The organism is Micromonospora sp. DT4 (assembly GCF_049841675.1).
Lineage (GTDB): Bacteria > Actinomycetota > Actinomycetes > Mycobacteriales > Micromonosporaceae > Micromonospora.
In genome coordinates this window covers 1-57,671 of sequence record NZ_JBNCKT010000006.1, presented here as the reverse complement: position 1 = coordinate 57,671, position 57,671 = coordinate 1, and the positions used below count along the sequence as shown (strand labels likewise).

Sequence of the window (57,671 nt, the reverse complement as noted above, 5' to 3'; positions counted from 1 at the left end):
TGCGCGCCACCGAGGACGGCGACCCGCTCGGCACCCTGATTCGCGTGTTCATCTGCGACCAGACCGAGCCGGAAGCCGCGGTAGCCGCCGCCCTGGCGCCGCTCAGCCTCCAGGAGGCGCTGGCGGGCGGGCTGCTCGAGCGGTACGGCGACGGCCTGCGCGCCAGCGTCGACCTGGAACCGTACGGCGACGACTGGTGGGTGCTCGCCGACGTGCCGGCCTCCGCCCGGCCGGGTCGACCCCTGCACGCGGAACACGTGCTCGGCATCGGCGGCGCCACCCACACTCTGATCGGGGCGACCGTGCGCCGGCCGGTCGACGCCGCGCTGGACCTGGGCACCGGCTCCGGCGTCCAGGCCCTGCACCTGGCCACCCACGCCGACACGGTGACCGCCACGGACCTCTCCGAGCGGGCCCTGCGCTTCGCCGCGACCAACGCCGCCCTCAACGGCCAGGACTGGGAGCTGCTGCGCGGCGACATGGTCGCGCCGGTGGCCGGCCGTCGGTTCGACCTGGTGGTGAGCAACCCGCCGTTCGTGGTGGGCCCGGGCACCACCACCCACGTCTACCGCGACTCGGGTCGCGTGGGTGACGCCATCGCCGCCGAACTGGCCGCCGCCGCCCCCGGCCTGCTCACCGAGGGCGGCACCATGCAGTACCTGGCGAACTGGGTACACGTCGCCGGCGAAGAGTGGGACGAGCGGGTGGCCGGCTGGTTCGCCGGCACCGGCCTGGACGCCTGGGTGATCCAGCGCGAGGTCGCCGACCCGATGGCGTACGTCGACCTGTGGCTCACCGACGTCGGTGAGGGCACCGACCCGCAGCGGGCGGCCATCTGGCTGGACTGGTTCGACCAGCACAAGATCGAGGCGGTCGGCTTCGGCATCGTGTCGCTGCGCCGCGGCGGCCACGCCGATCCGGTGGTCCGCGTGGAGGACCTACGCCAGCAGGTCCAGCCGCCGCTGGGCGAGTGGATCGGCGCCTGGTTCGACCGCCAGGACTATCTGCGGGTACGCGACACCGACACGTTGCTCGCCGAGCGCTACCGGGCCGCCGACGGTCTCCAGCTCCGCCAGGAGGCCACCATGGGTGACGAGGGCTGGGCGGTGGACCGGCAGGTGCTCGCGATGCCGCACGGCCTGCGCTGGACCAAGGAGATCGATCCGCTGGTGCTGGCGCTGGTCGGCGGCGCTGACGGCCGCCTGCCGCTGCGCGACCAGCTCGCCCTGCTCGCGGCGGCCCATGACGTCGAACTCGACGAGATGGCCGGGGCCGCCGGCCCGATCGTCGCGCACCTGGTGGAGCGCGGCTTCATCGAGCCGGTGACCGCGTGACGCCGCCGACCGGCGCGGTGATACCGCCGGTCCGCGCGGTGCTGACGCCCAGTCGCGCGGTGCTGACGCTGGCGCTGGCGGTGGTGCGCTGATGCGGGCGGTGGTGCAGACCGTCGGGCGGGCCCGCGTCACGGTGGACGACGAGGTGGTCGGCGCGATCAAGGACGGTCTGCTGGTGCTGCTCGGCGTGACGCACACCGACACGGCCGACACCGCCCGGACGATGGCCCGCAAGGTGCACGAGCTGCGGATCCTGGACGACGAACGGTCCGCCGCCGACGTCGGGGCGCCGATCCTGGTGGTCAGCCAGTTCACCCTCTACGGCGACGCCCGCAAGGGACGCCGTCCAAGTTGGACGGCAGCGGCACCCGCCGAAGTGGCCGAACCCCTGGTCACGGCAGTGGTGCACGCGCTACGCGAACGCGGCGCAAAGGTTGAGACCGGCCGCTTCCGCACCCACATGCTGGTGGAGAGCACCAACATAGGCCCAAGAACAATCCTCCTAGACCTCTGACCACCCCACCCCACCCCGCCCTGCTCACGCGTTGATCAAGAGGTTTGCGTCAGATTCCGCACGATTCTTGACGCGAACCTCTTGATCACCTGGGACCAGCCTGGTCACGCCGGGCCAGTTCGGCGGTGGGGCAACCGTGGGGGTGACACATTTCGGCGACGATCCCGCCGGATTGCTGTCGGGTGCCCGATCGCCTCACTCCCGTTTCACGTCCCGCCCGCCAAGCTGTGTCTCACACCGGCACCACTGGGCCGGAGACACGGCACAGACGTGGGATACGGGGGAGACAGAGATGACGGAACACCGCACGCGCCCGGCCACCAGCACCGAGACCAACGGGGCGGCCGACACCCTCACCGACCTGGACGCCACCGACGAGCGCGGCATCTCCACCGACCTGGTCCGGGCGTACCTCAACGGGATCGGCCGGACGAAGTTGCTGACCGCTGCGCAGGAGGTCGACCTGGCCCGGCGGGTCGAGGCCGGACTGTTCGCCGAGGAGAAGCTCGCCACCTGCACGCCGGTCTCCGACGACCTGCGAGCCGACCTGGCGCTGATCGTCGTCGAGGGTCGCGCCGCCAAGGACCACCTGCTGGAGGCGAACCTGCGGCTGGTGGTGAGCATCGCCAAGCGCTACACCGGGCGCGGGATGGCCTTCCTCGACCTGATCCAGGAGGGCAACCTCGGTCTCATCCGGGCGGTGGAGAAGTTCGACTACGCCAAGGGCTACAAGTTCTCCACGTACGCCACCTGGTGGATCCGGCAGGCCATCACTCGCGCCATGGCCGACCAGGCCCGCACCATCCGCATCCCGGTGCACATGGTCGAGCAGGTCAACCGGATGGTCCGGGCCCGCCGCGAGCTGGCCGTGACGCTGGGCCGCGAGCCCACCGTCGCCGAGGTCGCCCGGGCCCTGGAGATCCCCGAGTTCCAGGTCATCGAACTCATCTCGTACGACCGGGAGCCGGTCAGCCTGGACCAGGCCGTCGGCGACGACGGTGAGAGCGCACTCGGCGACTTCGTGGCCGCGGTGGACCTGCGGACCGACCCGGGTGAGGGGGCCGCCCAGGGCGAGCTGCGCAACGAGGTGAGTGTCGTGCTGGCCACGCTGTCGCAGCGGGAGCAGGCAGTCATCCGGCTCCGGTTCGGGCTGGACGACGGCCGGCAGCGCACCCTGGACGAGGTCGGCCGCGAGTTCGGTCTGTCCCGCGAGCGCATCCGGCAGATCGAGAAGGTGACGCTGCTCAAGCTGCGTGATCCGGAGCGGGCGCAACGCCTGGAGGCGTACGCCTGCTGACGTACGCGATTCCAGAAGGGAGGCCCTGGCGGTTCGCCGGGGCCTCCCTTCTGTCGCGGTGGTTGACTGGGGACATCCGACGACCCGGAAGGCACCCGTGAACTGGACGCTGGAAGTGGTGATCGTGCCGGTCTCCGATGTGGACCGGCGGGGGCCGGCAAGGGCCTGCGCAACCTCAGAGACGGCGGGGGCCGGTGTCCGGCCGGGTCGCCACGCCGCCGACCCGTACCTGGGCGTGTAGGACCGAGATGCCGTCCGGGCGGGCGAGCACCGGGTTCAGGGTCAACGAGCGCACCCGGGGCTGCTCGTCGGCGAGCTGGCCGACCCGCAACAGCAGGTCGGCCAGGGCCGCCCGGTCCACCGGAGCCGCGCCCCGGTGCCCCCGCAACAGGGGGGCCGCGCGGGGCTCGTCGACCAGTTCGGCGGCGTCGGTGTCGGTGAGCGGCACCGCCCGCCAGGCCCGGTCCCCGAGCAACTCGGTGGCGACCCCGCCGAGACCGAAGCCGACCACCGGCCCGAACGCCGGGTCCTCCACCAACTCCACCACACAGGCCACCCCGGGCGGGACCATCGGCTGCACCAGCACGTCCGCGCCGAAGCCGGCGGCCATCTCGGTGTACGCGCGGCGGACGCTCGCCTCGTCGCGGAGGTCGAGACGGACCGCGCCCAGGTCGAGCCGGTGCCGCAGCCCGGGATCGGCGGCCTTGAGCGCCACCGGGAGACCCACCAGCGCCGCCGCCTCGGCCGCCGCGTCGACCGTGTCCACGGGCACCGACGGCACGGTCTCGATGCCGTACGCGGCCAGCAGCGCTCCCGCGTCGACGGGGTCGGCGCGCAGCGCGGCCTGTGCGGCATCCCGGTCGATCCGCGGCAGGTCGGGTGTCCCGCCGGGCAGGCGGCCCAGCCACTGCGCGTACCGGTGCACCCGGGCGAGGGCGCGGACGGCCTCCTCCACCCCGCCGTACGCGGGCACCCCGGCGGGCAGCCGACCGACCAGGAACGTCGCCACTGTCGGTTTGCCCAGGGCGAGGGCCGCCGGCAGGGCGGCGGTGACATCGGCGTCCACGTCGGTGCGCTGGCCGGGCAGCGGCGGGGCGAAGACCACGACGAGGGCGTCCACCCGGTCGTCGCCGGCCGTCTCGGCGAGGGCGGCGGCGAACTCGGCGGCGCCGGCGCTCGGCCCGACGTCGCGGGGGTAGCCGTCGGCCACGGTCAGGCCCTGCCCGACGCAGGCCGTCGCCGCCAACCCGGTCAGCGCCGACGAGTTGCCGACCACGCCGACGCGACCGCCGGTGGGCAGTGGCTGGTTGGCCAGCAACACCCCCACGTCGAGCAGTTCCGCCACGGTGTCCACCCGGATCACCCCGGACTGGGCGAAGAGCGCGGCCACCGCCACCTCGTCCGGGCCGGCGGCGTCACCGACCCCGGCCGGGCGGGCCGGTGAGGCGAGCGCCACCACCGGTTTGGCACGGCCGATCCGCCGGGCCAGCCGGGCGAACTTGCGCGGGTTACCGAAGGTCTCCAGGTACAGCATGATCACGTCGGTGTCGGGGTCGTCCTGCCAGTACTGGAGCAGGTCGTTGCCGGAGACGTCGGCCCGGTTGCCGGCCGAGACGAAGCTGGACAGGCCGAGGCCACGTCGGTCCGCCTCGGCTAGCAGCGCCACTCCGAACGCGCCGGACTGGCTGAAGATGCCGACCCGACCGGCCGGTGGCAGCGCTGGCGCGAGGGTGGCGTTGAGGCGTACCGTCTGATCGGTGTTGGCCACGCCCAGGCAGTTCGGGCCGACCACGCGCATGCCGGCGGCGTGTGCCGCGCGGACCAGCGACCGCTGCGTGGCCGCGCCCTCGCCGCCGGCCTCGGCGAAGCCGGCCGAGATCACCACGAGGCCGTGTACCCCGGCGGCGGCCGCGTCGGCGACCACCGCGGTCGCCGCCTCCGGCGGGACCGCCACCACCGCCAGATCCACCTCCACCTGGGCGTCGACAGCAGAGGGGTACGCGGGCAGCCCCGCCACCGTCGACGCGCTCGGGTGCACCGGCACCACCGCGCCGGTGAAACCGCCGTCCCGCAGGTGCCCGAGCACCGCAGCGCCGACGCCCTGGCCGGTGGCGCTCGCGCCGTAGACGGCGATGCCCCGCGGGGCCAGCAACCGGGCGATCGAACGCGCTTCGGTGCGGTGCTCCCGACCGCGCTGCACCTCCAGGGTGGCCTCGGTCGGGGCGATCGGGAAGCTCAGGTGCACCACCCCGTCGGCGTACGCGCGCTGGACCTGGTAGCCGAAGTCGGCGAAGACCCGCAGCATCGTCCCGTTGGACGGCAGCACCTCGGCGACAAAGCTCATGATGCCGTTGCGCCGGGCGGCGTCGGCCAGGTGCTCCATCAGCACCGAACCGATACCCCGACCCTGGTAGGCGTCCTCCACCACGAAGGCCACCTCCGCCTCCGGCGCCTGCGGGCCGAGCCGCTCGTACCGGCCGACCGCGACGATCTGGTCGGCGGCCAGCACGACGAACGCCTCACGGTCGTGGTGGTCGACCGTGACGAAACGGATCAGGTCCCGTTCGGGGATACGGGGGTACGGCGAGAAGTACCGCAGGTAGCGGGTGCGCTCGGAGAAGCGGCTGTGCATCGCCACGATGCCCGGGGCGTCGGCCGGGTCGATCTGCCGCAACTGGACGGTGCTGCCATCGCTGAGCAGCACGTCGGCGGGCTGGTCCACTCTCGTCACCGCAGAACGGCCCCGCTCAGTCCCGCGGGTCGTACGGGTCGAGCCCGAGCAGCGGGAAGACCGTCTTGCGGGTCGCCGCGATCGCCCGGTCCACCGCGTTCGGCTCGCCCGTCGGCTGCCACGGCTCGTACGACGGGTCGCCGTCGTCGGTCATCCGCAGTGGGATCTCCCGGCTCGGTCGACGGGCCGCCGCCAACTCCCGCCAGGCGAGCGGGGTGAGCGTCGCCGGGTCGATCGGGTCGCCGGTCGCCACGGCCAGCAGGTGGGTCCACGCCCGGGGTACCGCCTCCACCAGCGCGTACCCGCCGCCACCGGTGGCCACCCAGCGACCCTCGCACAACTCGTCGGCGAGCGCCCGCAACGCCAGGTAGGTGGCGCGCTGCCCGTCCACCGTCAGGTTGAGGTCGGCCAGCGGATCCAGCCGGTGCCCGTCGGCGCCGCACTGGCTCATTAGCACCTGCGGGCGGAACGCGCGCAGCACCGACGGCACGATCGCGTGGAACGCCCGCTGCCAGCCGGCGTCGTCGACGCCCGGGGGCAGCGGCATGTTCACCGCGCTGCCCTGGGCACCCGGCCCGCCGGTCTCGTCGGGAAAGCCAGTGCCGGGAAAGAGCGCGAGTGGCGTCTCGTGCAGGCTGACCGTGAGCACCCGCGGGTCGTCCCAGAAGATGTCCTGCACCCCGTCCCCGTGGTGCACGTCCACGTCGACGTACGCGATCCGCTCGGCGCCCAGGTCGAGCAGCCGGGCGATGGCCACCGCCGGGTCGTTGTAGACGCAGAAGCCGGACGCCCGGGCGGGCATCGCGTGGTGCAGGCCACCCGCCACGTTCACGGCCCGGCGGGCGTTCCCGCTCCAGACCGCCTCGGCCGCGGCCACCGTCGCGCCGGCGATCAACGCGCTGGACTCGTGCATCCCCTCGAACACCGGGTTGTCGCTGGTGCCCAGCCCGTACCCGGCGAACAGCGGGTCGCGCGGCGCGGCCCGCACCGCCGCCAGGTAGGCCGGGTGGTGCACGCGGGTCAGCAGGGCGTCGTCGGCGGGCTCCGGCTTGACCACGCGCACACCCGGACGGGTCAGGATGCCCAGCTCCTGGGCGAGCGCGACGGTCAGCTCCACCCGCACCGGGTCGAGCGGATGGTCACCCATGTTGTAGGCGAGCAGCGAGGAGTCCCACACCACCACCGTGTCGTCGGACATGAGCCCATCGTCGCACGAGGACCGTCGCCGACCGTCGCACGCGCTGGTCAGCGCTCGGGTGTCGGCCCGGAGGCGACCGGCCGGGACTCGTCGGCGATCCAGTTGCTCCACGAACCGACGTACAGCGCCGCGTCTTCTCGGCCGGCCAGGTGCAGCGCGAGGACCGCCTGCGCGGCGGTCACGCCGGAGCCGCAGTACGCCCCGACCCGCCGAGCCCCGTGCACGCCGACGGCGGCGAACCGCTCCCGCAGCACCTCGGCGGCCGGGAAGCGCCCGTCGGTGCCCACGTACTCGCCGGCGGGCAGGTTCGCCGCGCCTGGCACGTGACCGGCGACCGGGTCGATCGGCTCGACCTCGCCCCGGTACCGGGGTGCGGCGCGCACATCGAGCAGCACGGCGTCGTCGGCGGAGGCCAGTGCGGCGGCCCGCCCGGCGTCGAGCACCGGAAGATCACCGGGGCGCACCTCGACGTCGCCGGGGCGCGGGGTGGGCGCCTCGGTGGAGACCGGTTGCCCGGCGGCCACCCACGCCGGGAAGCCGCCGTGCAGCAGGCGCACCGGACGGTGCCCGGCCCACCGCAACGTCCACCAGGCGCGCGCGGCGGCCAGGCCGTCACCGCCGTCGTACACCACCACGGGGTGACCGGCGCGGACGCCGGCGGCCCGCAGCGCCCCCCGCAGCGCGCCCGGGTCGGGCAGCGGGTGCCGGCCGCCGACGCCGGGCGGCCCGCACAGCGCGGTGTCGAGGTCGACGAAGACCGCGCCCGGCAGGTGACCGGCCAGGTAGTCGTCGTGGCCGGGCGGGCCGGTGAGCCGCCAGCGGACGTCGAGCAAGGTGGGCGGGTCGGCGTCGTCGAGCTCGGCGGCGAGCCGGTCGACCTCGACGAGCAGCTCCTCGGTACCGGACATGCCGACCATCCAACACCATCCGGGTCGCCACCACGCGATTCGGCAGCGATCGCTCGCCGCGCGGCAGGGTAGCATCGTGCATCGGAGGGCCGCTTACCTTATGAAGTCTCACGATCTGGTCGACACGACCGAGATGTACCTGCGCACCATCCTCGAGCTGGAGGAGGAGGGAGTGCCGCCGCTGCGCGCCCGGATCGCCGAGCGCCTCAAGCAGAGCGGCCCCACCGTCAGCCAGACCGTGGCCCGGATGGAGCGCGACGGCCTGCTCACCGTCGAGGGCGACCGGCACCTGACGCTCACCGCGCTGGGCCGTGGCACCGCCGTCTCCGTGATGCGCAAGCACCGCCTCGCCGAGCTACTGCTGGTCAACGTCATCGGGATGCCCTACGAGGAGGCCCACGAGGAGGCCTGCCGCTGGGAGCACGTGATGAGCGACGCCGTCGAGAAGCGGGTATACGACCTGCTCAACCGGCCGACCCGCTCGCCGTACGGCAACCCGATCCCGGGCCTGGAGGAGCTGGGCTCCCCCGGGCCGGAGACCAGCGAGGCCGGCGAGGGCGAGCGCAACCTGGCCTTCCCCGGGCTCTCCGGGCCGGTCGTGGTCCGCCGGATCTGCGAGAGCGTGCAGACCGACTCCGACGTGCTGCGCCAGTTGCACGCCGCCGGCGTCGACCCGGGCGCCACGGTGACCGTGGCCCAGGAGCGCGACGGGGTGTCGATCGACCGCTCCGGCGACCGGGTGCGGCTGCCCCGCGAGGTCGCCTCCCGGGTCTTCGTCGCCGCCAACTGACCGCCCGTGGGCGTCACAACGCCCGCGTGTCCACCTTCTTGGCCAACGCGATCAGGTCGCCGGCCACCTTGTCCGCGGCCGTCCGCTCGGCACCTCGGGCACCGGTCCAGGTCAGGGTGGCGAGGCGGCCGTCGCTGGCCAGCCAGCCGACCTCGGCGACCGGCCCGCGCCCGCCGCTCGCCGCGACGGTACGCCGATACGCCTGCTGGCCCAGCCCGGTGACCTTCGTCGCCTTGTCGGGCACCGCGTCCGCGCCGAAGCTGGCCTTGTCGATCGTGGTCTCCGACACGCTGAGCATCAGCTCTGGCAGCGCCGCGCGCTCGGCCCGGACCACGCAGGTGTGCGTATCGTCCCGCTCGCTGGCCGCCGCCACGTCGAAGCGCACCTTGACGACCTGCTCGATCACCGCGAAGTCCAGCAGCCGGCAGGCACCGCCCGACGAGGCCGCTGACACGTCCAGGGCGACCGGCCCCGGTGGTGGCACCGCCACCGGGGCCACCTCGGCGGCACAGCCGCTCACCAGCAGGCCCGCCAGCCCGGCGACCATGATCCGCCCGCGCACGTTCCACCCTCTCGCCGACCGACGGCGGAAGGGGGCCCGCCGGGTGTCCGTCGGACACCGTACGGGGTGTCCGGGGCGGGCGGAAGTCCTCATTCTGAAGGTGAATCGTCCACGTACGGGCAGTGTCGGCAACCCCGTCCGCAGCACGTGCCACGGCGGGCCAGGAAGCCGGCGCTGAGCACGAACAGACCCGTCACCGGGTCGCCGTAGCCGGCCTCTCCGGCGGCCAGCGCGGCGTCGTGCGCGGCGATGATCCGGGCCCGGTCCGGGTTCTCCGACGGTAGGCGGGACGGGTGTGGTTCGGTGAGCGGCCGGTCCGCCAGGGGTCGTCGCTCTCCGCTCACCGTCGCAGTCTAGGGAGAGCCCGCGGGGCCGGCGGAAATGCGGTGCCAGGTGCGGTGCCGCCCGGTAGAGGCCGCGGGCCGCCGGCCGGCGGCGAACCCGGTGCAGGTGGGCCCCGGTCTTCTCGGTCAGCGCCGTCGGTGGGCTGGCGGTGGGGGTGCTGGCCGCCAGCCTCGCTCCACCGGCCGGTTCCTGACCAGCATGGATACGTCCCGCGTACCAGAACTTCACCATCCACTACCTCCCAGCTCAACACCAGAAATAGATGATCAACAACGATCACTACCGAGGAAACGTGAACCGGCACAGGTGCCCAACCGTCTGGGTCATCGATGCCTTACCCCCGCAATCGTGAAGGTGCAGCAATGGTCCCGATGGGTCGTACGCCGCCGATTCCGATTCGTCGGATGACTCGTGGAACAGCCAGTGGATCGAGCAGAGGACATGATCCCCGGCCGGCGCGGCCAGCCCTGGGCCTCATCTCGTGACGATGCACGCCCCGAACCCTGGGGCTTCTCATCACCGGGTCGCGCGAAGCGCCTCCACACCCGCCAACGTTCTCTCGGAAAGGAGTGGGATCATGTCCAAGCTTCGAGCCTTGGCCATACTCTTGAGCCTGGCTGTCGCCGGCGGACTGGTGCTGGTCATCCAGTCGACGCCTGCGTCAGCTACGTCCTGCGCGAAATCCTGGCAATCTTCAACCGTCTACTGGGAAGGCGATCAAGCATCCCGTAACGGTCGCAACTACGAGGCGAAGTGGTGGACCCAGAACGAGGTGCCTCCGGGCAGCAACCCCGTCTGGCAGGACCGCGGCGTGTGCAAGAGTGGCAAGCCGCGATCGGCCAGTAACGACTGCGACTACCCGAACTGGGCGGACCGCGCCTGGTACGCCACCGGCACCGTCGTGCGGTACACCGACGGCAAGTTCTACATCGCTGAGCACGACAATCCGCGCTACGACCCCATCATCAGCACCTGGTACTGGGACCCCTACACCTGCGGCAGCAGCGGCACCCCTGCGCCACCCGCCGACGGCCCCCAGCCCCGATCTTTTGCCAAGGCCCCCGGCAGCTTCGTGGTCAGTGAAGCCCAATTCAACCGGATGTTCCCAGGCCGCAAATCCTTCTACACCTACTCGGGGTTGATCGCCGCTCTCAGCGCGTACCGTGAGTTCAGTACTACCGGCGACCGCAACCGCCAGCGCCAGGAGGCAGCCGCCTTCCTGGCAAACGTCTACCACGAGACCGGCGGACTCGCCCACGTCGTCGAGCAGAACACCTCAAACTACTCAAAATACTGCGACTCCGGCCAGCCCTACGGATGCCCGGCTGGTCGGGCTGCCTACTACGGGCGCGGGCCAATTCAGCTGAGCTGGAACTCCAACTACAACGCTGCTGGAAAAGCACTCGGCCTGCCCCTACTGACCCAGCCCTGGCTGGTGCAGAACAACCCCTCGGTGGCCTGGAAGACCGGCATCTGGTATTGGATGACCCAGAACGGCCCGGGCAGCACGACCGCGCACAACGCCATGGTGAACGGAGCAGGATTCGGAGCGACCGTTCGAAGCATCAATGGCTCACTCGAATGCAACGGCCGGGGCTCCGCCCAGGTACACAGCCGTGTCGACAGGTACAAGAAGTTCGTCAGCATCCTCGGTGTACCGCCGGGCAACAACCTGTACTGCTGATCCGCAGAATCGGCAGCTAACACCAGAAGCGCAGTGCCCCGGCTCCCTTGGGAGCCGGGGCAACTTCCTGGAGAGCGTCTTCACCGGCGACCCGCCGTCGTACCCGGCTGTGCTCGTCTCGATGACGCCGAAACTGCCCGACGACCCGGTAATCGCGGAGGTCATCGACCGGTACGCCCGCCTGCACGGCCTTCCCGACAGCACCGACCTGCGCCAGCCATCCGCGCCCTGCGCTCGGACGCCCGCGTCGAACCGCTGAGTCGGGCGGGTCGGCGTCGGTACGTCAGGCGAACCAGGTCATCGCCTGGCCGTGGCCCCGCGTCCAGGCCAGCGGTTGCCCGTCCAGCGCGAGGACGTTGTGCAGCGCCGCGTCCGGGGAGTCGGGCAGCCCGTCGTAGGGCAGCACCTCCGGGGCCTCGTTCGCGATCCAGTGCCCCGGCAGCTCACCGACCAGCCGCACGAACGCGTCCCGGCGCGCCGTGTGCACCTGGTAGAGCACCGAGGTGTGGAAGATGACAAGCGTCGCGTCGGCCGGCACCCGCGCGGCCAGCGCCGGCAGGTCGTCCACCAGGTCACCCCGGACCAGCAGCGGCGGGTCGGCGGCGGCGACCGCCACCGCCGCGCGCAACCGGGCCCGCCGGTGCGCATGCTCCGGCCAAATCAGGGCGTCCAACCAGGACACGTCGTCGGGGTCGGTCACGTCGAGCGGGTTCAGGTCGAGGCCAGCCCGCCACACCACCAGGGGTACGCGCTCAGGTGGCACCAACCCGCTGGCCGCGCACGCCAGGACGGGCACACCGTCGCCGACCGCGTGCTCGCCGTACCGGTAGGCGTACCGGTCGGGATAGAGGCAGAGCCCGGCGGACGCCCCGACCTCCAGCAAGGCGAGGGGCTGCGGCAACGCGGCGAGCACCGGCAGCAGCACCGCGCACCGGCCGGCCTCGTTCGTCTGGGTGGCCCGGCTGAACAGCTCCGCCTTGACGGCGGGCCAGTGCGTCAACACGTAGTCGTGGAAAGCGACCGGATCGTCGACCGGGCCGCCCAACCAACGGACCACGCCGTACAGCAAGTTCGGCTGGCGCTTGGCCGGTGGGAGCGCGTCGAGGAGGGCGAGCAGGTCGTGGTCGTCCGCGACGGCGTACGACAGCCGCTCGTACGTCGGTGAGACCCCGTGCGCCTCGCGGCGCGCGAACTCGACGTACGCCTCGGCGGTTGTCATGCCTTGATCGTCGCAGTCCGCCACCCGGCTTCCGGGACCGGAGCGGCGGCCGGAACTTCAACGATCATTCGCGGGGACTCCACGGTCTGTTCAGCCGTCGCCGCGCCTGGTTGAGCAGGCTGAGTGGACGGTCGGGCCAGGCGCGGTGCGACCGGCAGCAGACCGGGAGTGGAATCAGTGCGTAGACAGTCGATGAGCTGGGCGTTCGCCGCGGTGGCGACAGGTGTCGTCGTGGGCATGGTGCCTCCCGCCGTGTCGGGCGCGATCGGCAGCGCGGCGACCGTGGCCGGCGCGAGCACCGACGGTGACCGGCCTGCGCCGGCCGCGGTAGCGCTCGCCGGTAGCAACGCCCGGACCTGGGTCAACAGCATGTGGTACGGCCTCGCGCGTTCACGCTCCAGCCGCCGCTGGAGACCCAGTACCTGACCCGGGGCACCCACGAGTTCGTGTTCACCCTGGACCCGGCCGCGTACCAGAACTTCAACGTCGACTACTTCGACTTCCGCTACACGGGCAGGCACTGAGCTGTTCCGTTGGCCTCTACCGTGATCACTTGATGCTGGCCAGTTGCCCCCGACCTTCTGTGACTGGTCAGCATCAAGTGATCGTGCGAGCGTCCTGTTCCGGAAGCGCTTGCAAGACGCTCAGCCCGGTAGGAGCAAATGGCGCTGCCCCGGCCTCACACGGGAGGCCGGGGCAGCGCTGGGGCGTACGTCAGCTGCAGCCGCTGGTGGAGCCGCAGCCCTCGCAGACGTAGCAGCTACCGGCGGGGCGCATCTTCGTACCGCAGGTGAAGCAGAGCGGCGCGTCGGCGGCCTTGCCGATCACGGCCTCCAGCAGTTCGGTGCTGGAACCCACGCTCGGGGCCGGCTTGGCGGCGGCCACGTCGGCCATCTCCTGCGCCGGCTGGGCGACGGCCTCGGTCCTGGCCGGGGCCTCGACCGGCGCGGAGGACGCCATCGCGGTGAGGTCCGCACCGGTGACGGCGGCAGCCTCCGCGTCGGCCTCGGCCCGCAGCTGGGCGGCCCGCTCGCCGGCCGTGAAGATGCCCAGCTCGGCGCGGCGCTCGTAGGGCAGGAAGTCCAGCGCCAGGCGACGGAAGATGTAGTCCATCACCGAGGCGGCCATCCGCACGTCCGGGTCGTCGGTCATGCCGGCCGGCTCGAAGCGCATGTTGGTGAACTTGCTGACGAACGTCTCCAGCGGCACGCCGTACTGCAGGCCGATGCTGATGGCCACCGAGAAGGCGTCCATCACGCCGGCCAGGGTCGAGCCCTGCTTGGACATCTTGAGGAAGACCTCGCCGAGGCCGTCGTCCGGGTAGGACGACGCGGTGAGGTAGCCCTCGGCGCCACCGACGGAGAAGCTGACCGTCTCGGACGGGCGCTTCTTCGGCAGGCGCTTGCGCACCGGCCGGTACTCGATGACCTTCTCCACCGCGGCCGGCGCGGCGGCTGCGGTCTCGACGGCGGCCGGCTCGGTGGCCTTGTTGGACTTGGCGACCGAGAGCGGCTGGCCGACCTTGCAGTTGTCCCGGTAGATCGCCAGGGCCTTGAGGCCGAGCTTCCAGCCCTCGAAGTAGATCTTCTCGACGTCCTCGACGGTGGCCGCCTCCGGCATGTTGACCGTCTTGGAGATGGCGCCGGAGACGAACGGCTGGATGGCCGCCATCATCCGCACGTGACCCATCGGGGCGATCGTCCGCTCGCCCATCGCGCAGTCGAAGACCGCGTAGTGCTCCGGCTTGAGGCCGGGGGCGTCCACCACGTGGCCGTGGTCGGCGATGTGCTCGACGATCGCCTCGACCTGCTCCTCGGGGTAGCCGAGGCTGCGCAGCGCGCGCGGCACCGTCTGGTTGACGATCTGCATCGAGCCGCCGCCGACCAGCTTCTTGAACTTGACCAGCGCCAGGTCCGGCTCCACGCCGGTCGTGTCGCAGTCCATCATGAAGCCGATCGTGCCGGTCGGGGCGAGGACGCTGGCCTGCGCGTTACGCCAACCGAACTTGTCACCGATCTTGTTGCCCTGGGTCCACTGCTTGGTCGCCTCGCGGACGATCGCGGTGGCCACCGGGCTGGTCGGCTTGATCTCGTCGTTGGCCGCGGCGTGCTTGCGCATGACCCGCTTGTGCGGCTCGGCGTTGCGGGCGTAACCGTCGTACGGGCCGACGACACCGGCCAGCTCGGCGGAACGGCGGTACGCGGTGCCGGTCATCAGGGACGTGATCGACGCGGCGACCGAACGGCCCTGCTCCGAGTCGTACGGCAGGCCGGTGGCCATCAGCAGGGCGCCCAGGTTGGCGTACCCGATGCCGAGCTGCCGGTAGGCGCGGGTGGTCTCGCCGATCTTCTCGGTCGGGAAGTCGGCGAAGCAGATCGAGATGTCCATCGCGGTGATGACGAACTCGACGGACTTGACGAACTTCTCCACCTCGAAGCCGCCGTCGGCGCGCAGGAACTTCAGGAGGTTGAGCGAGGCCAGGTTGCACGAGGAGTTGTCCAGGTGCAGGTACTCCGAGCACGGGTTCGACGCGGTGATCCGGCCGGTCTCCGGGCAGGTGTGCCAGTCGTTGATCGTGTCGTCGTACTGCAGGCCGGGGTCGGCGCACTCCCAGGCGGCCTGGGAGATGGTGCGGAACAGCTTCTTGGCATCGACGGTGTCGATCACCGAGCCGTCCAGGCGACCGCGCAGGTCGAAGCCCTCGCCCTTCTCCACCGCCGACATGAACTCGTCCGAGACGCGGACCGAGTTGTTGGCGTTCTGGTACTGCACGCTGACGATGTCGGAGCCGCCGAGGTCCATGTCGAACCCGGCGTCCCGCAGCGCGCGGATCTTGTCCTCCTCGCGCGCCTTGGTCGCCACGAACTCCTCGATGTCGGGGTGGTCGACGTCGAGGATGACCATCTTGGCCGCGCGCCGGGTGGCGCCACCGGACTTGATGGTGCCGGCCGAGGCGTCCGCGCCGCGCATGAAGCTGACCGGACCGGAGGCCGTGCCGCCGGAGGAGAGCAGCTCCTTGGAGGAACGGATCCGGGAGAGGTTGACCCCGGCCCCCGAGCCGCCCTGGAAGATCCGCCCCTCCTCCTTGTACCAGTCGAGGATGGAGTCCATGGAGTCGTCGACGGAGAGGATGAAGCAGGCGCTGACCTGCTGCGGCGACGGCGTACCGACGTTGAACCAGACCGGCGAGTTGAAGCTGAACACCTGGTGCAGGAGCATCCAGGTCAGCTCGTGCGCGAAGATCTCGGCGTCGGCCGGGCTGGCGAAGTAGCCGTACTCCTCGCCGGCGGTGCGGTAGGTCGTGACGACCCGGTCGATGAGCTGCTTGAGCGACCACTCCCGCTCCGGGGTCCCCACCGCGCCCCGGAAGTACTTGGTGGTGACGATGTTCGCCGCGTTGACGCTCCACGACTCCGGGAACTCCACGCCCCGCTGCTCGAAGTTGATCGAGCCGTCCCGCCAGTTCGTCATCACGACGTCCCGGCGCTCCCACGAGACCTCGTCGTACGGGTGGACACCCTCCGTCGTCCACACGCGCTCGATCTTCAGCCCCGCGCCTGCCTTGTTCCGTGAACGGCTCGTTGTCACGCCGTCGCCCCCCTCGTCTGCGCGGTCACCCACCACGCGTCCTGATCTCTCGGAAAAACAGTGAAGTCTCAGCTGGTACGGCCGGCGGCCTCGACCGCGTCGGCACGGCCCTGCTCCCGGGCTCGCGCCACGGCCCGCAACGTCTCGATCTCGCGCTCGAAGTCGGCGAGCGAGTCGAAGGAGCGGTAGACGCTGGCGAACCGCAGGTAGGCGATCTCGTCCAGGTCGCGCAGCGGACCCAGGATCGCCAGGCCCACCTCGTGACTGGGGATCTCGGCGGCCCCCTTGGCCCGGACGGTCTCCTCCACCCGCTGCGCGAGCAGCGCCAGGGAGTCGTCGTCCACCGGCCGGCCCTGGCACGCCTTGCGCACCCCGCCGATGATCTTCGTACGGCTGAACGGCTCGGTCACCCCGCTGCGCTTGACGACCGCGAGGACCGCCTCCTCGACGGTGGTAAACCGCTTGCCGCACTCCGGGCACGAGCGCCGTCGTCGGATGAGCTGGCCGTCGTCGGCCTCCCGCGAGTCGACCACGCGGGAATCGGCGTGCCGGCAGTACGGACACCGCATCGCGGACCCCCAATTCATGATCAATCGCCTCGTACCGGATGCACCCGGGCACGGAGAACCACGACGGCGCCATGGGCTCATGGCGCCCGCCGTGTTCGACCTTACGGGAGTGCGGTCGGTAGTCGGACCCAACCTGTGGGCAACTTACGCCCGTGTCACTACTACATCTAGGGGTCGACCGTATGTCGCCGAGGAACGCGGGTCAAGTTGACCGGCGTGTCCGGCGCGTCACGGACCATCCGGTCATCCACCCCCGGCGGAACCAACGCGGACACCCCGCCCGGGTTACCGGCCGCACGGCCCGAGCGAGACGGAAAACGGCCGACAATCGAACGCGCGTGCTACCCGACGTACCATTTATCAGAACATCCGTACGACCGGAGCGGTTTTTCACCCCGACACGCCGGTGAGAGGTCGTACAGATGTTTGAAAATGACCGATCTCACCTATACGGTCAGGAACAACCGCACGCACCACGAGCCGACGAGGCACCCAGCGCCGACCAGGGAGGACGGACGTGACCGAGGACCGGGCCAGCCGGCCGAAGAGCCCGCAGCAGATCACCGAGGCGGGCCCGCCAGCCACCCGACGCCGCACCGCCGCGCGCAGCCGGACGGGTCAGCCCGCCGTGCGCCCGGTCACGCCGGTGGTCAGCGCCTTCCCCGACCCAGCGACGGTCGACCTGACCGCCCGCCAGCGTCGCATCCTGGAGTTCATCCGCACCTGGGTGGAGCGCCACGGCTACCCGCCGAGCGTCCGGGAGATCGGCGAGGCGGTCGGCCTGGTGTCGCCGTCGAGCGTCGCCTACCAGCTCAAGGAGCTGGAGAAGAAGGGCTTCCTGCGCCGCGACCCCAACCGTCCCCGCGCCGTGGACGTCCGCGCCCCGAGCGAGGCCATCGACGACGAGCTGTCCCGCGCCCAACGACCCACCCCGGCGTACGTGCCGATGCTCGGCCGGATCGCCGCCGGTGGGCCGATCCTCGCCGAGCAGGCGGTGGAGGACATCTTCCCCCTCCCCCGCGAGCTGGTGGGCGAGGGTGAGGTGTTCATGCTCCAGGTCAAGGGCGACTCGATGCTCGACGCGGCGATCTGCGACGGCGACTGGGTCGTCGTCCGGCAGCAACCGACCGCCGACTCGGGCGAGATCGTCGCCGCGATGCTCGACGGCGAGGCGACCGTCAAGACCTACCGTCGGCGCGACGGCCACGTGTGGCTGATGCCGCAGAACCCGGCCTTCGACCCGATCCCCGGCGACGACGCCACCATCATGGGCCGGGTCGTGGCGGTGCTCCGCCGGATCTGAGCGACCGACCCCGCGGGTGGGCGTCCACGACGCTCACCCGCGTCGCCCGACCCGTTCACCCCGCCGAGCGGGCCGGCCGGGCGGGACCGTCGCGATCAGGCCCCGGGGTGGCGCTGACCGCGTCAGTAGCGGTCGCCCCGATGGCCACGACCGCCGCCGGGATACTGCCGGTACGGGTCGACGGGCGCGTCGTCCTCACGCCGGCGGCTGGGCCGCTGGCCCCGGTGGTCCGGCTCCGGCCCACCGCGCCTCGGCGGCTCCGCCCGACCCCCGCTGGGCTGGCCACCGCCGCCGTACACGCCGCCGCCCGGCCGGCCACCGGTGCCCCCGGGTCGACCCCCGCCATCGCCGCCACCGCTACCACCGGCGCGGCCACCGCCACCGCCGCCACCGCCGGCGCGGCCACCGCCACCACTGCTACCGCCGGCGCCACCAGCGCGGCCACCGCCACCACCGCCGTACACACCGCCGCCGGCCGGGGCGCTGCCGCCCCCGCCGGGCCGAGCCGCACCGTAACCGCCACCTCCCGCGCCAGCCGGACGCGCACCCCCGCCGCCGGCAGGACGGCCGCTCCCGCCACCCCCGCCGGCTGGGCGCGCGCCTCCCCCGCCGTAGACGGCGCCGCCGGCAGGAGCGGGACCGCCCCGGCCGGAACCGCCGTAGACCCCGCCACCCGCCGCCGCGCCGCCGTACACACCGGCGTTCGGACGGCCACCGCCGGGCGGAGCACCGTCGACGCCGGGCGTGCCACCGCGGTCGTCCGGGTCGTCCGCCGAATCGTCCGCGGCGGGCGGGCGACGGCGGGCTCGAACGATGCCGACGATGCCGGCACCGACGAGCAGCAGACCGAGTACGCCGACCGCGCCCACCAGATAGGTGATGTCGTCGAAGCTGAGCCCGTCGATCCAGGACTTCCCGGCCGCCGGCTTGGGGCCCGCCGCCCCGGCCAGCGGTGCCGCCGCGCTCGTGGACGGCGTGTAGCTCAGGACGTCGACCGGTTCGTCGGCGGTGAGTTGACCGCCGTCGGAGACCGTGACGAAGGTCTTGCCGTCCGGGGTGTAGGAGATCGCCTCGCCGAACGGGTCGGCCAGCGGCGTCACCCGCGGCTTGCCGGTGGTGAGCGCCCCGACGATGTCGTCACCGGTGACGTCGTACTCGAAGGCGTCCGCGTACGTCCGGATGACGACGCGGGTGCCGTCCGGCGATCGGGCGGCGCCGGTGATCGCGGCCCGTCCGTAGACGCTCAGCGGATTCTCGGTGGTGGTCTTCGGCAGCTTGATCTCGCCGACCTTCTTCATCGGCACCGGCGTGGTGTCGCCGTTCTTCAGCTTCGCCGCCGGGGTGAAGATCTCCGAGTTGCCGCTCGCCACCTTGGTGATGATCAGTGGCAGGCCGCCGGCCCCCACCAGCAGCGCCTCCGCGTCGTGCGGCTTGTTCTCCGGATACGAGAGCCGGTGCAGCAGCGGCTGCTTGTTGCCGGTGATCGGCATCGTCCAGACCGCGATCCGGGTCCGCCGCTCCTTGCTGGTGGTGTTGTCGCCGATGTCACCGATCCAGAGGGTGTCGCCCTTCGGCGACAGGGCGAGATCCTCGGTGTCGAACGGTCCCTGACCCGAGTAGCGGACCGGCTCCTTGACGACCTTGCACTTGCTGTCGAGGAAGAAGACCCGCTTACGCCCCTCGACGTCGGTGCCGTCGTTGATGACGATGTAACCGGTCTTGGTCGCCACCAGGCCGGACAGCTCCCGCAGACGCTCGTCGGTGACCGAGCAGCGCTTCTTACCAGGGGTGGCGGCGGGCGGCTGTGATGATCCGGGAGCGGGAGCGGGAGCGGCTACGGCGACTCCGGCCAGCGCCACGGTTGCCCCGAGCAGGCCGAGGGCAACCGTGACCGAGGAAACAACGCGGCGCATTCGGCCAGTGTCGCATGCCGCGCGTTTCCGGTGGATGACGCCGGGGCCGCTCAGGGCCGGCTGCCGACCGCCTGGCCTTCCCGCGCAACGTCGTACGGCGCCAGCTCGGCAGCGAGTGCCGCGCTGACCCGCACGTGCAGCAGGGTGCCCTCCGCCAGGTGCGACGTGCTGAGCACCTCGCCCGAGCGGTGCACCCGGGACACGAGGTCGCCCCGGTCGTACGGCAGGACGGCCCGGACCTCCACCGCGGGTTGCGGCAGCCGCTCCTCGATCGCCGCGCGCAACCCGTCGATCCCGCGACCGGAGTACGCCGAGACGAAGATCGCGTCCGGCCAGAGGCGCTTGAGCCGCAGCAGCGTGTCCTCGTCGGCGGCGTCCGTCTTGTTGACCACCAGCAGCTCGGGGAGTCGGTCGGCGCCGACCTCGGCGAGCACCTCGTGCACCGCCCGCACCTGCTCCTCGGGATCCGGGTGGGTGCCGTCGACGACGTGCACCACCAGATCGGCCTCCGCGACCTCCTCCAGCGTCGACCGGAACGCCTCGACGATCTGGTGCGGCAGGTGCCGCACGAAACCAACCGTGTCGGAGAGGGTGTAGAGCCGCCCGTCGGAGGCGGTGGCCTTGCGGGTGGTCGGGTCCAACGTGGCGAAGAGCGCGTCCTCCACCAGCACGCCCGCGCCGGTCAGCCGGTTGAGCAGGCTGGACTTGCCGGCGTTGGTGTAGCCGGCGATGGCCACGGCAGGCACGGAGTTGCGGGTACGACGAGCACGCTTGGTGACGCGTACCGTGCGCATGCTCTTGATCTCACGGCGGAGCCGGGAGATGCGGTGGCGGATGCGCCGCCGGTCGGTCTCCAGCTTGGTCTCACCGGGGCCACGGACACCCACACCGCCGCCGGCGCCGCCGCCACGACCGGAACCACCGGTCTGCCGGGACAGCGTCTCACCCCAACCGCGCAGCCGGGGCAGCAGGTATTCGAGCTGTGCCAGCTCGACCTGCGCCTTACCTTCCTTGCTCTTGGCGTGCTGGGCGAAGATGTCGAGGATCAGCGCCGTACGGTCGACGACCTTGACCTTGGTGCGCTGCTCCAGGTTGCGCAACTGCGACGGGGACAACTCGCCGTCGCAGATGACCGTGTCGGCGCCGGTGCTGAGCACCACCGCGCCGAGGTCGTCGACCTTGCCGCGACCGATGTACGTGGCCGGGTCGGGTCGCGTACGACGCTGGATGAGCCCTTCGAGCACCTGCGAGCCGGCGGTCTCGGCGAGCGCGGCCAGCTCGGTCAGGGAATTCTCCGCGTCGGTCACCGTGCCCTCGGTCCAGACGCCCACCAGGACGACCCGCTCCAGCCGCAGCTGGCGGTACTCCACCTCGGTGACGTCGGTGAGCTCGGTTGACAGGCCCGGGACGCGTCGGAGGGACTGTCGCTCCGACAGCTCCATCTCGCCGGTGGTGACGTCGTCGAGCTCGTCCTCGACGGGGACAAAGCTCTCCTGGTCTCGCAAGCGGTTCTCCTGTCCGTTCTGTAGGTAGAACGTAATCCTGACATGTCACAACGCCCTGCGCACCTGCTATATGCCCGTGCTGGAGGTCGCCAAAGGTGGGGGCGAATACCAGTCGACCTCCACAACCCGGTAGAAATGCTGGGCGGCGGCCGACCGGCCGCACAGCCGTGACGGAGGGATCCCGTGGCCATCACCCGACTGCCGAGCGCCGGATTTTCGATCACCATCCGGATCGCCGTGACCGCGGACGCCTCCTCGATCGGCCGGCTCACCACCTCCGTCGGTGAGGCCGGGGCGATCGTCACGGCGCTGGACGTCGTGGACTCGGACCCGACCCACGTGATCGTCGACCTCACCTGTGACACCGCCGATGCCAACCACGCCGACCAGGTGGTCGAGGCGCTGACCGCGCTCGACGGCGTGGACGTGCGCAAGGTGTCGGACCGGACGTTCCTCCTGCACCTCGGCGGCAAGATCGAGGTGACCTCGAAGGTCGCGCTCCGCAACCGCGACGAGCTGTCCCGCGCGTACACCCCGGGGGTGGCCCGGGTCTGCATGGCGATCGCCGAGAACCCGGCGGACGCCCGGCGGCTGACCATCAAGCGCAACACCGTCGCGGTGGTCAGTGACGGCTCGGCGGTCCTCGGCCTGGGCAACCTGGGTCCGGCCGCGTCGCTGCCGGTGATGGAGGGCAAGGCCGCGCTGTTCAAACGCTTCGGCGGGGTGGACGCCTGGCCGGTGGTGCTGGACACCCAGGACACCGACGAGATCGTGCAGATCGTCAAGGCCATCGCGCCCGCGTACGGCGGGATCAACCTGGAGGACATCGCCGCGCCGCGCTGCTTCGAGATCGAGGCCCGGCTGCGCGAGGCGCTCGACATCCCGGTCTTCCACGACGACCAGCACGGCACCGCGATCTGCGTGCTGGCCGCGCTGACCAACGCGCTGCGCGTCGTGGGCAAGCAACTCTCGGACGTCCGGGTGGTCGTCTCCGGCGCCGGCGCAGCCGGCACCGCGATCATGAAGCTGCTGCTGCGTCAGGGCGTCGGCGACATCATCGCGTACGACCGCCAGGGCGCCCTGCACCGCGGCCTGACCGACCTCAACCCGGCCTGGCAGTGGCTGGCGGAGAACACCAACAAGGAGAACTACTCCGGCGACCTGCCTGGCGCGATCCGGGGCGCCGACGTGTTCATCGGGGTCAGCGCGCCGAACCTGCTCAGCGGTGACGACATCGCCGCCATGGCGAAGGACGCGATTGTGTTCGCGCTGGCCAACCCCGACCCGGAGGTCGACCCGCGGGAGGCGCGCAAGCACGCCGCGGTGGTCGCCACCGGCCGCTCCGACCAGCCGAACCAGATCAACAACGTGCTCGCCTTCCCAGGCGTGTTCCGCGGGATGCTGGACGCGCACGCCGAGGAGTTCACCGAGGAGATGGCGATCGCCGCCGCCCGGGCCATCGCCGACGTCGTCGGTGAGGACAAGATCAATCCGACGGTGATCGTGCCGAGCGTCTTCGACTCGCGGGTGGCCCCGGCGGTCGCCGCCGCCGTCCGCGCCGCCGCGCACAACCCCAGCCCACTTCCGGCCGCCGACCCCGGCCCGGCCGACCTCCCGGAGATCGCCGCCACCGCCAGCGCCACCCCCTGACCAGGTCGGCGCCTGCGGGTGCCGGGGCGAGGGAGGCTAGCCCAACCGGGCCGTTCTCCTCCTTTGCTCTGCTTCAACCGACGCAACACCTGGTGTCCGATAACCGGACACTGGGGTGTTGCGCGGGTTGAAGCAGAGCAAAGGGCCGACAACAACCGACGGCAGCCGACGGCACCCCGTGAGCGGACGGCCTCAGCGCCGGAACGCGGCGGACAGGGTGGAGAGGTCGACCTCGCCGCTGGCCACCAGGACGGCCGGGCCGCAGAGCCAGCAGGAGTCCTCGGTGACCGTCACGGTCAGGCGGCCGCCGGGGACGTCCACCGCCACCACACCGGCGTCCCGGCCGGCGTCGCGCAGGGCCACGGCGGCCACCGCGCAGGCGCCCGTGCCGCAGGACAGGGTCTCGGCGCTGCCGCGCTCGTACACCCGCATGAGGCTGTGCCCGTCGGTGTCGTCGACCGCGTCGCCCGGAACGATGAACTCGACGTTCGCGCCGGCCGGGAAGACCGTCGGGTCGAACCCGGGCGCGACGGTCAGATCCAGCGCGGACAACTCCACGCCACTCGGTAGGACGCACACCAGGTGCGGGTTGCCGACGTCCACGACCGTGCCGGACAGGGTCAGACCGCCCAGGGTGGCGCTCGACTCGTCGTACACCCGGGGGCGGCGCATCTCGACGGACACCGCGCCGCCCTCGACCAACGCGCGCACGACGCCGGCGCGGGTGGCCACCGGCAACGCCGCGCCGGCGGGCGTGGCGAGCCCGCTGTCGAGCAGGTAGCGCACGAAGACGCGCGCGCCGTTGCCGCACATCTCGGCGAACGAGCCGTCCGCGTTCCAGTAATCCATGAACCACTCGGCCTCGCCGGCCTGGTCGGCGCCGTCGGGGTGCTTGGCCGCGCGGACCACCCGCAGAACGCCGTCCGCGCCGATGCCGCGCCGCCGGTCGCAGAGCGCCGCGACCAACTCCGGGGTCAGGTCGAGCTGACCGTCCGGGTCGGGCAGGAGGACGAAGTCGTTGCCGGTGCCGTGCCCCTTGGTGAACTCCACGACCCCATCATCGCGCAGCGGCCGGCACCAGGCGCAGGGCGGCCTCGATCAGGTCCGGCGCGGCCGAGTCGAGCCACTGGACGCGGGAGTCGCGCCGGAACCAGGACCGCTGCCGGCGGACGAAACGCCGGGTGGACCGGATCGTCTCGTCGTGCGCCTGTTCCTCCGTCAGCTCGCCGTCGAGCAGGCGCAGCACCTGCTGGTAGCCGAGCGCACGGCTGGCCGTCCGCCCGTCGGCCAGACCCCGGCCCACCAGCTCACGGGTCTCGTCGACCAGCCCGTCGGCCCACATCCGGTCCACCCGCAGCGCGATCCGCTCGTCCAGCAGCCCGGTGTCCAGGTCGACGCCGAGCTGCACCGACGGGTAGTACGGACTCGGCTGCGGCAGCGACGCGGTGAACGGCGCGCCGGTCAACTCGATCACCTCCAGCGCCCGGACGATCCGCCGGCCGTTGCCCGGCAGGATGCCCTCGGCGGCCACCGGGTCGACGGCACGGAGCCGCGCGTACAGCGGCGCCGGCCCGACCTCGGCCAACTCGCGTTCCAGCCGCTCGCGCAGCGCCGCGTCGGTGCCGGGGAACTCGAACCGTTCCAGCACCGCCCGCACGTACAGCCCCGAGCCACCCACCAGCAGCGGCACCCGACCCCGGGACAGGATGTCGTCCACCGCCGCGCGGGCCAACCGCTGGTACTCCGCGACGCTGGCCGGCTCGGTGACCTCCCAGATGTCGAGCAGGTGGTGCGGCACCCCGTTCCGCTCGGCGGCGGTCAGTTTGGCGGTGCCGATGTCCATGCCCCGGTAGAGCTGCATCGAGTCGGCGTTGACCACCTCCCCGTCGAGGGCGTGCGCCAGCGCGATGCTCAACGCCGACTTGCCCGCCGCCGTCGGCCCCACCACCGCGACGACTGTCACATCCGCTCCCAGGACGCCACGAAGTAGGCCACCCCGTAGGGCGCCGACTCGTGCAGCAACCCGCCGCGCCACCCGCCGCCGCTGGCGCGGGCCGCGTCGGCGAGCACCTGCCACGCCGCCCGGCCGGCGACCTTCAACTGCGCCGACACACTCGGGTCCAGGTCGCGCAGGGCGTCCACGTCCGCCTCGGCCAGGGCTGCGGCAACCCCCTCGTCGTACGGGAGAGCGCGCTGGTCGTCGTACCCGGGCGCCTTCTGGCCCCGGCAGGCGGACCCGTCGCCGAGCACCAGCAGCGCCACCCGGTCACCGGCGGCGGCGACCTCCGCGGCGAGCGCGGCCACCTCGGCCGGTCCGGCGTCGGCGGTCACCTGCATGGCGGTCACCTGCGTCGCCGGCGTCGGCGTCGGCGGGACGGCCGCCTGTCCGGGCGTCGCCTGGTCGTTCGTCGTCGTGGGGAGCGGGGCGTGCCGGGACAGCAGCCACGCGCCGATGGTCAGGCTCAGCGGCAGCACGGCCCCCCGGTCGGGCTGACCGGAGACCAGGGGCACCTCCAGGTCGACACCCCAGGGCTGGAGGGAGCCGGTGGCCGGGGGTTGGATCGGACCGGTCACCGGGCCGACGCCGAGCAGCACCACCGCGTCCGGAGCCGTGGCCAACAGCCGGCGAACAGCGAGGTCACAGGCCGCCCGCAGGTCGTCCAGTTCCCTGGCGGCGGCACCGGCCACTTCGGGCACGAGCAGGGGCGGATGTGGGCAGACAGCGGCGGCGACCAGTGGCACCCGTTCACCGTAGCGGGAATCCCCGGTGCGTCTCCGCGGCGATCCGGTCAATCAGGCCCTAGGACACCGTATGGTCACGGTCGGCGATAGGCGCTCGACGCGGACCGGGTCGGACCTGTGACAATGCCGGAAGCAACTTGGCTGCGCCGTGGCGGCGACGGGGGACGGCTCCCTCGACGCCGGGAGAACGAGGATGGGCACATGAGCGACTGGACTGCCTTCGGACGGGTGGACGCGGACGGCACCGTCTACGTCAAGACCGCCGAAGGCGAGCGGGTGGTCGGATCCTGGCAGGCAGGAGCACCGGAGGAGGGCCTCGCGCACTTCGCGCGCCGCTTCGCCGACCTGGTCACCGAGGTGGACCTGACCGAAGCGCGGCTCAACTCGGGCGCGGCGGACGCCGGGCACTCGTTGAGCACGATCCGGCGGATCCGCGCCACGCTGCCGGAGGCCCACGTGGTCGGCGACATCGACGCCCTGGCCGCCCGACTGGACAAGCTGGCGACCCTCGCCGAGGAGAAGGCGACCGAGGCGCGTGCCGCCCGGGACGTCGCCCGGGGTGAGGCCCTGGCCCGCAAGACCGCCCTGGTCGAGGAGGCCGAGAAGCTCGCCGCGGAGTCGACCGGCTGGAAGACGGCCGGTGACCGGCTCAAGGAGATCCTCGACGAGTGGAAGACCATTCGCGGGGTCGACAAGAAGGCCGACGGTGAGCTGTGGAAGCGGTTCGCCGCCGCGCGGGACGGCTTCACCCGGCGTCGGGGCGCCCACTTCGCCTCGCTGGACGCGACGCGCAAGCAGGCGCAGACCGTCAAGGAAGAGCTGGTCGCCGAGGCCGAGAAGATCAAGGACTCCACCGAGTGGGCGGCCACGGCCAACCAACTCAAGGAGCTGATGACGCAGTGGAAGGCCGCCCCGCGTGCCTCCAAGGAAGCCGAGCAGAAGCTCTGGGAACGGTTCCGGGCCACGCAGGACGCCTTCTTCAGCCGGCGCAGCGAGGTCTTCTCCGCCCGGGACAACGAGCAGCGCGGCAACCTGGAACGTAAGCAGGCCCTGCTGGCCGAGGCCGAGGCCCTGGACATCGACGCCGACCCCAAGGGCGCCCAGGCCAAGCTGCGGGAGATCCAGGCCCAGTGGCACGAGGCCGGCCGAGTGCCCCGCGAGGCCGCCGCCGGGCTGGAGCGCCGGTTGCGTGTCATCGACGACAAGGTCCGCGAGGTGATGGACTCCGCGTGGCGGCGTACCACCAAGGAGGACAACCCGCTGCTCGCCCAGATGCGGGCGCAGGTGGCGGAGGCCGAGGAGCGGCTGGCCCGGGCGCAGAGCGCCGGGGACGCCCGTCGGATCAAGGAGGCCGAGCAGGCCCTCGCCTCCAAGCGGCAGTTCCTTCAGCTCGCCGAGCAGGCCGGCTGACCTGACACCGTCCGGAGCCCCCGGTCCCTCTCGGGACCGGGGGCTCCAACGTGTCCGGCGCTCACACCCGCGCGTCCCGCGTTCCGGCGTTCCGGCGCCCCCGCGCCCCGGCGCCCCCGCGCCCCGGCGCCCCGGCGCCCCCGCCCCGCGCCCCGCGCCCCGCGCCCCGCGCCCCGCGCCCCGCGCCCCGCGCCCCGCGCCCCGCGCCAAGATTCACGCAACTTCCCGGCGGGCAGTTGACGCATTGAGGTGGGCTGATGAGAATGGGCGACGGAGTCAGGTAGGGCCACCGGGCCGAGGGCGACGACGGCGAGCATCGCTGTCGAGGATCGGCCGGTGAGCTGCCGCGAGTTTCCCGTCCGCGTGACATGGGCCGTCGCGCACTGTCCGCGTACCCCAAGGGGACCGTGACGTGCGGACGGCCGCCCGCCGGCGTCGTCGCTCGACGGCGTCGTGCCTCCGAAGTGGAGCTCGAATGATCCGTGGTACAGCTCTTGGCGGCGCGCTGACCGCGCTCGCCACCGCAGCGGCCGGCGTGTTCCTCGCCGCCGCCGTCAGCACCACCCCGGCTTCCGCCGCGGGTACCGGCACCGGCTATCTGCACACGAACGGTAACCAGATCGTGGACAGCACCGGTGCCACGGTCCGGTTGACTGGCATCAACTGGTTCGGCATGGAGACCGACAACAAGACCTTCCACGGTCTGTGGTCGAGCAATCCGTGGCGGGGGCAGCTCGACACGATGGCCCGGCTGGGCTACAACACGTTGCGGGTGCCGTACTCGAACGACGCGCTGAAGCCGGGCGCGACGGCCACCGGGATCAACGATTTCGTCAACCCGGACCTGATCGGGCTCTCGCCGTTGCAGATCCTGGACAAGGTGATCGACTACGCCGGCAGCAAGGGGATGCGGATCATCCTGGACCGGCACCGGCCGACGTCGGCCGGGCAGTCGCCGCTGTGGTACACGTCGACGGTCTCCGAGGCGACCTGGATCAACGACTGGAAGATGCTCGCCCAGCGGTACGCGGGCAACCCCACGGTGATCGGCGCGGACCTGCACAACGAGCCGCACGCCGAGGGCACCAACCCGGCGGCCACCGGCGCGTGCTGGGGGTGCGGTGACACCACCCGGGACTGGCGGCTCGCCGCCGAGCGCGCCGGCAACGCCATCCTCGGTGTCCAGCCCAACTGGTTGATCTTCGTGGAGGGGGTGAGCTGCCCGAGCGGTGGCCTCTCCAACGTCTGGGACAACGACCCGAGCAACGACGAGGACTGCGGGTGGTGGGGCGGCAACCTGTCGAAGGCGGGTCAGTTCCCGGTACGCCTGAGCGTGGCGAACCGGCTGGTCTACTCGCCGCACGAGTACGCCACGTCGGTGTACCGGCAGACCTGGTTCGACGCCCCGGACTACCCGGCGAACATGCCGGCCATCTGGGACAAGTACTTCGGTTACCTCTACAAGCAGAACATCGCCCCGATCATGATGGGCGAGTTCGGCAGCACTCTGGCCGACCCGAAGGACAAGGTGTGGCTGGAGAAGTTGATGGCGTACACCGGTACCGGGGTGACCGGGATGTCGTTCACCTACTGGTCGTGGAACCCGAACTCGGGCGACACCGGCGGCATCGCGCTCGACGACTGGACCAACATCAACACCACCAAGCAGGCGATCCTGCAGCCGTACCTGATCGCGCCGAACGGCGGCGGACCCACCGGCGGGCCGACCGGTGGCCCCACGGGCGGCCCCACCGGCGGGCCGACGAGCACGCCCCCGGGCGCCTGTACGGCCACCTACCGGCAGGTCAACGCCTGGCAGGGCGGCTTCCAAGGTGAGTTGACCGTCAAGAACACCGGTACGGCCGCAGTGAACCCGTGGACCGTTACCTGGAGTTGGCCGTCCGGAGTGACGCTGGGCAGTGGGTGGAATGCCACCGTCACCCAGTCCGGTACGACGGTCACGGCCGCCGCGCCCAGCCACGCGCCGTCGCTGGCGGCGGGGGCATCGGTCACCGTGGGCTTCACCGCCAACGGTACGGCCAGCGCCCCGGCGACCGTGAAGCTCAACGGCGCCAGCTGTTGAGCCACCGAGGTGGCCGCGCCCACGCCGAGAGCGTCGGCCACCTCGGGCCGGGCGCACGCCGAGGGCGTCGGCCACCTGGGGCGGGCGCAGGCCGGCCCCTTCGTAGGTCGGGCGCACCACGGCCACCGCCGCGCTGGTCACCGGCGGTCTCCTGACGGCCGTCTCGGCCCAGGCGGCAGCCGGCTGTCAGGTCGCCTACTCGGTCGCCAGCCAGTGGCCGGGCGGGTTCACCGGCAACGTCACGGTCACCAACCTCGGCGACCCGGTCTCGGGGTGGACGCTGCGCTGGTCGTACGGGGCCGGCCAGCAGGTCAACCAGGCATGGGGGGCTACCGTCACGCAGAGCGGCAGCCAGGTCTCCGCCGCCAACGTCGATTACAACGGCAACCTGGCCACCAACGGCAGTGCCTCGTTCGGCTTCAACGCGAGCTGGAACAACTCCAGCAACCCGGTGCCGACCAACTTCACCCTGAACAACGTGGCCTGCACCGGCGGCACCACCACCCCGACCACGCCGACCAACCCCGGCACGCCCACCACCCCGCCGATCCCCAGCGATCCGCCGCCGAGCATTCCGCCGCCGACCGGCCTCGTCGGTTGGGCAACCCAGAACGGCGGCACCACCGGCGGTGGAGGTGCCCCGGCGACCACCGTGACGAACGCCTCGGCGCTGACCAGCGCGCTCAACGCGACCGGGTCGGCGGTGATCCGGGTCTCCGGCACCATCTCCTGCTCGGGCATGCTGCGGGTCCGGTCCAACAAGACCATCCTCGGCAACTCCGGCGCGACGATCGCCGGCTGCGGACTCAACGTCAGCGGTGACCGCAACGTCATCATCCGGAACCTGACCTTCCGGGACTGGAACGACGACGCGATCAACGTGCAGGAGTCGGCCACCAACATCTGGATCGACCACAACACCTTCAGCAACGGGTACGACGGCGCGGTCGACATCAAGCGCGGGTCGGACTTCGTCACCGTGTCGTGGAACCGGGTCTTCAACCACGACAAGACCATGCTGCTCGGCCACAGCGACGACAACGGCGCCCAGGACACCGGGCACCTGCGGGTGACCTACCACCACAACTGGTTCGACGGCAGCAAGCAGCGCAACCCGCGGGTGCGCTTCGGCAACCCGGTGCACGTCTACAACAACTACTACCGGGCCAACACTGGCTACGGGGTGGCCTCCACCGAGAACGCCGGCGTGCTCGTCGAGGGCAACTACTTCGAGAACGTGCCCGACACGTACTACCTCGGCGAGGCTGACTCCGGGCCGGGACGGCTGGTGGCCCGCAACAACCACTTCGTCAACTCGCCCGCCGGGCAGACCGGCGGCAGCGTCGCCAGCATCCCGTACTCGTACCAACTGGATACCGCGAGCAACGTCAAGTCCATCGTGACGGGCGGCGCCGGCGCCGGTCGCATCACGGTCTGACCGTGGGTCGGTCGGGGTCCGCCGTGCCGGCGGCCCCGGCGGGGTCAGTGCGCGGCGCAGCCGGTCGTCGCCGCAGGTGTCGCGGCCGGGGTCAGTGCGCGGCGCAGCCGGTCGTCGCCGCGGGCGTCGCGGCCGGGGCACCGACCGTGGGCAGTCCGAGCAACACCCCGGGGGTACGCGGGGAGCGGCCGGCCTCGGCGGCGTCACCGGCCCGGGTCCGGCGGTGCGACAGGGGCGCGCCGTCGGCGTTGAGGTGGTGCGGCGCGGCGTACGTGATCTCGGTGTGCACGATGTCGCCGGGCCGGATCGACCCGGCGAAGCTACCCGCGTCGAAGTGCACGAGCCGGCCGTCGCGGGCCCGGCCGGACAGCCGCCCGGTCCGCTCGTCCTTGCGGCCCTCGCCGACCGCGACCAGCACCTCGACCGTCTCCCCCACGAGGCGCTTGTTCTCCGCCCAGGTGATCTCCTCGACGGTGGCGATCAGCCGCTCGTAGCGCTCCTGCACGACCTGCTTGGGCAGTTGGCCGTCCATCGTCGCGGCGGGGGTGCCGGGGCGCTTGGAGTACTGGAAGGTGAAGGCCGACGAGAAGCGGGCCTCGCGCACCACGTCCAGCGTGCGCTGGAAGTCGGCCTCGGTCTCGCCGGGGAAGCCGACGATGATGTCGGTGGTGATCGCCGCGTCCGGCATCGCCGCCCGGACCTTCTCGATGATCCCCAGGTAGCGCTCGGAGCGGTACGACCGGCGCATCGCCTTCAGCACGTCGTCGGAGCCCGACTGCAACGGCATGTGCAGCGAGTGGCACACGTTCGGGGTCTCGGCCATCGCGGCGATCACGTCGTCGGTGAAGTCCTTCGGGTGCGGGCTCGTGAACCGGACCCGCTCCAGGCCGTCGATCTCACCCGTCGCGCGCAGCAGCTTGCCGAACGCGTACCGGTCACCGAACTCGACACCGTAGGAGTTGACGTTCTGCCCGAGCAGGGTCACCTCCAGCACGCCCTCGTCGACCAGCGCGCGTACCTCGGAGAGGATGTCGCCGGGGCGCCGGTCCTTCTCCTTGCCGCGCAGGGAGGGCACGATGCAGAACGTGCAGGTGTTGTTGCAGCCCACCGAGATCGAGACCCAGCCGGCGTACGTGGACTCGCGGCGGGTCGGCAGCGTGGACGGGAAGACGTCCAGCGACTCCAGGATCTCCACCTCGGCGGCGGCGTTGTGCCGGGCCCGTTCCAGCAGCACCGGCAGCGCGCCGATGTTGTGCGTGCCGAAGACGACGTCCACCCAGGGCGCCTTGCGGACGATCTCGCCGCGGTCCTTCTGTGCCAGGCAACCACCGACGGCGATCTGCATGCCCGGGTGCTTGTCCTTCACGGGGCGCAGATGACCGAGGTTGCCGTAGAGGCGGTTGTCGGCGTTCTCCCGCACCGCACAGGTGTTGAAGACGACGATGTCCGGGGTGTCGTCGGCCTGGGGCGCGCGCACGTAGCCGGCCTGTTCGAGCAGGCCGGAGATGCGCTCGGAGTCGTGCACGTTCATCTGGCAGCCGTAGGTGCGCACCTGGTAGGTGCGCGGGCTGCCCGCCGCTGCGGTAGTCATGACCAGGACAGCGTATCCGGGTCAACCGGATCGCCCCGAACCGAGGAGCACCCGACATGTGCCGAAGCATCAAGACGTTGCGCGAGCCGTTCACCCCGCGGGTGACCAACGCGGACATCGAGGCGGCGGCGTTGCAGTACGTCCGGAAGATCTCGGGCTTCCGGGCGCCCGCCGCGCACAACGCCGCCACGTTCGAGGCCGCGGTGGCCGCCGTGACCGAAGCCACCCGCACCCTGCTCGACCAACTGGTCGTGCGGGGGTCGGGCACTGCCGATCGACCGGCCACCGCCGCCACCGGACACGCCTGACGCCCCGACGCGCCCGGCCCGGCTCGTTCGACCCGGCCGGCCCGGCTTGACCGACCCGGCCGGCCCGGCTTGACCGACCCGGTCGGATCGGCTTGACCGACCCGGTCGGCCCGGCTTGACCGACCCGGCTCGGCTTGACCGGCCGGTCGGTCGGGCTTGAGCGGCCGACCGGATCGGTGACGGCTCAGGCCGCGGCGAGGACCGGTGCGACGGTGTCGGGCGCCCAGCGGGAGCGGTGACACTGCGACCAGCCCCGGCAGCCCGGGTCGCCCAGCGTGCAGAGCCGCTGCCGGCTGAGCACCTCGCCGTCGTCGGTGTCCCGGACGTCGAAGTGCACCGGGCGGACCGTGCCGTCCGGTGCGACGAGCAGGTGCCGGCTGGCGTCGAGCGTGTCGTCACGCAGCAGGCAGTCCCGGCCCAGCAGCCGGGCCAGCGCGGCGATGCTGGCGTGCTCGGAGAGCCGCTCGGGCACCCCGTAACAGTCGATGACCGTCGAAAACTCGCCCGGCGCCTGCCAGACGTCACACACCACCGCGTACGCCGGCAGTCGCACCGGATCCGCCGCAGCCAGCGGCATCACCACCCGACCGAGCGCCTCGGCCAGCGCCGGGTAGACCTCAACGGGTCGTACCCGGTCGATTCTCCAGTTCCACAGCTCGGTCATTCCGCCTCCTCGCTGCGTTCGTCCCACCGGCCTCCGAATCGGGCCTTACTGACGATGGTGGGGGGCATTTGACCCCAGCCGGGGGCAAGTTACCGGTCTGTGACCATTCCGGGCAAAATTTCCCTGAGCGGCATTGCTCGGAGTAGCGGGAAGGTGACAGTTTATCGGGTATCGTGCGCCAGCCACGCCACCTGACGGGCGTGTCCCGGCACCACCTACCACGGTTCCGCGCCCCCTACGCGCCGCCGCTTCCGGCGCCGGGGCCGCGACCGTCAGCGCAGGACGACCAGGTGCTCCCTGCGGGGCAACAGCTCACCCACCACGGGTACGCCCGGCAGCTCACCGGCGACCAGTAGACCGCCGGACGTCTGCGCGTCGGCCAGCAGCAGTCGCTCGTCCTCGTCCGCCGCGCCGAAATCCGTCCACGGGGTGACCCACTCCAGGTTCCGTCGGCTGCCGCCGCTGACGTACCCGTCGCGCAGCGCCTCCCGCGCGCCGGCCAGGTACGGCACCCGGGCCGTGTCGATGGCCACCGTCAGCCGGCTGGCGCGGGCCAGCTTCGAGGCGTGCCCGAGCAGGCCGAACCCGGTCACGTCGGTGCCGCACCGGACACCGGCGGCGACCGCGGCGCGCGCGGCGTCCCGGTTGAGCGCGCTCATCGTGGCGACTGCCTCCGGGAAGCTCTCACCGGTAGCCTTGTGTCGGGTGTTGAGCACGCCCACACCGAGCGGCTTGGTCAGTGACAGCGGAATCCCGGCCTGACCGGCGTCCAGAGTGATCAGTTCCTCGGGTCGTACGGTGCCGGTGACCGCGAGCCCGTACTTCGGACCGTCGTCGTCCACGCTGTGCCCGCCGGCCAGGTGACAGCCCGCCTGCCGGGCCACGTCCTGGCCGCCGCGCAGCACCTCCCGCGCCAACTCCAGCGGCAGCACGTCACGCGGCCAGCAGAGCAGGTTGAGCGCCACCAGCGGGGTGCCACCCATCGCGTACACGTCAGACAACGCGTTGGCCGCGGCGATGCGCCCCCAGTCGTAGGCGTCGTCGACGACCGGGGTGAAGAAGTCCGCCGTGCTGACCAGGCCCGTGCGCTCGTCCAGGCGGACCACCGCGGCGTCGTCGCCGTGGTCCAGGCCGACCAGCAGCTCCGCGGTGCCGGTGGCGGGGCCGAGACCGGCCACCATGACCTCCAGCTCGCCGGGCGGAATCTTGCAGGCACACCCACCGCCGCGGGCGTACTTCGTCAGGCGCACCAGTTCGGTCATGCTCCCATCGTCGCGGGCATCCGATGCCGCCGCCACCGTTGCGGCCCGCGCGGTGACCGAAATCGGACCCCCGACAACGATCGTGACCGGTGTTACCGCTCCGTGACCAACTGGCTTGCGTTACGCCACATCACGCCGCCTACAGTTGCCCAACCGGGGGTCGACCGACCCGATCCGGAGAGGCGACAGGGACGGTGGACAACGTGACGACGGGCCAACCGCTCATCGTGCTAGACGCGGTCAACAAGTGGTTCGGGCCGCTGCACGTGCTGGACGACGTCTCGCTCTCGGTGGGTCGGGGCGAGGTGCTCGTGGTGATCGGCCCGTCCGGCTCCGGCAAGTCGACGCTGTGCCGTGCCATCAACCGACTGGAACCGATCAGCTCGGGAACCATCACCTTCGACGGTCAGCCGCTGCCGGCCGAGGGCAGGCCCCTCGCCCGGCTGCGCAGCGAGGTGGGCATGGTCTTCCAGTCCTTCAACCTCTTCGCCCACAAGACCATCCTGGAGAACGTCACCCTCGGGCCGATCAAGGTCCGCAAGGAGAAGCCCGCCGTGGCCCGCGAGCGCGGTCTGGCCCTGCTCGACCGGGTCGGTATCGCCAACCAGGCGGACAAGTTCCCGGCCCAGCTCTCCGGCGGTCAGCAGCAGCGGGTGGCGATCGCCCGCGCCCTGGCCATGCAGCCCAAGGCGATGCTGTTCGACGAGCCGACCAGCGCGCTGGACCCGGAGATGGTCGGCGAGGTGCTGGACGTGATGACCTCCCTGGCCAGCGACGGCATGACCATGGTCGTGGTCACCCACGAGATGGGCTTCGCCCGGCACGCCGCCAACCGGGTCATCTTCATGGCCGACGGCAAGCTCGTCGAGGACGCCTCTCCGGCGGAGTTCTTCGCCAACCCGCGCAGCGAGCGGGCCAAGGACTTCCTCTCCAAGATCCTCACGCACTAGGCGTCCCGTAGTGGAGCGTGCCGTACAACGGCGGGCTCCGTCGAAGAAGGAGAAGAGTATGCGTATCAAGCGCGTTGCGGCAGTCGCCGCCGTCGCGGCTCTGGCCGTCACCATGACCGCCTGCGGCGGGGACGAAGGCGGCAGCACCGGCAGCTCGGGCGCCAAGGGCATCGTGGGCAAGGCGGAGAAGCAGAAGAAGCTCGTGATCGGCGTCAAGGCTGACCAGCCGGGCCTGGGTCTGCAGACCGGCAGCCAGTACGAGGGCTTCGACATCGAGATCGGCAAGATCGTGGCCAAGGGCCTCGGCGTCGACGCCAACAACATCGAGTGGAAGACGACGGTCTCCTCCAACCGGGAGCCGTTCATCCAGCAGGGCACCGTCGACCTGGTGGTGGCGACCTACACCATCAACGACGAGCGCAAGCAGAAGGTCAACTTCGCCGGCCCGTACTTCATCGCCGGTCAGGACCTGCTGGTCAAGGCCGACTCGACAGTCGCCGGTCCGGAGGGTCTCGACGGCAAGAAGGTCTGCTCGGTCTCGGCGTCCACCCCCGCCAAGCGGATCCAGAGCGATTACCCGAAGGCCAAGCTGCAGCTGTTCGACTCGTACTCCAAGTGCCTGCCACTGCTGGAGAACGGCCAGGTCGACGCCGTCACCACCGATGACATCATCCTCGCCGGCTATGCCGCTCAGTCCCAGTACGCCGGCAAGTTCAAGGTCGTCGGCAAGACCTTCTCCAGCGAGCCCTACGGCATCGGCCTGAAGAAGGACGACAAGGACGGCTGCGAGAAGGTCAACGAGATCCTGAAGACCGCCGCCTCGGATGGCACCTACAAGGCCGCCTGGGACGCCACCCTGGGCAAGAGCGGCAAGGCCGCGCCCGAGCTGGACACCACCAAGCTGACCAACTGCGGCAGCGTCTGATCGGTTTCGAGGGCCGACACCCGCGACCGGGTGTCGGCCCTCGACCCGTGACGACGCCGACGACCTGCCTCTGGGAGCCGACCCGTGCACGTATTCGCTGATCCGACTAACTTCGACGCCTACCTGTCGGGCTTTCTTTGGATCCTCAAGCTGACCGGCGCGTCGGCGGTGTTCGCGCTGGTCCTCGGCGTGTTACTCGCCGCCATGCGGGTCTCGCCCGTGCCGGTACTGCGCGGTTTCGGGACGGCCTGGGTCAACATCTTCCGCAACACGCCGCTCACGCTGGTCATCTTCTTCTGCTTCTTCGGGTTGTACTCCACACTCGGGTTGAGCCTCTCCGACGACCTGAACCGGAACAACTTCTGGCTCGGCGTGGTCGGCCTGTCGGTGTACACGGCCTCCTTCGTCTGTGAGGCGCTGCGATCGGGTATCAAGACGGTGCCCACTGGGCAGGCCGAAGCGGCCCGGGCGATCGGCCTCACCTTCGCCCAGACGCTGCGGATCGTGGTGCTGCCCCAGGCCACGCGTTCCGTGATCGCGCCGCTGGGCAGCATCCTGATCGCGCTCTGCAAGAACGCCACCATCGTCGGGACGATCGGGTTGATGGAGTCCTCGACCGTGATGAAGGACCTCATCAACAGCAACGGCGACGCGGTCATCCCGATCTTCCTGGTCTTCGCCGGCACCTTCGCCGCGTTCCTGATCCCCACCGGCTACGTTTTCGGCTGGCTGGCCAACCGACTGGCGGTGAAGCGCTGATGAGCACGAACTCCGTCCTCTACGACCACCCGGGGCCTCGGGCGCGGGTGCGCAACGCCGTGCTGACCGTCGTCTTCGGAGTCGCCCTGGCCGGACTGCTGTGGTGGGTCTACGCGAAATTCGACGAGGCGGGCCAGTGGGAAGGCGCGCTCTGGAAGCCCTTCACCGAGACGGCGACCTGGACCCAGTTCATCTGGCCCGGCCTGCGCGCCACGCTGTGGGCGGCTGCGGTCGGCATGGTGCTCTCGCTGACGTTCGGCATCGTCCTCGCGGTCGGTCGGCTCTCCGAACGCCGCTGGGTCAGCATCCCCGCCGGCGCATTGGTCGAGTTCTTCCGCGCCGTGCCGCTACTCATCATGATCTTCTTCGTCTTCTACGGCGTGCCCTTCCTGATCCAGGCGCCAGTGACCGCCTTCTGGGCCGTCGTGATCGGGCTGACCCTGTACAACGGCTCGGTCCTCGCGGAGGCGTTCCGCGCCGGGATCCGCTCGCTGCCCGGTGGCCAGTCCGAGGCCGCCTACGCGATCGGCATGCGCAAGAGCCAGGTCATGCAGCTGATCCTCATTCCGCAGGCGGCCCGGGCGATGCTGCCGGTCATCGTCAGCCAACTCGTGGTGCTGCTCAAGGACACCGCGCTCGGCTACATCGTCGCCTACCCGGAACTGCTCCAGCGCGGGGTCAACGACCTCGCCGCGAACAAGGGCAACATCGTCGCCGCGGCGATCGTGGCAGCGGCGATCTACATCGTGATCAACTCGCTGCTCACCGCCCTGGCCAACTGGCTTGACCGGCGCAGCCAGCGACGCGGGATCCGCGCGCAGCGCCGGGTGGCCACCGGTGCCGACCGAGCCGCCGGCACCGCCGGCACCGCCGGCACCGCCGGGGCCATCGTGGGCGAACCGCAGGGCTGACACGAAGCCGGCCGACCGGCAGACTCCGGCAGCTCGGCGCGATCGACCTCACATCCCGGATATCGGGGTATCACCGGCAGCGGGATACCCCGATATCGCGGACCTTGTGTTGATCAAGCGGCGCCGCTGCCGTAGGCGCCGCCGGGTTCAGCGGGCGATCTCGGTGACCCGGGACTCGCGGACCACGGTGACCCGGATCTGACCCGGGTAGGTCAGCTCCTCCTCGATCTGCTTGGCCACGTCGCGGGCCAGCACTGCCGCCCCGATGTCGTCCACGTCGTCCGGCTTGACCATCACCCGGATCTCCCGGCCGGCCTGCATGGCGAAGACCTTGTCCACGCCGAGCTTGCCGGCCGCGATCTCCTCGATCCGCTCCAGCCGCTTGACGTACGCCTCAAGGCTCTCCCGCCGCGCGCCCGGCCGACCGCCGGAGCAGGCGTCGGACGCCTGGGTGAGGACGGCCTCGATGGTCTGCGGCGGCACCTCGTTGTGGTGCGCCTCGATGGCGTGCACCACGTCCTCGTGCTCGCCGTACTTGCGGGCCAGGTCGGCGCCGATGATGGCGTGGCTGCCCTCGACCTCGTGGGTGAGCGCCTTGCCGATGTCGTGCAGGAACGCCGACCGCTTGATGGTGGGCACGTCCAGCCGCAGCTCGGCCGCCATGATGCCGGCGATGTGCGCGGTCTCGACCAGGTGCTTGAGCACGTTCTGGCCGTACGAGGTCCGGTAGCGCAGTCGACCCAGCAGGGTCACCAGCTCCGGGTGGATCTCGGTGATACCGACCTCGACCAGGGCGTCCTCGGCGGCGCGCAGGCAGAGTTCCTCCACCTCCTGGCGGGCCAGGTCGTAGACCTCTTCGATCCGGTGCGGGTGGATCCGCCCGTCCAGGACGAGCTTCTCGAGCGTGAGCCGGCCGACCTCGCGGCGTACCGGGTCGAAGCAGGAGAGCAGCACCGCCTCGGGGGTGTCGTCGATGATCAGGTTGACCCCGGTCACCGACTCGAAGGCGCGGATGTTGCGGCCCTCCCGGCCGATGATGCGGCCCTTCATCTCGTCGCCGGGCAGGTGCAGGACGCTGACCACGCTCTCGGCGGTCTGCTCGCTGGCCACCCGCTGGATCGCGTCGACCACGATGTGCCGGGCCCGCTGCTCGGCGGTGTTGCGCGCGTCGGACTCGATGTCGCGTACCAGGAACGCCGCCTCGCGCTTGGCGGACGTCTCGATCGCCTCGATCAGCTCCAGCCGGGCGGACTCGGCGGTGAGACCGGCCACCCGCTCCAACTCCCGGCGGCGCAGCTCCTCTGCCTCGGCCAGCTCGGACTCGCGCTGGGCGAGGGCGGACTCCCGGGCGGCGAGGGTGGCGCTCGCCGCGGTGAGCTGCCGCTCCCGCTCGGCGAACCGCTCGACCTCCTCGGTGTGCAGCCGCTCCCGCTCGTCCATCCGGGCTGCCCGGCGCTCCACCTCGGCGGCCTGTTCCCGGGTGGTGGCGGCGAGCACCGCGACCTCCCGCTCGCCGCTGCGGCGCGCGGCCGTGCGGAGCTGCTCGGCGTCCGCCTCGGCCTGCTTGTGCGCCCGTTCCAGCACGGTGTCCGCCTCGGCGCGGGCGTCGTCGAGGACCCGTCGCGCCTCGGCCCGGGCCGCCTTCGCCTCGGCATTCGCTCCCGCCGCCTCGGCGCGGGCCGCGGAGGCAGCGGACTTCGCCACGTCGATCGTGCTGTTCGCCTGGTCGGCCGCGTCGCGCAGGGCGGCCAGGGACTGCTCCTGACGGTCCTTCTCGGCGATGAAGGCGGGATCCTCCGGGACCGGCGCCGAGCCGATCCGGCGCAGCGTCCGAATGCCGACCAGCACCGCCGCGACCACGACCACGACGAGGATCAGGACGGCCGCGAGGAGCACCACGTCGAGGGCGTTCATGCCGAAACCCCGCGAGGTCCATCCGCGAACCTGTGCCGCCGCCCCGCCATGGCCGCCTCCCCTGAACGTCATGACCGCAGCGACTGTGCCCAGGGCACACTCCTGCGGCTGTGGACGCCCGACCGGAGCGGCTGGCCGTGGGTAGCTCTCTCCGCCGGCGGTGCCCTCGGGCATCGTCGGCGACCGGGTGCAGTTGTCGCGGAGCGCCGGACCGGCCAGTCCGGAACTGCCGCCAAAGGCCGTGGAGCCGGCCAAAGTGATGCTGTTCTGTTACGAGATCTATGTTGTGCGCTTAGCCTGCGCTGGTCGGGCAATGTGAGCCTGTATGGCGAGGCTAGGTCTCCGAGGGCGGTCTGGTCAAGGACTCATGATCAAAATCCCCCAACGGAGAGAAGTTGCAGCGTCACGCAAAGCTGATGTCGTGTCGGACACGGCGGGACAAACACGGCGAGCCGACGCCCTCGATTGGGATGTCGTGCCTGTTCAGCGACCGCACAGGTCCAGCAGGTGGGCCGCGAATGTGACACCTGCGACCTCGCGCGGCGTGTCGAGCGGGAGGATCGCGCCGATCTTGCAGTCTACGGCTGTCGAGATGAGTGGAACGCCCGTCATGTCGAGACCGGAAGTGCAAGATCGGCACGGGTCGGCGTCAGCGGTTGTCACGCTCCAACTCGCCCTCGGCGTCGGCGAGGGCGTCGGCGTCGATCTGCTCGGCGAACTCCGCCGCCTCGGCGCTCTGCGCGGCGAGGGCGTCCTTCACCGCCCGGATGGCCACGCCGGGCGAGTAGCCCTTGCGGGCCAGCATGCCCACCAGCCGGCGGAAGACCGCGTCGGGCTCACCCCGGGCGGTACGCAGCTTGCGCTCCACCAGGGCTCGGGCGGTCTGCGCCTCGGTCTCCTCGTCCAGCTCACCCAGCGCCTCGGTGGCCACCTCGCCGTCCACGCCCTTGCGGCGCAGCTCGTTGGCGAGCGCCCGGCGGGCGAGGCCACGCCCGACGTGTCGACTGGACACCCAGGCGCGGGCGAACGCGGCGTCGTCGATGATGCCGACCTCGTCGTACCGGTCCAGCACCTCGGCCGACACCTCCTCGGAGATGCCCCGCTTGGCCAGCGTCCCGGCCAGCTCGGCGCGGGTACGCGGCCGGACGGCGAGCTGGCGGAGGCAGATCTCGCGGGCCACCTCGGACTCGTCGCGCGGCGTGGACGCCGGCTCGTCCGCCGCCGGCTCATCCGCCGACGGCTCGGCCCGGCGGCCCCGGCGGGGACGCGGCGGATCGGCGGCGTCGCCCGTACGAGGCGGACTGGCATCCCAGCCCCGCCCCGTACGGGCTCGTCGTCCTGCCATGGGTCAGCTACCCGTCAGAAGTCGACAGGCGGCAGCTCGGGGCCACCGGCGGCATCACCCGCGCCGACCCCCACGCCGAGCTTCTCCAGGATCTTCTTCTCGATCTCGGCGGCCACGTCCGGGTTCTCCTTCAGGAACTCCCGGGCCTTCTCCTTGCCCTGGCCGAGCTGGTCACCGTCGTACGTGTACCACGCGCCGGACTTGCGGATGATCGCCTGCTCCACGCCGACGTCAATCAGCGAGCCCTCGCGCGAGATGCCCTTGCCGTACATGATGTCGAACTCGGCCTGCTTGAACGGCGCGGCGACCTTGTTCTTGACGACCTTGACCCGGGTGCGGTTACCGACCACGTCGGTGCCGTCCTTGAGGCTCTCGATGCGGCGCACGTCGAGCCGGACCGAGGCGTAGAACTTCAGCGCCCGACCACCGGTCGTGGTCTCCGGGCTGTTGTGCACCATGACGCCGTCGACGAAGTAGTTGTGGTTGCCCTCGACCTCGATGTCGAACCGGTTCATCGAGCGGGTCTTGGGCTTGACGCGCACGTCGATGATCCGGGCTGGCACCGGCATGAGCTCGGCCGGAACGAACTGCGGCTCGATCGTGCACTGGCCACGGAAGCGCGGCAGCAGCTTGGACTCCATCGCCGCCGGCACGTAGGGCGCGACCAGCTCCTGGAACCGGGCCGACGCGTCGGTGGTGAAGACCACCGACGCGGTGCCACGGGCACCCCGGGAGGCGAGCTTCACGTCCAGTCCGTACGCGTCGCGCAGGTGCTCGACCAACCGGATCCGGCTGCCCTCGGCCATCGCCTCGACGCAGATCTCGATCCGACCGGAGCCACCCTCGGTGCGCTGCTGCAGCCCCTTGGAACGAACGGTGAAACAGCCATCGTCCATGTACCACACCGCAAGGGCCAGCGGGGTCAACGCCTTGAGGTAATCCCAGCTGAGGTGCTTCTTGCCGTCGCCCAGGTAGACAGCTCGGCGCAGCTCGTCGAGCTCCGGCAGCGGGGTGAAATCGGCGAACACGGCACCCCGCGCGTCGGTGCGCCGGGAGTGGGTGATGTTGCCGAGCAGGGAGACCTTCCAATCCAGGTAGGCCGCCTGCGCCGCGCCGTGGCCGAGACGGAACCGGACTCCGTTGCGGCCGCTGCGATTCGGGGAGAGGTTACCGTCACCCAGCAGCGAACCCAGGATGACCTGCCACTGCTGGTCGCTGAGATGGCGGGACTCCGCCAACATGACCCGGTCGCCGGCGATGAGCTCGCCGGCTTCCCGCCATCCGCCCGGCGTACGGACGAGGTGGTTGGGCGTGGCCGCGAACTGCGCACGGCCGTTGCCGCCGGACTTCGCCACGGTGAACTGAAGGAACTCGTCAGCCGGACCGTTGTTGAACCAGTTGGTGATGTGCTTCGGCTCCACCCGGTCGGTCACCGGGTCATAGGAGAGCACCTCGACATCCATCCGCTGGTTGACGATCTTTCCGATCTTCTCCTGCGTGCCGTCGGCCAGAGTGACTCTGGTGGAGTACGACATGCAGCCGAACATCACGCCGATCTTTTCCCGCAGCTGGTTGATGAAGATCGCCGTGGTGCCGGTGTTGCTGAGCACGCCGGTGATCTTACGCAGCGCCTGGCTCATCAGCCGGGCCTGGAGACCCACGTGGCTGTCGCCCATCTCGCCCTCGATCTCGGCGCGGGGCACCAGGGCCGCCACGGAGTCGATGACGATGATGTCCAGAGCGCCGGAGCGGATGAGCATGTCGGCGATCTCCAGCGCCTGCTCACCGGTGTCCGGCTGCGAGACCAGCATCGCGTCGGTGTCGACGCCGAGGGCCTTCGCGTACTCCGGGTCGAGCGCGTGCTCGGCGTCGATGAAGGCGGCGATGCCGCCGGCCCGCTGGGCGTTGGCCACCGCGTGCAGTGCGACCGTGGTCTTACCGCTGGACTCGGGACCGTAGACCTCGACCACCCGGCCACGCGGCAGGCCGCCCACGCCGAGCGCCACGTCGAGCGCGATGGAGCCGGTCGGGATCACCGCGGTCTGGATGACCGGCCGCTCCCCCAGCCGCATCACCGAACCCTTGCCGAATTGCTTGTCGATCTGAGCGAGAGCAAGGTCGAGTGCCTTCTCCCGGTCAGGCCCTGCTGCCATGGTTGCCACCCCTGCCTTCGCCGGCGTCTTTGCTGAGCTTCGCGTCACGCGGACACGCTAGGCGCTGGGTCCGACAGAAAACCAGCCGACGGGCCGCGAGCTGTGGACGAGCACCCCGCTGTGGACAATAGCCGAACAGGTGTACGACTCGACAAGCGACACGCGGAACCGACGAAAAGGCTGCTCAGCGTAGTCGTGCGGGTACGCGGTCGGGATACGCGGCGCACACCGCCCGCCACACCACGTGCGTCTGCTGACCCGATGCCAACGCCTGCTCGATGGTCCGGCCGTCAAGCTGGGACAGCACCTGATCCCGGGCGATGCTCGCCGCGTAGCCCGGCCCGAACGCCTCCTCCAACCGCGTCCAGAAGTCGGTCAGCCGCACGTGATCAATCCTCCTCACCCGGTGCCCCGGTCGGCACCGGGCGCAACGCTAGCGCCACCAGGGGCACGGTCGCGACCGCCGCGAGCAGGGTGAGCACGGGATAACCGGCCACCTGCATGACAAACCCGCTGAGCACCGCGGCACTCGCGCCCGCCAGCCCCATGATCATGTCGGAGAAGCCCTGGACGCTCGGCCGCACACCGGCCGACACCGACTCGGAGAGCAGCGTCGAGCCGGCCACCATCGTCCCCGACCAGCCCAGCCCGAGCAGGACCAGACCGACCGAGAGGCGAGGGGTGTGGTGCCCGGCGGTGCCGGCGACCGCGCAGGCGGCCAGCAGCAACCCGACCCCGCCGAGGATCACCGCCCGCCGGCCGAACCGATCGGTGAGCCAGCCGACCACCGGGGAGAACGCGTACATGCCGGCGATGTGCAGACTCAACACGATCCCGACCAGCCGCAGCACGTCGGCGTCGGCGTGCGACTCGCCGAGCCGGACCGGGGTCATCGCCATCACCGCCACCATGACCAGGTGACCCACCGCCACGGCGGCGATACCGAGCCGGGCGGCGGGCTGTCCGCGTACCACCGACCAGGCCACCCGCATCCCGGCGCCGCGCGACGCGCGCACACCGACCGATGTGGCGCCCGGCCCGACGCCACCACCCGCCGGCGCCTCGGCGGCGGCCCGGCCCGAGACGGCCGGCGGCGCGGCGTCCGGATCGGCAGCCGGTAGATGACCGCCGGGCACGGTCGCGGGCGGCGACGCGGCGTCGGCCGCCGCGAGGCGCCGCGCGGTGAGCAGCGGGTCGGGCCGCAACAGGCCAAGGAGTACGACGGCAGCCAGCACGAATGCCGTCGCGCTGAACGCGAAGGGGCCGGCCAGTGGCGGCAGCCCCCAGTCGGTGGTCACCCGGTCGGCCAGTGAGGCGAAGTTCGGTGCGGCCACCGCACCGATGGTGGTGGCCCAGACGATCAGCGAGAGCTGGCGTCCTCGACGGGCCGGTTCGGCGAGGTCCACGGCCGTGTAGCGGGCCTGGAGGTTGGCGGCGGTACCGCCACCGAAGAGCAGCATGCCGAGAAAGAGCAGCGGCACCGAGCGGGTGGCCGCCGCCAGCACCACCAGGACGCCGCCGACGGCGCCCACCGCGTACGCCAGCACCAGGCCGGGCCGGCGGCCGTGCCGGGCCATGATCCGGGTGACCGGGACGGCGAGCAGCGCCGCACCGACCACCCCGGCGCTCTGCGCGACGCCGGCCGCCGCGGTGCCGGCCACCCGGTCGGCCAGCAGCGCGCCGACCGAGATGCCGATGGTCACGCCGACGCCGCCGATGATCTGCGTGGTGAAGAGCAGCCGCATGGTGCGTCGCTGAATCGGCGCGACGTCGAGCCGGCCGGCGGTACGTGGCACACTCAGGTCGGTGGCCATCGGCGCTCCTCAGGACGGGTACGCCCCCATCCTCGCGCACCCATCCCGCCCCCGCCGCCCCGCCGGCCGCGCACCCCGCCCGCCCCGCGCAGCCCGCCCCGCGCTGCCCAGCCGCGCTGCCCACCCGCGCTGCCCAGCCGTGCTGCCCACCGGCACTGCCCAGCCGCGCTGCCCACCGGCTGCCGTGGTAGCCGTACGAGGGATACCAGACGTGCGACAGGGCTCACCGCCCGGCGATCGATCACCTGATGCTCAACGGCCCACCTTCGCACTGCTGAGCACCAGGTGATCTGCGGGTTAGAACTCGGTGTTCATGATGGCCTCGACCAGAACTTCGCCGGCTGGGGTCAGGTGGACGGTGCCGGCCGAACGGTCTGTGTACAGCAGGCTGCGCCGTTCCAGTGCAGCGAAGGTGTCAGCCCACGGGTCGTCGAACAGGGAGCGACCGCCGAACCGTTCCCGGTGCAGGTCGTCACGCACCGGTTGCAGCGTCGAGAGCGCCATCTTGATCGACCGGGATTCCTTGGCGCGCTGGCCGAAACGAGTGACTGACGAGAGCGGCAGTATGCCCGCCTCCACCGCCTCGATGTACCGGTTCGCGTTGACTTCGGTCATCGCCTCCGACTGTCGGCAACTGGAGCTGCCACCCAGCCCGATGGCGACTTCGGCGTCCTGGCGGTCCTGGTCGACCATGATGGCCTTCCACTTCTCCGGGGCGTGCTCGCGCCGATGGAAGTACATGGTGGGGTGTTCGTTGTACCCGTTCATGGTCAGACCGCCGGCCAACACCTCACGCATCTGGTACTGCTCGCCGAGGGTGGGCCAGTGGTGGCCGTCGTTCGCCAGCTTCTCGCGGTAGCTGGCGAACTGCCAGGCGGCCGGCCGGTCACCGGCGACACCGGTGCGGGTGTCGGTGTACGACCTCAGGTGCAGCTTGGTGCAGACCAGCCCCGGAACCTCGTATCTGGTCACGATGTCGAGGTCGCGGCCGACACTGTCCACGGTCTGATCGAGCAACCCGTACATCAGATCGACGGTCACCCAGTCGAAGCCCAGCTGGCGGGTGTTGTCGAGGAAGGTCCGGCACTCGACTTCGCTGTGCTCACGTCCGGACAGCCGTAGCACCGGATCGTCGAACGACTGCACGCCACACGACAGCTTGCGGCAGCCCTGTTCGAGAAGGAACTCCAGCAGGGGTTTGGTGAAGGTGGTCGGGTCGCCCTCGAACCGAATGGCGGTGTCCGGGGTGAAAGCGAAATTACTCCGGTAGAAGTCGAGCAGCCGGGCCACCGCGTCGAGTGACATCAGCGAGGGCGTGCCGCCGAAGACGTTGAACTCGCCGATCGGGGCCTCGCGAAGGTTCGGCAGCCGATCGAGCCAGAGCTGGGCTTCCCTGATGTTCAGGTCGACCCACTGGTCCACCTTGGCCCGGGTGACCTCCGGCGCGCCCTTGACCAACACCACCGGATACTGGCAGAACCGACACCGGTAACTACAGGTGGGAATGTAGGACCACAGGTGGATCGGACGGGTGTCAGCCAGTTGCGTGTTCAGGTCGTCGAGAAAGGAGTCCACCGGAGCGTCGGGTATGTCGCCGGGAAAGACGTGCGCTCCGAACGGGTCCAGGGCGACGTACTCGAGCAGTCGACGATTCTCCCGAGCGGCGAGGACGTCCACGACGGCCGGCCGCGGATGCGCCGGATCGATGCTGTTCAGCGAGGCCAACGCCGCCTCGTACGGGTCGCTCATCAGAACACCCCTCCGTTGCCGAAGTAGTCGTGTGCCGCACCCGACTCGCGGTCCTCGCAGTAGTAGCGGACGAATTCGCGGAAGCGTTGTGCATCACCCTCGTCGCGGATCTCCTGCAAGCAGTCGGGCAACGGTGGCGGGTACCCGATGTCCGGTCCGACCGTCGCGCGCAGCCGGGCGAACAGCTCGTCGGCGAACTCGAAATAGAGCCGGAAACTGGGTGACTTGTAGGAATGGATGGGCACGAAGTCGATCAGCCGGGATTCGAACTTGATCTCGGCGATCCGTTGAGCCAGTCGCTGCGCCAGCCCTGGCGTGAAAAATTCGACTACCGCGCTTTCGTTGAGTAACGACGGAGTCAGCAGCACTGGAAGAATCATGTTCTTCGGCACGAAGTCCTTGATGGAGAACTCCCACGCCTGGAGCGCCTCGTCGTCGGTGAGATCGGTGCTGACGGAGGGCGGATCACCCGGCCGGATATCACGCATAGTAATGATGCCGCCGGCGCCGTACGCCCGTCCGGCGATCACCTCGTCGATCGCGTGATCGACCCGACGAGGGTTGATCTCCACTCGGGAACCCGGCACGTAGGTGATGTCGTCGCCGCTGGCCCGGACCAGGATGCCGAAATCCCAGTCGTCCGAGAGATGGTTGAGGAAGCGGCCATCCTTGAGCTGGTACGACAGCTCGATGCCGCCCACCCGCTCATATGCCTGCCGTTCCGCGGCGAACCCCTTGCCGTCGGGAAAACCGCCGAACAGTCCGAACGTCACCGCTCGGCACCGCAGCGTCCGGTCGATCGCGTCCCAGAGCAACGGTCGCTGGGTGAAGTGCTCCCGGTCGTAGTAGTAGTCACAGACCCCGATGGCGGCCTTGCTGCCCTCCATCGCGGTCAACAGCTCAGACAACCAGTACGGGTCGACCCAACAGTCCGCGTCCGCCGAGACCAAGTAGAACGGGCGCGGGTCGACGGTGGACGCGTCACGCAGCCGGGCCCGTCTGGCGGCGAAGTCCATCCCGGTCTTTCGGGCACAGGACACGCCCTGCTCCGGCTCCCCGATGACATGGACCTGAAGCCCCGGGTACGTGGCGGCGAGGTGGCGGGCCCGAGCCACGGTGTCGTCCGTCGAGTTGTTGTCGACCAGGAGAACGTCGAACACGCCCCGCTCGAGAGGACCGGTGGGCCCACGCTGAGCAGCCAACGACCCGAGCACCGCGGTGAGGTTGGCTGCCTCGTTGAAGACCGGAAGGACGACGGTCATCCGGGCGCTCTCCGTCAGTGGGGGGACGATGGCTCGTCCGCCCCGACCGTATACCTCCGGCGCCGCTGGCGAGGGCTGGCAGATCGACGTCGCACCGGTTGGGTCGAGCAGTTCGTCGACCAGTTCGGTGGCCCGGTTGACAGCGAAGTAACGCCTACCAACGGCGTGGTTGAAGGTTGCCACCCGGCGGTACAGCAACGGGTTGGTGAGGAGCTCTGCGACCTCGGCGACGAAGGCGTCCGTGATCGGCGCCTCGTCGTCCGGGGACACCTCCAGCACGGGCGCGTGCAGTCCCTTACTGCCGTACACGGCGTCGTACAACTCGTATCGGGTGCTCAGGTAGGGCACGTGGGAGGCGATGGATTCGCCAATCGGGTTTCCGTAGCTCTCGTAGTCGTACGACGTCAGAAACGACGTGAGGTCGGCGGCCGCCAGCAGGTCCGCCACCGTGTGCCCGCGCTCCGGACCGTGGCCAAGGCGGATGTCCCGGGGAGCCAGCGGGCCACCGAAGATCACCCGGTCGGTGACCTGCCGGTGCTCGGCGTACGCGTGCAACGCCGCGGTCGTGGCCGGATGCTCGGTCGGATCGCCGGCCACGAACAGGTAGACCGGGCGGTCGATCCCACGGTCGGCGAACCATCGGATCAGCCGTACGACCAGGTCGATGTCACGGTCGACCCGCTTCTGCGGCACGAGCCGGGTGAACCTCGCGACCAGGGCCGCGTCGTCGGGGATGCCGTAGTGCGCCCGGAACCTGCTCCGGGTCGTGCCCGGCTCTGTCGATTCGAACCGGAACGTGTTGTGTAGTACTCGGATGTCGTTCAGCTCGGGTACCCAGTTCAGGGTGTGTCTGCGGGCGTGCTCGTGCAGAGCGAGGTACCGAATGTGCGGCGAGTTGACCGGACGCACCGCGTGCGGGTAGGGCGGGTCCCCGTACTTGCCTGCGGCCGGCTCGCTGGACCACATCAGGTCGTGGTCACGCCACAGCACATACTTGCCGAGACCAGATTCCTGGCCGTAGCGTTCGATGGCCTGGTAGAGAGCACGGGTGTAGGCGACGTTCTCCGGCAGCGTGCCATTCTCCACCAGTACCGCGGTCACCTGGTGGCGTCGCCACGTGGCGACGATCCGGTCCGCGATGGCCGCGCTGACGGCGTCCACCCTGGACGGTAGCGGGACACCTCGACTGACGGCGTCGAGGGTGGCACGAACGAACTCCGCGTCATAGCCGGCGACATCAGCGAGGCCATCAACACGGGACAGCTCGATCCAGGACGGCAGACATCCTGTCTCATCGGCATACGGGGCGAAGAAGCGGCCCTTGTCTTCTTTGATGTCGTACCCGATATCCAGTAGGATACGGTGCCCGCGTTGCCGGAACGCCTCGGCGAGCTTGATGAACTCGACGACCACTCCAGACAGTGGAGTGGCGTCGAAGGAGACTCCCCAGAGGACAGGCGTGTCGACATCACCTTGCTGGGAGGTGCCGAGAGACGGGTGCATCCGAATTCTCCCTTGCGGAGGGGGTATACGGAGGGGTGGTGGCGACACCGGCCGACTGCCTGTCGGCGACCGCGCCGTTGATACCAGAGTGCGAAGTTTGTTAACACCAATGTGATCAGTGCAGCCTACGACGACCAGCCTACGATCACCGCAGATGTGTTCGAGCGCACACCGTTGAACCAGCCATACGCGGACCGGGATCGTCCTGTCGCGACGGGACCCACCCACTCACCGTCGACTGCGTCTGATCGCTCACGAACGCCTCCCCCGCAAGATCGACTCAGGCGAGTCTGTGGGAAGGCGTTTTCCACCGATCACGCACCATCGTTTCCGGTAGGTATCGCCCTCCAACGCAGTCGATGGATACCGCGACGGCGGAGCGTCGTGGTCACCCGGCCAGGGCCGGATCGCGGCCCTCAAGGCTCAGCACCCCGCAACGCCGAAGGCCCCTCAGCGCGCTGCTGACGGGCCTTCCTTGCGTTGATGTTCAGGCGCGCTTGGCGAAGCCGACGAACGCCTTCCAGGCCTGCGGGTCGAAGGTGAGCGCCGGTCCGAACGGGTCGTTGCTGTCCCGTACTCCGACGATGCCAGAGACGTTGTCGGCCCCCGCCACGCACTGCCCGCCGTTGCCACCACTGCGGCTACCTCGGCGACTACCTGGTTGTGAAGGTGGCTGAGCTGGTCTGAAGCAGCCCGGGAAATGAGTCCGACTCCCAGTGCCGCAGGCACGACGCTGCGGACTCCATCCCGACGTACAGCTCAAACCAGGTTGGCGAGGTGTCGCCGTGTTCCCGTGGTCGCCAGACGGCTCAGATGGCGAACCCGGACGGTGGGTCGGGATGGACGGCGTGGGCCAGGGCGGCGGCCAGAGGCGTCAGGTCCTCGACGGCCAGGGAACTGATGGTGACGCGCAGGGCGGGCGGCGCGGCGATCCGGTAGAGGGCGCCGGGCGCGACCACCCAGCCGGCGTCGCGCAACGCGGTCACCGCGCTGGTCTCGTCCAGAACGGGGAGCCAGACGTTGATGCCCGTGCGACCGCGCGCCGTCAGGCCGTGCTCGGCGAGCGCGGTCAGCAGCCCCTCGCGCCGCAGCTCGTAGCTCTGCGCCGCCCGGCGCACCAGCTCGTCGACCGTCGGGTCCCGCCAGAGGGCGAGCACCAGCCGTTGCAGCACGGTGGACACCCAGCCGGCGCCGACGCGCGTCCGACCGGTCACCCGGGCCACGGTGGTCTCGTCGCCGGCCAGCACCGCCAGCCGCAGGTCCGGACCGAAGAGCTTGCTCACCGACCGCACGAAGGCCCAGCTCGCGGTCGCGCCGGCAAGCGGATGCAGGGGTACGCGGGCCAGTTCGGCGGCGTGGTCGTCCTCGATGAGCAGCAGGTCCTGCCGCCCGGCGAGCAGCGCGCGCAGCTCCTCGGCGCGAGCGGCGGAGACGGCCGCGCCGGTCGGGTTCTGAGCCCGGCTGGTCACCACCAGCGCCCGCGCTCCGGCGGTCAGCGCGGCCGCCACCCCGGCCGTCAGCGGACCCTCGTCGTCCACCGGTACGCCGATCGGCCGCAGCCCGAGGGCGGCGACCAGGTCGAGCAGGTTGGCCCAGCCGGGATCCTCCACCGCCACCGCGTCGCCGGGGCGCAGATGGGCACCGAGGAGGCGTTCCATGCCGTCCAGCGCGCCGCCGGTGAGGGTGAGGTCGTCGGCGGGTACGCCGTCGGCGCCCAACCGGGCGCGGGCGACCTCGGCCACCTCCGGAAGCACTCCGGCCTGCGAGTAGCCGATCGGCGGGCCGATGTCGGCGGCGAGCGCGGCCAGGTACGGGCCGATCGGGGGCAGCAGCCGGGGGTCGGGCTCACCTCGGGACAGATCGCGCACGCCCGGCAGGGGCGCGGGGCGCAATGCGGAGCGCCGGGTGGCCACCGGTGGGCGTGCGCGGACGCGGGTGCCGTGCCGACCGGCGGTGGTGAGCACGCCACGCTGGCGCAGCTCCTGGTAGGCGCGGGCGACGGTCGCCGGGCTGACGCCGAGGTCGGCGGCGAGGGCCCGCACCGACGGCAGGGCGGCCCCGGCCGGCAGGGCACCGGCACGGATGCCCGATTCGATGCTGGCCGAAATCGTGGCGGCCGACGTGCCGGTGAACTGATAGCGTACTGACACAAACACAGTATTGTACTAGCACAAAGGGCCGCGCATGTATCCAGCCACCGCCCGGACCACCCCGACCCGCTCCCGCGACCGGATGAGCTACGACCGCGAGGCGGCGCACGCCGTCCTGGACGAGGCGTACCACTGCGCGCTCGGCTTCACCGTGGACGGTCAGCCCCGCATCCTGCCCACCCTGCACGTCCGTATCGGCGACACCCTCTACGTGCACGGGTCGACCGGCAGCCGGCCCCTGCTCGCCGCCCGCGGCGACGGGCTGGCTGTCTGCGTCGCGGTGACACTGCTCGACGGGCTGGTCTACGCCCGCTCGCAGTTCCACCACAGCGCCAACTACCGCTCGGTGGTCGCGCTCGGCACCGCGCGACTCGTCACCGACGCGCAGGAGAAGAGCGCCGTGCTCACCGCGCTGGTCGAGAAGGTCGGCGCGGGCCGCAGCACGGACAGCCGCCCGCCGAACCGGCGCGAACTGGCCGAGACCGCCGTGCTGGCGCTGCCCCTGCGGGAGGTGTCCGTCCGGTCCCGCACCGGCGGCGTCCGCGAGGACGAGGCGGACCTGCACCTGCCGCACTGGGCTGGCGTCCTGCCACTGCGGCTGACCGCCGGACTCCCGCAGCCCGCCGCCGAGGTCACCGCTTTCCTGCCGGCGTACCTGCGCACGGCCCGTACGCCCTGGCACGACCCGACGCCGCTGAGCGGCGGGCACGTCCGGTTGGAGCCGCTGGACCTGGCGCACGCCGACGACCTGCACGCCGCCACCGCCGACGACGACGTCTGGCGGCACCTCACCGTCGGGCGGCCGACCGAGCCAGCCGGCACCGCCGAGGTCATCGCCGCGGCACTGGCCGCACAGCAGCGTGGCGAGCGGGCCCCCTGGGTGCAGCGCTGCGCGGTGACCGGGACGGTGGTCGGCACCACGTCCTACTACGAGATCGACCCGGAACGACGGTCGGTGGCGATCGGGCACACCTTCCTCGGCCGGCCGTGGTGGCGTACCGGAATCAACACCGAGGCCAAGCTGCTGCTGCTCGGCCGGGCCTTCGACGACCTGGGCGCGGTACGGGTCGCCTGGCACACCGACATCCGCAACGTTCGTTCCCAGGCGGCCATCGAACGGCTCGGCGCCACCCGGGAGGGGGTGCTGCGGATGCACCGCCAGCGCCCGGACGGTTCGTGGCGGGACACGGTGCAGTACGCGATGACCGTCGACGAGTGGCCGAACGCACAGGCCATGCTGCGGAAAAGACTTCGCCGTACGGCACCGGCGGCATGATGATGGCGGGCGTGCTGGGGATCACCGACATCTGGACGTACGTGCTGGGCACCGTGGCCATCATCCTGCTGCCCGGGCCGAACTCGCTCTTCGTGCTCTCCACCGCCGCCAAGCGGGGCGTGGGCGCCGGCTACCGGGCGGCGGGCGGGGTGTTCGTCGGCGACGGGATGCTGATGATCCTCTCCGCCGCCGGGGTGGCGTCGCTGCTCAGGGCGTACCCACCGCTCTTCCTGGTGATCAAGTACGCCGGCGCCGCGTACCTCGGTTATGTCGGGGTGACCATGCTGCGCGGCGCCTGGCGGCGCTGGCGCGACCGCAACGACCCGAGCACCCCGCGGCTCATCGACGCCGCGGAGCCGGCGCAGATGCGCAGCCCGTTCCGCAAGGCGCTGGTGATCAGCCTGCTGAACCCGAAGGCGATCCTGTTCTTCATCTCGTTCTTCATCCAGTTCGTCGACCCCGACTACGCGTGGCCGGCGCTGTCGTTCCTGCTGCTCGGCCTGATCGCCCAGGTCACCAGCGCGCTCTACCTGACCGCGCTGATCTTCGCGGGGACGTTCCTGGCGGCCCAGTTCCGCCGCCGCCGTCGCCTCGCGGTGGGCGGCACCACGGCGGTGGCGGCCCTCTTCCTCGCCTTCAGCCTCAAACTGGCCACCGCCACCGCCGGCTGACCCCCCTCAGGTGCCGTCGCCGCCGCCGGAGCCGCCGCCCACGCCTCCGCTTCCGGCCGTGCCGCCCAGGCCGTAGCCGGGTTTGATCGGCGCGTCGGGATGGCGGCTGACGTGGGCGGAGCCGCCGATCTGCGCGGACCAGTCGGCGTGGGCGGCGGCCGCAGCGTGGCGGTTGATGGCCTGGCGCAGCCAGCCGTCCACGGTGGCGACCCAGTCCCGCTGACCGGCGTCGGCGTGCCAGACCCGGAACCGACTGATGCTCTGGTGGGTGATGCCGGCCAGCGCCAGCCGGCGATCCATCCAGGTGATCACCTCGAGGCCCGCCGAGTTCGTCACGAAGATCAGTTCCAGCTCGGTGATCGGGCCGGCGTAGAGCGGACCCACCCAGTAGCCCCACCGCTGGTGCAGCCCCAGGGTCTGCTCCACCCCGGGCAGGCCGCCCTCGACCAGCCCGGCCTGGCGGATCGAGAAGCCCAGCGTGTCCAACGCCGCCAGCACGTGCTGCTGGGTGGGGACCGGGTGCACAAAGACCGGCACCATGGCCCCCTGGTCCAGGTCCGGGTCGACGGACACCTCCGTCCGCAGCCCCATCCGCAGACTCAGCAGCGGCACCCCGCCGAAGGTGGTCACCGGCGTCTCCCACGGCAGCGGCAACGCGAAGTCGACCGCCCGGCGACGACCCGCCGGCACGACGAACCGCCCGGCGATCGGCAGATGGAAGAACTGCATGAGACGCCGGGGGGCCGCCGGGTCGTCCGGCTCGACCGTCGTGACCAGGCCGAGCCGGATGTGGCGTACGAGCACGTCGTCCGGCCCGGCGGCGAGGGTCACCCGCCCCGGCAGGCGCAGGCCCGGACGGGTGCTCGGGTTGGGGAGTGTGGTCTGCACGGACAGCCCGGTCCAGCCGGACTCCCGAGACACCCCCGTCAACCGCACCGCGCCCCCCCGCCAGGTCACCTCAACTGTCGCGGACCCGGCGGGGAGTCACCCGGAACTTCCGGGAAGAGCTGTCGAATTTCCGCCCTAGCGGAGTCGCCGACCGCGGGGAACCGTGTCGGTCTCGTCGTCGAACTCGCCGATGACCTCCTCCAACAGGTCCTCCAGGGCGACGAAGCCGATCGGGCGGGCCGGGCCACCGCCGTTGCGGACCAGCGCGAGCTGCGACTGCCGGGCGCGCATCGCAGCCACCGCCTCGGTGACCGTGGACGTCGCCGGCAGGGTGAACGCCGGCGTCATCAGCTCCCCGGCGGTGGCGGCCCGACCGGTGGTGACCACCCGTACCGCCTCCCGGACGTGCACCAGGCCGCAGACGTCGCCGCCCGCGTCCAGCACCGCCAGCCGCGACCGGCCGCTGTCCCGGCTGACCTGCTCGATCCGCTCGGCCGGGTCGTCGCGCCGAACGGTGACCATAGTGGCGAACGGCTCCATCACCTGCGCCACCGACGTGCCCTGCAACTCGAGCATGCTGGTGAGCAGTTGGTGCTGCTCCGCGCCGAGCAGCCCGTGCTCGCGGGACTGCTCCAGCAGGATCCGCAGCTCGTCCGGGCCGTGCACCTGGGCGAGCTGGTCCTGCTGGTTGACCCCGACCAGACGCAGGATCGCGTTGGCCAGCGCGTTCAGCGCCGACAGCACCGGGCGGGACACCCGGGCGAAGGCCCGGAACGGCAGCGCGAGCAGCGTCGCCGACCGCTCGGCGTCGGTGATCGCCCACGACTTCGGCGCCATCTCCCCCACCACCAGGTGCAGGAAGGTCACCAACCCGAGGGCGAAGCCCAGGGCGACCACGTGGCTTGCCGCGTCGGGCAGCCCCACCACGTGCAGCAGCGGGCTGACCAGGTGCTCGATCGCCGGCTCGGCCAACGCGCCGAGTCCCAGCGTGCACAGGGTTATGCCGAGCTGCGCCCCGGCCAGCATCAGGGACAGCTCGCGGACGCCGTCCAGCGCGGCCCGGGCCGCCCGGCCGCCGCTGGCCGCCGCCTGCTCCAGCCGATACCGCTTGCTGGCCACCAGGGCGAACTCGGCGGCCACGAAGAACCCGTTCAGCGCCAGGAGGACGCCCGAGCTAATCAGCGCGATGCCGGGGCTCATGCCGACACCTCGTGCCGCTCGCCGCGGTCGGTGAGTTGCAGCCGTACCGAGTCGGCGACGTGCCGGTCCACGGCGAGCACCTCGACCAGCGCCCGGGGCGCCACCTCGCCCTCGTCGACCTCGACACCCTCGGGCAGCAGGCTGATCTCCAGCCGGTCGCCGACCTCCGGCACCCGGCCCAGCTCACGCATGACCAGCCCGGAGAGCGTGTCGTACTCCGGGGCCTCGGGCAGCGCGATGCCGGTGCTGTCGGCGACCTCGTCGATCCGCCAGCGGGCCGGCACCACCCAGGACCCGTCGTCCTGTCGGGCGGGCGCCCGCTCCGGCGGGTCGTCCTCGTCCCGGATCGGGCCGACCAACTCCTCGGCGATGTCCTCCAGCGTGATCACGCCGGCGAAGCCGCCGTACTCGTCGACGACGCAGGCCATCTGCCGGTGCCCGGACCGCAGGCGGTCCAGCACCGTGGGCAGGGGCAGGGTCTCCGGGACGAGTAGCGGCGGCCCCGCGACCGCGCTCACCGGCGTGGTGGCACGTTCGGCGGGCGGTACGCCGAGCACGTCGGCGATCCCGACGATGCCGAGCAGGTCGTCGACGCCCTCCGCGCCGCGCACCGGGAAGCGGGAGTGGCCGGTGTCCAGCAACTCGACCACCCGGCTCACCGGCTCGTGCGCCCGGACGGTGTGCACGTCGACCCGGGGCACCATGGCCTCGCCGGCGGTCAGCTCGCGAAAGTCGAGCCCCCGGTCGAGCAGCGTGGACATCTCGGCATCCAGGCTGCCCTCCTCCCGCGACTCGGCGATGATCTGTTCCAGGTCGGCGGGGGTGGCGCCGCTCGGCAGCTCCTCGATCGGCTCGATGCCGACCCGCCGCAGCAGGCGTACCGACGCGCGGTCGAAGAGCCGGATCACCGGCCCGGCCACGGCCAGGTAGGCGAGGGTGGACCGGCTCAGCGCCCGGGCCAGCGGCTCGGCCCGGGCGATGGCGAGGTTCTTCGGCGCCAGCTCGCCGAGGACCATCTGGACGACGGTGGCGATGACCAGGGCCAGCGCCACCGACAGCGGCAGGCTGACCGACTCGCCGAGACCGGCGACGCCGAACAGGTCGGCGAGGCCGCCGCCGAGGTACGGCTCGGCGACGTAACCGACCAGCAGGGCGGTGACGGTGATGCCGAGTTGCGCGCCGGAGAGCATGAAGGAGAGCCGGCTGGTGACCGTGAGGGCCCGGGCGGCGGCCTGGTCGCCGTCGTCCGCGAGCTGGCGCAGCTTGCCCCGGTCCACGGCGACATAGCCGAACTCCTGCGCCACGAAGTAACCGGTGGCGGCGGTGAGCACGATGATCAAGAGAAGGCCGACGACGATCAGCACGGGTCGCTCAGGGCTCCCGGGGTCGTCGGGACGGGAATATGCCGGGCACGACCCGGCTGGCTACTGCTGCCCTCCTGGGCAGAGGAGTCGATCATGCGGCCATTTTATCGGCGTTGCCTGGGACTCCGCTGAGAGACTGTCGGGTAACTGGGTGGGGGCGGAACGTCACGCCGAGACACGTCGATGGAAGGTCCTCGACAAATAGATCATCCCCGCCATGATCTTGATG

46 protein-coding genes and 5 pseudogenes (1 of these 51 running past the window's edge) are annotated in these 57,671 nt (G+C 71.1%); 20 read left to right on the top strand and 31 right to left on the bottom strand.

All coding sequences use genetic code 11. From position 1 onward, the window contains the following. From ACLQ24_RS04105 to sigB, 3 genes are all read left to right on the top strand, one after another. On the top strand, window positions 1-1,334 hold the 3' portion of the coding sequence (locus ACLQ24_RS04105) for a DUF7059 domain-containing protein (RefSeq protein WP_425889050.1). Its footprint begins 151 nt before the window's first position; only the last 1,334 of its 1,485 coding nucleotides appear in the window; its start codon lies beyond the left edge, outside the window; it ends in the stop codon at window positions 1,332-1,334. Between the two features lie 91 nt (window positions 1,335-1,425). Further along, a complete protein-coding gene (dtd, locus tag ACLQ24_RS04100; protein WP_425889049.1) occupies window positions 1,426-1,848 on the top strand; it encodes a D-aminoacyl-tRNA deacylase in 423 nt (140 codons plus the stop codon). 292 nt (window positions 1,849-2,140) lie between these two features. Then, window positions 2,141-3,145 carry an RNA polymerase sigma factor SigB gene (sigB, locus tag ACLQ24_RS04095; RefSeq protein WP_425889048.1) on the top strand — a complete coding sequence of 335 codons (1,005 nt, stop codon included), beginning with the start codon at window positions 2,141-2,143 and terminating at the stop codon, window positions 3,143-3,145. 175 nt (window positions 3,146-3,320) lie between these two features. Here the strand turns inward: sigB and ACLQ24_RS04090 are convergent, their stop codons facing one another. From ACLQ24_RS04090 to ACLQ24_RS04080, 3 genes are read right to left on the bottom strand one after another with little or no spacing between them, the layout of a single operon-like run. Then, window positions 3,321-5,876 carry a GNAT family N-acetyltransferase gene (locus ACLQ24_RS04090; RefSeq protein ID WP_425889047.1) on the bottom strand — a complete coding sequence of 852 codons (2,556 nt, stop codon included), beginning with the start codon at window positions 5,874-5,876 and terminating at the stop codon, window positions 3,321-3,323. A gap of 16 nt (window positions 5,877-5,892) precedes the next feature. Beyond that, the gene (locus ACLQ24_RS04085) at window positions 5,893-7,074 is read right to left on the bottom strand and encodes an acetoin utilization protein AcuC (RefSeq protein WP_425889046.1); all 1,182 of its coding nucleotides are present in this window, start codon (window positions 7,072-7,074) and stop codon (window positions 5,893-5,895) included. 47 nt (window positions 7,075-7,121) lie between these two features. Continuing rightward, a complete protein-coding gene (locus ACLQ24_RS04080; protein ID WP_425889045.1) occupies window positions 7,122-7,982 on the bottom strand; it encodes a sulfurtransferase in 861 nt (286 codons plus the stop codon). A 100-nt stretch (window positions 7,983-8,082) separates the two neighbouring features. Here ACLQ24_RS04080 and ACLQ24_RS04075 point away from each other — a divergent pair, with 100 nt between their 5' ends. Continuing rightward, window positions 8,083-8,772, top strand: coding sequence for a metal-dependent transcriptional regulator (locus ACLQ24_RS04075; RefSeq protein ID WP_425889044.1), 690 nt, complete (start codon window positions 8,083-8,085; stop codon window positions 8,770-8,772). Between the two features lie 13 nt (window positions 8,773-8,785). Here ACLQ24_RS04075 and ACLQ24_RS04070 read toward each other — a convergent pair whose 3' ends face one another. Together ACLQ24_RS04070 and ACLQ24_RS04065 are read right to left on the bottom strand one after the other, a co-directional pair. Further along, complete coding sequence (locus ACLQ24_RS04070) at window positions 8,786-9,334, bottom strand: hypothetical protein (protein WP_425889043.1); 549 nt, start codon at window positions 9,332-9,334, stop codon at window positions 8,786-8,788. A gap of 89 nt (window positions 9,335-9,423) precedes the next feature. Further along, entirely contained in the window at window positions 9,424-9,678 is a 255-nt protein-coding gene (locus ACLQ24_RS04065; RefSeq protein ID WP_425889042.1) for a DUF5522 domain-containing protein, read from the bottom strand. 578 nt (window positions 9,679-10,256) lie between these two features. Here ACLQ24_RS04065 and ACLQ24_RS04060 point away from each other — a divergent pair. Together ACLQ24_RS04060 and ACLQ24_RS04055 are read left to right on the top strand one after the other, a co-directional pair. Continuing rightward, window positions 10,257-11,363 (top strand): glycoside hydrolase family 19 protein, encoded by a 1,107-nt coding sequence (locus ACLQ24_RS04060; RefSeq protein WP_425889041.1) that lies wholly within the window; start codon window positions 10,257-10,259, stop codon window positions 11,361-11,363. 121 nt (window positions 11,364-11,484) lie between these two features. Continuing rightward, window positions 11,485-11,622: a hypothetical protein gene (locus tag ACLQ24_RS04055; protein WP_425889040.1), complete on the top strand. Its 138-nt coding sequence runs from the start codon at window positions 11,485-11,487 to the stop codon at window positions 11,620-11,622. Between the two features lie 24 nt (window positions 11,623-11,646). On the opposite strand, the gene ACLQ24_RS04050 is transcribed toward ACLQ24_RS04055, so the two are convergent. Next, entirely contained in the window at window positions 11,647-12,582 is a 936-nt protein-coding gene (locus ACLQ24_RS04050; RefSeq protein ID WP_425889039.1) for a DUF2332 domain-containing protein, read from the bottom strand. A 371-nt stretch (window positions 12,583-12,953) separates the two neighbouring features. Here ACLQ24_RS04050 and ACLQ24_RS04045 point away from each other — a divergent pair, with 371 nt between their 5' ends. Further along, window positions 12,954-13,106: a hypothetical protein gene (locus tag ACLQ24_RS04045; RefSeq protein WP_425889038.1), complete on the top strand. Its 153-nt coding sequence runs from the start codon at window positions 12,954-12,956 to the stop codon at window positions 13,104-13,106. A gap of 190 nt (window positions 13,107-13,296) precedes the next feature. Here ACLQ24_RS04045 and ACLQ24_RS04040 read toward each other — a convergent pair whose 3' ends face one another. After that, complete coding sequence (locus ACLQ24_RS04040; protein WP_425889037.1) at window positions 13,297-16,203, bottom strand: vitamin B12-dependent ribonucleotide reductase; 2,907 nt, start codon at window positions 16,201-16,203, stop codon at window positions 13,297-13,299. A gap of 35 nt (window positions 16,204-16,238) precedes the next feature. Continuing rightward, window positions 16,239-16,739: a transcriptional regulator NrdR gene (nrdR, locus tag ACLQ24_RS04035; protein WP_234587987.1), complete on the bottom strand. Its 501-nt coding sequence runs from the start codon at window positions 16,737-16,739 to the stop codon at window positions 16,239-16,241. A gap of 517 nt (window positions 16,740-17,256) precedes the next feature. On the opposite strand from nrdR, the gene lexA reads away from it, so the two are divergent. After that, a complete protein-coding gene (gene lexA, locus ACLQ24_RS04030) occupies window positions 17,257-18,042 on the top strand; it encodes a transcriptional repressor LexA (protein WP_425746158.1) in 786 nt (261 codons plus the stop codon). Between the two features lie 122 nt (window positions 18,043-18,164). On the opposite strand, the gene ACLQ24_RS04025 is transcribed toward lexA, so the two are convergent. Beyond that, window positions 18,165-19,955 (bottom strand): hypothetical protein, encoded by a 1,791-nt coding sequence (locus tag ACLQ24_RS04025; RefSeq protein ID WP_425889036.1) that lies wholly within the window; start codon window positions 19,953-19,955, stop codon window positions 18,165-18,167. Window positions 19,956-20,005: 50 nt separating this feature from the next. Then, complete coding sequence (gene hflX, locus ACLQ24_RS04020; protein ID WP_425889035.1) at window positions 20,006-21,460, bottom strand: GTPase HflX; 1,455 nt, start codon at window positions 21,458-21,460, stop codon at window positions 20,006-20,008. A 183-nt stretch (window positions 21,461-21,643) separates the two neighbouring features. Here hflX and ACLQ24_RS04015 point away from each other — a divergent pair, with 183 nt between their 5' ends. Continuing rightward, complete coding sequence (locus ACLQ24_RS04015; RefSeq protein ID WP_425889034.1) at window positions 21,644-23,110, top strand: NAD-dependent malic enzyme; 1,467 nt, start codon at window positions 21,644-21,646, stop codon at window positions 23,108-23,110. Between the two features lie 192 nt (window positions 23,111-23,302). Here ACLQ24_RS04015 and dapF read toward each other — a convergent pair whose 3' ends face one another. From dapF to ACLQ24_RS04000, 3 genes are read right to left on the bottom strand one after another with little or no spacing between them, the layout of a single operon-like run. Next, complete coding sequence (gene dapF, locus ACLQ24_RS04010) at window positions 23,303-24,160, bottom strand: diaminopimelate epimerase (protein WP_425889033.1); 858 nt, start codon at window positions 24,158-24,160, stop codon at window positions 23,303-23,305. A 7-nt stretch (window positions 24,161-24,167) separates the two neighbouring features. Then, entirely contained in the window at window positions 24,168-25,145 is a 978-nt protein-coding gene (gene miaA, locus ACLQ24_RS04005; protein ID WP_425889032.1) for a tRNA (adenosine(37)-N6)-dimethylallyltransferase MiaA, read from the bottom strand. Then, window positions 25,070-25,852, bottom strand: a complete 783-nt coding sequence (locus ACLQ24_RS04000) for a class III extradiol dioxygenase subunit B-like domain-containing protein (RefSeq protein WP_425889031.1) — start codon at window positions 25,850-25,852, stop codon at window positions 25,070-25,072. Before ACLQ24_RS04000 ends, miaA begins: the two co-directional genes overlap by 76 nt. Window positions 25,853-26,053: 201 nt before the next feature. On the opposite strand from ACLQ24_RS04000, the gene ACLQ24_RS03995 reads away from it, so the two are divergent. The 4 genes and pseudogenes from ACLQ24_RS03995 (at window position 26,054) to ACLQ24_RS03980 (ending at window position 30,783) form a co-directional block, all read left to right on the top strand. Further along, window positions 26,054-27,262, top strand: a complete 1,209-nt coding sequence (locus ACLQ24_RS03995; protein WP_425889030.1) for a DUF349 domain-containing protein — start codon at window positions 26,054-26,056, stop codon at window positions 27,260-27,262. Between the two features lie 475 nt (window positions 27,263-27,737). Next, window positions 27,738-29,345, top strand: coding sequence for a cellulase family glycosylhydrolase (locus ACLQ24_RS03990; RefSeq protein ID WP_425889029.1), 1,608 nt, complete (start codon window positions 27,738-27,740; stop codon window positions 29,343-29,345). A 133-nt stretch (window positions 29,346-29,478) separates the two neighbouring features. Continuing rightward, window positions 29,479-29,772, top strand: a pseudogene (locus tag ACLQ24_RS03985) (cellulose binding domain-containing protein); the annotation flags it as partial. Between the two features lie 120 nt (window positions 29,773-29,892). Continuing rightward, window positions 29,893-30,783, top strand: coding sequence for a pectate lyase family protein (locus tag ACLQ24_RS03980; protein ID WP_425889094.1), 891 nt, complete (start codon window positions 29,893-29,895; stop codon window positions 30,781-30,783). Between the two features lie 91 nt (window positions 30,784-30,874). On the opposite strand, the gene miaB is transcribed toward ACLQ24_RS03980, so the two are convergent. Then, window positions 30,875-32,374, bottom strand: coding sequence for a tRNA (N6-isopentenyl adenosine(37)-C2)-methylthiotransferase MiaB (gene miaB / locus ACLQ24_RS03975; protein ID WP_425889028.1), 1,500 nt, complete (start codon window positions 32,372-32,374; stop codon window positions 30,875-30,877). Between the two features lie 56 nt (window positions 32,375-32,430). Between miaB and ACLQ24_RS03970 the strand changes: the two genes are divergently transcribed. Continuing rightward, window positions 32,431-32,682, top strand: a complete 252-nt coding sequence (locus ACLQ24_RS03970) for a DUF2277 family protein (RefSeq protein ID WP_425889027.1) — start codon at window positions 32,431-32,433, stop codon at window positions 32,680-32,682. Window positions 32,683-32,866: 184 nt separating this feature from the next. Here the strand turns inward: ACLQ24_RS03970 and ACLQ24_RS03965 are convergent, their stop codons facing one another. Next, window positions 32,867-33,346 carry a hypothetical protein gene (locus tag ACLQ24_RS03965; RefSeq protein WP_425889026.1) on the bottom strand — a complete coding sequence of 160 codons (480 nt, stop codon included), beginning with the start codon at window positions 33,344-33,346 and terminating at the stop codon, window positions 32,867-32,869. Window positions 33,347-33,618: 272 nt separating this feature from the next. Further along, the gene (gene selD / locus ACLQ24_RS03960; RefSeq protein ID WP_425889025.1) at window positions 33,619-34,608 is read right to left on the bottom strand and encodes a selenide, water dikinase SelD; all 990 of its coding nucleotides are present in this window, start codon (window positions 34,606-34,608) and stop codon (window positions 33,619-33,621) included. A 194-nt stretch (window positions 34,609-34,802) separates the two neighbouring features. Between selD and ACLQ24_RS03955 the strand changes: the two genes are divergently transcribed. The 4 genes from ACLQ24_RS03955 to ACLQ24_RS03940 all read left to right on the top strand — a co-directional run bounded on the left by ACLQ24_RS03955 (window position 34,803) and on the right by ACLQ24_RS03940 (window position 38,153). Then, complete coding sequence (locus tag ACLQ24_RS03955; protein ID WP_425889024.1) at window positions 34,803-35,558, top strand: amino acid ABC transporter ATP-binding protein; 756 nt, start codon at window positions 34,803-34,805, stop codon at window positions 35,556-35,558. A 58-nt stretch (window positions 35,559-35,616) separates the two neighbouring features. After that, complete coding sequence (locus tag ACLQ24_RS03950; protein WP_425889023.1) at window positions 35,617-36,483, top strand: glutamate ABC transporter substrate-binding protein; 867 nt, start codon at window positions 35,617-35,619, stop codon at window positions 36,481-36,483. An 84-nt stretch (window positions 36,484-36,567) separates the two neighbouring features. Continuing rightward, complete coding sequence (locus tag ACLQ24_RS03945; protein ID WP_425889022.1) at window positions 36,568-37,242, top strand: amino acid ABC transporter permease; 675 nt, start codon at window positions 36,568-36,570, stop codon at window positions 37,240-37,242. Then, entirely contained in the window at window positions 37,242-38,153 is a 912-nt protein-coding gene (locus ACLQ24_RS03940; RefSeq protein ID WP_425889021.1) for an amino acid ABC transporter permease, read from the top strand. The genes ACLQ24_RS03945 and ACLQ24_RS03940 overlap by 1 nt, the downstream gene beginning before the upstream one ends. A gap of 147 nt (window positions 38,154-38,300) precedes the next feature. Here the strand turns inward: ACLQ24_RS03940 and rny are convergent, their stop codons facing one another. The 12 genes and pseudogenes from rny to ACLQ24_RS03880 form a co-directional block, all read right to left on the bottom strand. Then, window positions 38,301-40,067 carry a ribonuclease Y gene (gene rny, locus ACLQ24_RS03935; RefSeq protein ID WP_425889020.1) on the bottom strand — a complete coding sequence of 589 codons (1,767 nt, stop codon included), beginning with the start codon at window positions 40,065-40,067 and terminating at the stop codon, window positions 38,301-38,303. A 649-nt stretch (window positions 40,068-40,716) separates the two neighbouring features. Next, window positions 40,717-41,412, bottom strand: coding sequence for a regulatory protein RecX (locus tag ACLQ24_RS03930; RefSeq protein ID WP_425889019.1), 696 nt, complete (start codon window positions 41,410-41,412; stop codon window positions 40,717-40,719). 14 nt (window positions 41,413-41,426) lie between these two features. Next, window positions 41,427-41,927: a hypothetical protein gene (locus ACLQ24_RS03925; RefSeq protein ID WP_282264633.1), complete on the bottom strand. Its 501-nt coding sequence runs from the start codon at window positions 41,925-41,927 to the stop codon at window positions 41,427-41,429. Between the two features lie 171 nt (window positions 41,928-42,098). Further along, window positions 42,099-42,671, bottom strand: a pseudogene (locus ACLQ24_RS03920) (LAGLIDADG endonuclease); the annotation flags it as partial. A 42-nt stretch (window positions 42,672-42,713) separates the two neighbouring features. Continuing rightward, a pseudogene (gene recA / locus ACLQ24_RS03915) lies at window positions 42,714-43,565 on the bottom strand (recombinase RecA); the annotation flags it as partial. Between the two features lie 184 nt (window positions 43,566-43,749). Next, entirely contained in the window at window positions 43,750-43,950 is a 201-nt protein-coding gene (locus ACLQ24_RS03910) for a DUF3046 domain-containing protein (RefSeq protein WP_425889018.1), read from the bottom strand. Between the two features lie 4 nt (window positions 43,951-43,954). Beyond that, complete coding sequence (locus tag ACLQ24_RS03905; RefSeq protein ID WP_425889017.1) at window positions 43,955-45,379, bottom strand: MFS transporter; 1,425 nt, start codon at window positions 45,377-45,379, stop codon at window positions 43,955-43,957. Between the two features lie 297 nt (window positions 45,380-45,676). After that, entirely contained in the window at window positions 45,677-47,128 is a 1,452-nt protein-coding gene (locus tag ACLQ24_RS03900) for a radical SAM protein (protein WP_425889016.1), read from the bottom strand. Next, entirely contained in the window at window positions 47,128-49,893 is a 2,766-nt protein-coding gene (locus tag ACLQ24_RS03895) for a glycosyltransferase (protein WP_425889015.1), read from the bottom strand. The genes ACLQ24_RS03900 and ACLQ24_RS03895 overlap by 1 nt, the downstream gene beginning before the upstream one ends. A gap of 487 nt (window positions 49,894-50,380) precedes the next feature. Further along, window positions 50,381-50,533: pseudogene (locus ACLQ24_RS03890) on the bottom strand (DUF397 domain-containing protein); the annotation flags it as partial. A gap of 40 nt (window positions 50,534-50,573) precedes the next feature. Beyond that, a pseudogene (locus ACLQ24_RS03885) lies at window positions 50,574-50,681 on the bottom strand (XRE family transcriptional regulator); the annotation flags it as partial. Window positions 50,682-50,702: 21 nt separating this feature from the next. After that, the gene (locus ACLQ24_RS03880; protein ID WP_425889014.1) at window positions 50,703-52,043 is read right to left on the bottom strand and encodes an aminotransferase class I/II-fold pyridoxal phosphate-dependent enzyme; all 1,341 of its coding nucleotides are present in this window, start codon (window positions 52,041-52,043) and stop codon (window positions 50,703-50,705) included. A gap of 34 nt (window positions 52,044-52,077) precedes the next feature. Here ACLQ24_RS03880 and ACLQ24_RS03875 point away from each other — a divergent pair, with 34 nt between their 5' ends. Next, entirely contained in the window at window positions 52,078-53,319 is a 1,242-nt protein-coding gene (locus tag ACLQ24_RS03875) for a bifunctional pyridoxamine 5'-phosphate oxidase family protein/GNAT family N-acetyltransferase (protein WP_425889013.1), read from the top strand. After that, entirely contained in the window at window positions 53,319-53,990 is a 672-nt protein-coding gene (gene leuE, locus ACLQ24_RS03870) for a leucine efflux protein LeuE (RefSeq protein ID WP_425889093.1), read from the top strand. Before ACLQ24_RS03875 ends, leuE begins: the two co-directional genes overlap by 1 nt. Before the next feature lie 6 nt (window positions 53,991-53,996). Here leuE and ACLQ24_RS03865 read toward each other — a convergent pair whose 3' ends face one another. From ACLQ24_RS03865 to ACLQ24_RS03855, 3 genes are all read right to left on the bottom strand, one after another. Next, on the bottom strand, window positions 53,997-54,926 hold the full coding sequence (locus ACLQ24_RS03865; RefSeq protein ID WP_425889092.1) for a sporulation protein: 930 nt from the start codon (window positions 54,924-54,926) through the stop codon (window positions 53,997-53,999). Between the two features lie 87 nt (window positions 54,927-55,013). Continuing rightward, complete coding sequence (locus tag ACLQ24_RS03860) at window positions 55,014-56,078, bottom strand: hemolysin family protein (RefSeq protein ID WP_425889012.1); 1,065 nt, start codon at window positions 56,076-56,078, stop codon at window positions 55,014-55,016. Beyond that, window positions 56,075-57,442 carry a hemolysin family protein gene (locus ACLQ24_RS03855; protein WP_425889011.1) on the bottom strand — a complete coding sequence of 456 codons (1,368 nt, stop codon included), beginning with the start codon at window positions 57,440-57,442 and terminating at the stop codon, window positions 56,075-56,077. Before ACLQ24_RS03855 ends, ACLQ24_RS03860 begins: the two co-directional genes overlap by 4 nt. Between the last annotated feature and the right edge of the window lie 229 nt (window positions 57,443-57,671).

Coding starts and splice junctions, on each gene's coding strand:
- ACLQ24_RS03940 (WP_425889021.1), top strand. CDS start 37,242: ATGAGCACGAACTCCGTCCTCTACGACCACCCGGGGCCTCGGGCGCGG.
- nrdR (WP_234587987.1), bottom strand. CDS start 16,739: ATGCGGTGTCCGTACTGCCGGCACGCCGATTCCCGCGTGGTCGACTCG.
- ACLQ24_RS03895 (WP_425889015.1), bottom strand. CDS start 49,893: ATGCACCCGTCTCTCGGCACCTCCCAGCAAGGTGATGTCGACACGCCT.
- ACLQ24_RS03860 (WP_425889012.1), bottom strand. CDS start 56,078: ATGAGCCCCGGCATCGCGCTGATTAGCTCGGGCGTCCTCCTGGCGCTG.
- ACLQ24_RS03905 (WP_425889017.1), bottom strand. CDS start 45,379: ATGGCCACCGACCTGAGTGTGCCACGTACCGCCGGCCGGCTCGACGTC.
- ACLQ24_RS04055 (WP_425889040.1), top strand. CDS start 11,485: ATGACGCCGAAACTGCCCGACGACCCGGTAATCGCGGAGGTCATCGAC.
- ACLQ24_RS03900 (WP_425889016.1), bottom strand. CDS start 47,128: ATGAGCGACCCGTACGAGGCGGCGTTGGCCTCGCTGAACAGCATCGAT.
- sigB (WP_425889048.1), top strand. CDS start 2,141: ATGACGGAACACCGCACGCGCCCGGCCACCAGCACCGAGACCAACGGG.
- ACLQ24_RS03930 (WP_425889019.1), bottom strand. CDS start 41,412: ATGGCAGGACGACGAGCCCGTACGGGGCGGGGCTGGGATGCCAGTCCG.
- ACLQ24_RS03990 (WP_425889029.1), top strand. CDS start 27,738: ATGATCCGTGGTACAGCTCTTGGCGGCGCGCTGACCGCGCTCGCCACC.
- ACLQ24_RS03970 (WP_425889027.1), top strand. CDS start 32,431: ATGTGCCGAAGCATCAAGACGTTGCGCGAGCCGTTCACCCCGCGGGTG.
- ACLQ24_RS04080 (WP_425889045.1), bottom strand. CDS start 7,982: ATGTCCGGTACCGAGGAGCTGCTCGTCGAGGTCGACCGGCTCGCCGCC.
- ACLQ24_RS04050 (WP_425889039.1), bottom strand. CDS start 12,582: ATGACAACCGCCGAGGCGTACGTCGAGTTCGCGCGCCGCGAGGCGCAC.
- ACLQ24_RS03965 (WP_425889026.1), bottom strand. CDS start 33,346: ATGACCGAGCTGTGGAACTGGAGAATCGACCGGGTACGACCCGTTGAG.
- dtd (WP_425889049.1), top strand. CDS start 1,426: ATGCGGGCGGTGGTGCAGACCGTCGGGCGGGCCCGCGTCACGGTGGAC.
- ACLQ24_RS03875 (WP_425889013.1), top strand. CDS start 52,078: ATGTATCCAGCCACCGCCCGGACCACCCCGACCCGCTCCCGCGACCGG.
- ACLQ24_RS03950 (WP_425889023.1), top strand. CDS start 35,617: ATGCGTATCAAGCGCGTTGCGGCAGTCGCCGCCGTCGCGGCTCTGGCC.
- ACLQ24_RS04085 (WP_425889046.1), bottom strand. CDS start 7,074: ATGTCCGACGACACGGTGGTGGTGTGGGACTCCTCGCTGCTCGCCTAC.
- ACLQ24_RS03995 (WP_425889030.1), top strand. CDS start 26,054: ATGAGCGACTGGACTGCCTTCGGACGGGTGGACGCGGACGGCACCGTC.
- ACLQ24_RS04060 (WP_425889041.1), top strand. CDS start 10,257: ATGTCCAAGCTTCGAGCCTTGGCCATACTCTTGAGCCTGGCTGTCGCC.
- selD (WP_425889025.1), bottom strand. CDS start 34,608: ATGACCGAACTGGTGCGCCTGACGAAGTACGCCCGCGGCGGTGGGTGT.
- ACLQ24_RS04075 (WP_425889044.1), top strand. CDS start 8,083: ATGAAGTCTCACGATCTGGTCGACACGACCGAGATGTACCTGCGCACC.
- miaB (WP_425889028.1), bottom strand. CDS start 32,374: ATGACTACCGCAGCGGCGGGCAGCCCGCGCACCTACCAGGTGCGCACC.
- ACLQ24_RS03925 (WP_282264633.1), bottom strand. CDS start 41,927: ATGAACCGGTTCGACATCGAGGTCGAGGGCAACCACAACTACTTCGTC.
- ACLQ24_RS04025 (WP_425889036.1), bottom strand. CDS start 19,955: ATGCGCCGCGTTGTTTCCTCGGTCACGGTTGCCCTCGGCCTGCTCGGG.
- rny (WP_425889020.1), bottom strand. CDS start 40,067: ATGAACGCCCTCGACGTGGTGCTCCTCGCGGCCGTCCTGATCCTCGTC.
- leuE (WP_425889093.1), top strand. CDS start 53,319: ATGATGGCGGGCGTGCTGGGGATCACCGACATCTGGACGTACGTGCTG.